The 47777-nt window shown below is 62.4% G+C and carries 40 protein-coding genes and 3 pseudogenes; 11 read left to right on the top strand and 32 right to left on the bottom strand.

The features are described 5' to 3' along the window. Positions 1 to 257 (top strand): NADH-quinone oxidoreductase subunit B family protein (locus F6X42_RS32720; protein WP_376776479.1); only part of this gene is annotated, 257 nt, incomplete at its 5' end. A 243-nt stretch (positions 258 to 500) separates the two neighbouring features. On the opposite strand, the gene F6X42_RS32715 is transcribed toward F6X42_RS32720, so the two are convergent. The 4 genes and pseudogenes from F6X42_RS32715 to F6X42_RS45660 all read right to left on the bottom strand — a co-directional run. After that, a complete protein-coding gene (locus F6X42_RS32715) occupies positions 501 to 911 on the bottom strand; it encodes a hypothetical protein (protein ID WP_187638151.1) in 411 nt (136 codons plus the stop codon). Between the two features lie 51 nt (positions 912 to 962). Further along, positions 963 to 1181, bottom strand: a complete 219-nt coding sequence (locus F6X42_RS32710; protein WP_187638147.1) for a hypothetical protein — start codon at positions 1179 to 1181, stop codon at positions 963 to 965. A gap of 42 nt (positions 1182 to 1223) precedes the next feature. Next, entirely contained in the window at positions 1224 to 1418 is a 195-nt protein-coding gene (locus F6X42_RS32705; RefSeq protein WP_187638146.1) for a hypothetical protein, read from the bottom strand. Between the two features lie 329 nt (positions 1419 to 1747). Further along, positions 1748 to 1945: pseudogene (locus F6X42_RS45660) on the bottom strand (D-glycerate dehydrogenase); the annotation flags it as partial. Positions 1946 to 2384: 439 nt separating this feature from the next. On the opposite strand from F6X42_RS45660, the gene F6X42_RS32700 reads away from it, so the two are divergent. From F6X42_RS32700 to F6X42_RS32690, 3 genes and pseudogenes are all read left to right on the top strand, one after another. Then, the gene (locus F6X42_RS32700; RefSeq protein WP_187638145.1) at positions 2385 to 2657 is read left to right on the top strand and encodes a hypothetical protein; all 273 of its coding nucleotides are present in this window, start codon (positions 2385 to 2387) and stop codon (positions 2655 to 2657) included. 52 nt (positions 2658 to 2709) lie between these two features. Then, positions 2710 to 3199, top strand: a pseudogene (locus F6X42_RS32695) (DDE-type integrase/transposase/recombinase); the annotation flags it as partial. 234 nt (positions 3200 to 3433) lie between these two features. After that, positions 3434 to 4138: a GntR family transcriptional regulator gene (locus F6X42_RS32690; protein ID WP_187638144.1), complete on the top strand. Its 705-nt coding sequence runs from the start codon at positions 3434 to 3436 to the stop codon at positions 4136 to 4138. Positions 4139 to 4388: 250 nt separating this feature from the next. On the opposite strand, the gene F6X42_RS32685 is transcribed toward F6X42_RS32690, so the two are convergent. Further along, on the bottom strand, positions 4389 to 5201 hold the full coding sequence (locus F6X42_RS32685; protein ID WP_246530326.1) for a 3-hydroxybutyryl-CoA dehydrogenase: 813 nt from the start codon (positions 5199 to 5201) through the stop codon (positions 4389 to 4391). Here F6X42_RS32685 and F6X42_RS44440 point away from each other — a divergent pair. Beyond that, positions 5092 to 5334 carry a hypothetical protein gene (locus F6X42_RS44440; RefSeq protein WP_246530327.1) on the top strand — a complete coding sequence of 81 codons (243 nt, stop codon included), beginning with the start codon at positions 5092 to 5094 and terminating at the stop codon, positions 5332 to 5334. The genes F6X42_RS32685 and F6X42_RS44440 overlap by 110 nt on opposite strands. 75 nt (positions 5335 to 5409) lie before the next feature. Here F6X42_RS44440 and F6X42_RS32680 read toward each other — a convergent pair. The 13 genes and pseudogenes from F6X42_RS32680 to F6X42_RS32620 form a co-directional block, all read right to left on the bottom strand. Beyond that, a pseudogene (locus tag F6X42_RS32680) lies at positions 5410 to 5583 on the bottom strand (thiolase family protein); the annotation flags it as partial. A gap of 71 nt (positions 5584 to 5654) precedes the next feature. Beyond that, positions 5655 to 6887, bottom strand: coding sequence for an acyl-CoA dehydrogenase family protein (locus F6X42_RS32675; protein WP_187638142.1), 1233 nt, complete (start codon positions 6885 to 6887; stop codon positions 5655 to 5657). Positions 6888 to 6909: 22 nt separating this feature from the next. Continuing rightward, positions 6910 to 7674: an SDR family oxidoreductase gene (locus F6X42_RS32670; RefSeq protein WP_187638141.1), complete on the bottom strand. Its 765-nt coding sequence runs from the start codon at positions 7672 to 7674 to the stop codon at positions 6910 to 6912. A gap of 56 nt (positions 7675 to 7730) precedes the next feature. Further along, positions 7731 to 8765 carry a phosphotransferase gene (locus F6X42_RS32665; protein WP_187638140.1) on the bottom strand — a complete coding sequence of 345 codons (1035 nt, stop codon included), beginning with the start codon at positions 8763 to 8765 and terminating at the stop codon, positions 7731 to 7733. 17 nt (positions 8766 to 8782) lie between these two features. After that, a complete protein-coding gene (locus tag F6X42_RS32660; RefSeq protein WP_187638139.1) occupies positions 8783 to 9457 on the bottom strand; it encodes a histidine phosphatase family protein in 675 nt (224 codons plus the stop codon). 38 nt (positions 9458 to 9495) lie between these two features. Further along, positions 9496 to 10947 (bottom strand): NAD(P)(+) transhydrogenase (Re/Si-specific) subunit beta, encoded by a 1452-nt coding sequence (locus F6X42_RS32655; protein WP_187638138.1) that lies wholly within the window; start codon positions 10945 to 10947, stop codon positions 9496 to 9498. Next, the gene (locus F6X42_RS32650; protein WP_187638137.1) at positions 10948 to 11283 is read right to left on the bottom strand and encodes an NAD(P) transhydrogenase subunit alpha part 2; all 336 of its coding nucleotides are present in this window, start codon (positions 11281 to 11283) and stop codon (positions 10948 to 10950) included. Between the two features lie 13 nt (positions 11284 to 11296). Further along, complete coding sequence (locus F6X42_RS32645) at positions 11297 to 12442, bottom strand: Re/Si-specific NAD(P)(+) transhydrogenase subunit alpha (protein WP_187638136.1); 1146 nt, start codon at positions 12440 to 12442, stop codon at positions 11297 to 11299. A 179-nt stretch (positions 12443 to 12621) separates the two neighbouring features. Continuing rightward, a complete protein-coding gene (locus tag F6X42_RS32640) occupies positions 12622 to 13743 on the bottom strand; it encodes a porin (protein WP_187638135.1) in 1122 nt (373 codons plus the stop codon). 127 nt (positions 13744 to 13870) lie between these two features. After that, positions 13871 to 14665 carry a TauD/TfdA dioxygenase family protein gene (locus F6X42_RS32635; protein ID WP_187638150.1) on the bottom strand — a complete coding sequence of 265 codons (795 nt, stop codon included), beginning with the start codon at positions 14663 to 14665 and terminating at the stop codon, positions 13871 to 13873. 39 nt (positions 14666 to 14704) lie between these two features. Next, positions 14705 to 15676 carry a zinc-binding dehydrogenase gene (locus F6X42_RS32630; RefSeq protein ID WP_187638134.1) on the bottom strand — a complete coding sequence of 324 codons (972 nt, stop codon included), beginning with the start codon at positions 15674 to 15676 and terminating at the stop codon, positions 14705 to 14707. A 41-nt stretch (positions 15677 to 15717) separates the two neighbouring features. Further along, entirely contained in the window at positions 15718 to 16086 is a 369-nt protein-coding gene (locus tag F6X42_RS32625) for a hypothetical protein (RefSeq protein ID WP_187638133.1), read from the bottom strand. Further along, positions 16083 to 16538 carry a hypothetical protein gene (locus F6X42_RS32620; protein ID WP_187638132.1) on the bottom strand — a complete coding sequence of 152 codons (456 nt, stop codon included), beginning with the start codon at positions 16536 to 16538 and terminating at the stop codon, positions 16083 to 16085. The genes F6X42_RS32625 and F6X42_RS32620 overlap by 4 nt, the downstream gene beginning before the upstream one ends. 202 nt (positions 16539 to 16740) lie before the next feature. On the opposite strand from F6X42_RS32620, the gene F6X42_RS32615 reads away from it, so the two are divergent. The 6 genes from F6X42_RS32615 (at position 16741) to F6X42_RS32590 (ending at position 25148) form a co-directional block, all read left to right on the top strand. Then, complete coding sequence (locus F6X42_RS32615; RefSeq protein WP_184056502.1) at positions 16741 to 17031, top strand: UxaA family hydrolase; 291 nt, start codon at positions 16741 to 16743, stop codon at positions 17029 to 17031. Between the two features lie 4 nt (positions 17032 to 17035). Next, positions 17036 to 18190: a UxaA family hydrolase gene (locus F6X42_RS32610; RefSeq protein ID WP_187638131.1), complete on the top strand. Its 1155-nt coding sequence runs from the start codon at positions 17036 to 17038 to the stop codon at positions 18188 to 18190. Between the two features lie 10 nt (positions 18191 to 18200). After that, positions 18201 to 18893 (top strand): GntR family transcriptional regulator, encoded by a 693-nt coding sequence (locus tag F6X42_RS32605; protein WP_187638130.1) that lies wholly within the window; start codon positions 18201 to 18203, stop codon positions 18891 to 18893. Between the two features lie 8 nt (positions 18894 to 18901). Further along, on the top strand, positions 18902 to 19975 hold the full coding sequence (locus F6X42_RS32600) for an Ldh family oxidoreductase (protein ID WP_187638129.1): 1074 nt from the start codon (positions 18902 to 18904) through the stop codon (positions 19973 to 19975). A gap of 66 nt (positions 19976 to 20041) precedes the next feature. Then, a complete protein-coding gene (locus tag F6X42_RS32595) occupies positions 20042 to 23623 on the top strand; it encodes an indolepyruvate ferredoxin oxidoreductase family protein (protein ID WP_187638128.1) in 3582 nt (1193 codons plus the stop codon). Positions 23624 to 23825: 202 nt separating this feature from the next. Next, complete coding sequence (locus tag F6X42_RS32590; RefSeq protein ID WP_187638149.1) at positions 23826 to 25148, top strand: MFS transporter; 1323 nt, start codon at positions 23826 to 23828, stop codon at positions 25146 to 25148. 144 nt (positions 25149 to 25292) lie between these two features. Here the strand turns inward: F6X42_RS32590 and F6X42_RS32585 are convergent, their stop codons facing one another. The 14 genes from F6X42_RS32585 to F6X42_RS32520 form a co-directional block, all read right to left on the bottom strand. Continuing rightward, positions 25293 to 26288 carry a 2-hydroxyacid dehydrogenase gene (locus F6X42_RS32585; protein ID WP_187638127.1) on the bottom strand — a complete coding sequence of 332 codons (996 nt, stop codon included), beginning with the start codon at positions 26286 to 26288 and terminating at the stop codon, positions 25293 to 25295. A gap of 57 nt (positions 26289 to 26345) precedes the next feature. After that, complete coding sequence (locus tag F6X42_RS32580; protein WP_187638126.1) at positions 26346 to 27935, bottom strand: aspartate:alanine exchanger family transporter; 1590 nt, start codon at positions 27933 to 27935, stop codon at positions 26346 to 26348. A 102-nt stretch (positions 27936 to 28037) separates the two neighbouring features. Further along, positions 28038 to 30128: a glycogen debranching protein gene (locus F6X42_RS32575; protein WP_187638125.1), complete on the bottom strand. Its 2091-nt coding sequence runs from the start codon at positions 30126 to 30128 to the stop codon at positions 28038 to 28040. Next, entirely contained in the window at positions 30115 to 32613 is a 2499-nt protein-coding gene (locus F6X42_RS32570) for a glycogen/starch/alpha-glucan phosphorylase (RefSeq protein WP_187638124.1), read from the bottom strand. Before F6X42_RS32570 ends, F6X42_RS32575 begins: the two co-directional genes overlap by 14 nt. A gap of 402 nt (positions 32614 to 33015) precedes the next feature. Next, positions 33016 to 33396: a potassium channel family protein gene (locus F6X42_RS32565; RefSeq protein ID WP_187638123.1), complete on the bottom strand. Its 381-nt coding sequence runs from the start codon at positions 33394 to 33396 to the stop codon at positions 33016 to 33018. A 167-nt stretch (positions 33397 to 33563) separates the two neighbouring features. Next, complete coding sequence (locus F6X42_RS32560) at positions 33564 to 34577, bottom strand: DUF2955 domain-containing protein (RefSeq protein WP_187638122.1); 1014 nt, start codon at positions 34575 to 34577, stop codon at positions 33564 to 33566. A 7-nt stretch (positions 34578 to 34584) separates the two neighbouring features. Then, positions 34585 to 35712: an HlyD family secretion protein gene (locus F6X42_RS32555; protein ID WP_187638121.1), complete on the bottom strand. Its 1128-nt coding sequence runs from the start codon at positions 35710 to 35712 to the stop codon at positions 34585 to 34587. Further along, positions 35709 to 37226, bottom strand: coding sequence for a TolC family protein (locus tag F6X42_RS32550; protein WP_187638148.1), 1518 nt, complete (start codon positions 37224 to 37226; stop codon positions 35709 to 35711). The genes F6X42_RS32555 and F6X42_RS32550 overlap by 4 nt, the downstream gene beginning before the upstream one ends. A 54-nt stretch (positions 37227 to 37280) precedes the next feature. Further along, positions 37281 to 38384, bottom strand: coding sequence for an AI-2E family transporter (locus tag F6X42_RS32545; protein WP_187638120.1), 1104 nt, complete (start codon positions 38382 to 38384; stop codon positions 37281 to 37283). A gap of 278 nt (positions 38385 to 38662) precedes the next feature. Next, positions 38663 to 41443, bottom strand: a complete 2781-nt coding sequence (locus tag F6X42_RS32540) for a nitrate reductase (protein WP_187638119.1) — start codon at positions 41441 to 41443, stop codon at positions 38663 to 38665. Positions 41444 to 41456: 13 nt separating this feature from the next. Next, positions 41457 to 42728 carry an NAD(P)/FAD-dependent oxidoreductase gene (locus F6X42_RS32535; RefSeq protein ID WP_187638118.1) on the bottom strand — a complete coding sequence of 424 codons (1272 nt, stop codon included), beginning with the start codon at positions 42726 to 42728 and terminating at the stop codon, positions 41457 to 41459. After that, positions 42725 to 43078 carry a nitrite reductase small subunit NirD gene (nirD, locus tag F6X42_RS32530; RefSeq protein ID WP_187638117.1) on the bottom strand — a complete coding sequence of 118 codons (354 nt, stop codon included), beginning with the start codon at positions 43076 to 43078 and terminating at the stop codon, positions 42725 to 42727. The genes F6X42_RS32535 and nirD overlap by 4 nt, the downstream gene beginning before the upstream one ends. 33 nt (positions 43079 to 43111) lie before the next feature. Beyond that, positions 43112 to 45670: a nitrite reductase large subunit NirB gene (gene nirB, locus F6X42_RS32525; protein WP_187638116.1), complete on the bottom strand. Its 2559-nt coding sequence runs from the start codon at positions 45668 to 45670 to the stop codon at positions 43112 to 43114. 387 nt (positions 45671 to 46057) lie between these two features. Beyond that, entirely contained in the window at positions 46058 to 47392 is a 1335-nt protein-coding gene (locus tag F6X42_RS32520; protein WP_187638115.1) for an MFS transporter, read from the bottom strand. Positions 47393 to 47777 lie beyond the last annotated feature (385 nt).

Below are 47777 nucleotides of genomic sequence, written 5' to 3'. Positions count from 1 at the left end.
CAGGCCCGCTCACGCTGAACATGAAGGAAGCGGTACGGCAAGCGTATGAAGCGACGCCACATCCCAAACTGGTGGTCGCAGTCGGCGAGTGCGCGTGCACGGGTGGCATCTTCAAGGACAGCTATGCCGTGTGTGGACCGCTGTCGAACCTCCTGCCTGTCGACGTCACGATACCAGGTTGTCCTCCACCTCCCGCCGATATCCTGACAGGTATTCTCACCGCGCTTCGTGTGAAACGTACGACCTTCCCGCCCTGAACTTCCCCGTCGGCATGCGCCGCTAACGGAACTCGTGGCGCGCGCCGGCTACCGGGCTTCGACGATCACGCCGTCAGCATGTACGCGCGACCTCCAACTGCCGCAAGTAACCATCGTGCAGTCGAAAAGCGCATCACAAGCCTCGTTGGGAGGCGCCCCGGCAGAGGCGAACGCGCTCAAAGAAAAGCGGGACGGGTCCCGCCAGGCCCCGAACCGGGAAGTTGCGACTCGCCCCACCCACCGTCAACTGTGCGACTTGGTACGCATGCCGCCCACGCCGACCTTGCCGCGCCCGACACGACCGGTTTTGCCATGCGCCGAACCGCCCGCGCGCGGCTTCTTCCTGGAGACGGCCGTGAACGTCACGTGATCTGCCGGGTAGTAAGTCGCTCTGCGCACCGCTGTGTGATAGGTCGGGCGGTCAGGGTTGAGCGCGAGCCTGGCGGTCTTCACACCGCAAAATTTTCCACTGCCCTTCATTTCGTCCCGTAGCGGAATCGACATCGATTTGCCCCACGGCGCAGCAGCGTTCCCCGACCTGGTCTGGTCGGACCAGGCGTCGGCGCGCGGAATCGCATACCGGACGCCGTTGACGGTGACATATGCCGCCTTCTCGCCGAACTCATAGTAGAAACGCCTGACGCCGATTGCCACGATGGACCTCTCCCCGGACGATACCGACGCTAGAGGAATCCATCGCGCGCCCTATGCGGGTGTGTTGTCGCACCACTGGATCGCCCAACGCTGCGCCGCATCGATAGCGTCCGCGTCGGAGGGATAATCGCCGAGGTCACCCGAATACTTCACTTCTATGGCATCTATACCCGCCGAGGCGCGGCGATAAATTTTCGCGCGCGCGTAGTATCGGCCGCCTTCATCGAGAGGCGACGCGTCGATGTGAAACTCTCTGTAGTCGAACTGCATGGCTGCCTCCGCAAAGGCGTCCTGGTCGTCGCGCTGGATAAGTCAGTGCATACGCGCAAGGTTACGAAGAAGCGAACTTCCTTCCTGCGTAATGCGAGGCCGTACGCCCCCACCGGCATGCTTCTCCATGGCGACGAGCTGGCGTTCAAGCAACGTATCAAGTTCTTCCCGCTCGGCAATGTGGTCGGCCGAGTCCCTTACCAGCATCAATGTCGCAAATTCATGGGCGCTGAGCATGCTTGCCTCCTGATAGCTCGAGTAGGTGCTGTATGGATTGCGTGGGCAAAGGCGCTCGCTTTTGACGGCGCATTGCCGGTGACGCACTCGCTGAAAATGGCGCGGGGAGTTGATGGTAAGCGGGAGCTCCGGGGCGCCGCAATCCGGGTCGTCCCGCATATTGGGCAGATTGGGTCGTGCCGCACTGCGACAGATGGGGCAGCAACGCCACGACCCTCGCGGGCGCCCGCCACGCCAGCTGCGAGCAGCGGCCACGCCGCATCCAGTCCACCCGTCCGGGAGTGCGCCGTGGTCGGCCGGTACGCGCCACCAGGACTCAATGGCTTCGACCGCTTCAATCCGACGATGCCGGGTGTCTTGCCGTTCACTCGCGTACCCAGCATCTCAGTCATGCCGAACGATTTGCCCCATCCGCTGCGCATGATCCGTTCGTATTCCGACGCGCGGCGGCAGGCCGCCAGCACGAGCAGCATGGAGAAATCGGCTGTGCATTCGGTCAACGCATCGGATGCATTCGTGACGACAATTCACTCATCGCCTTATCCGCCCGTCCATTCGCCTGCCCCCTTCTTGTCCCTGTGGTGCCGCCGATTCAGATTACCTTCTGCGATTGCCGACGGATGTCGAGGGTGGGCGATCGCCAACCATGCAAGAGAGCGTGCAAAAGTTCGGGCGGCTCACAACGAGGGCCGCTTGTCCTTCGGGTAGCCGCACCGGTTTCGTGTGGAGTCGGCTGATCGGCCTCGCAACGGTGGGAGCAAACCATGCGGTTGATCGTCGAAAAGTACCACTACCCCGACATACGTTGAGTCGTTTTCACAACGGGTGCGGAAGGCCACACAGATGCTGCCCCAATGTTGGTAGTCTTTCCTGCACCAGACGCCGGAGGCATCTTGGTGAAGGTGCCGGAATGTCGCTGACCTGAGACCAGTCGAAGAGCATCCAAAAAAACAGGAGGGCTTCATCATGCTGAGGTGGATCACAAACTGGGCTTCACATCACGCTCCTACCCCCGAGAAGCGGTCCGAACGGGCGTTAAGCGAGTTGCGTGTGGAGCTGTTCCAGGCTGAACAGCGTGTCCTCGATGCGCAGATGCATGCGGACTATTACCGCTCACGCATCGCGTTTTGCGAAGCGGTTTTTAAACAAGGCATCGAACAGGTATCCGATCAGCGCAAGCGCCAGGAAGACGTTGTTCATGAACTGCGCCCGGGACTCAGGCTCACGGCAGCGCAATAGCGGGTGTGCAGTCAAAGTTCATTGCATCCACCGGTTATCAGATGTTGGAAGCCGTCGGTACGTCGCGTATCCAATGAGTCTGCGTCCTCTGGAGGCGATGATGGCCGAACGCGGAATCGAGGTCGACCATTCAACGGTACACCGCTGGGCCATCAAGATTTTGCCGGCGAGCCGGGACAAGGTTGCAGCGCAACGCTATTTCGAAAAATCTATCAACCAGCATGGATTGCCGCAGACGGTGACGATCGACGCAAGCAGCGCTAGTCTGGCCGCGCTCGAAGCGCGCCAACGCCAGACACGAGAAACCCGTCAAGGTCCGCCGAACGAAGTATCTGAATCACATCGTGGAGCAGGACCATCGCGCCATCAAATGCATCGTCAAACCGATGATGGGCTTCGGGGGTTTCCGTTGCGCCTGCATCATCCTCTCGGGTGTCGAATTAGCGCACATGATCCGGAAAGACCAGACGAGCGACAACCGAATTCGGCGCACTGCAACCGATCAGTTCTATTACTCCCTAAATGCATCACCGGCTCCTTGAAGGCATTGGTGTTGCCAGTGCCCCCGACGAAGGGGTGTCAAGGCGTAGTAATGCGCGCCGCGGAGAAACTCTCCACCTGTTCTCATTGAGTCCAATCCCTTCCACACCTATATAGGTGTATGATCCACCTGTCTTCTCCAAATTCACTTTGACACCGGCAGTCGGCAGACTCACTGGCAAGCTCATGAAGTCAGCGAGATCGCTATTGTCCGGTTCTAGCGCAGCCGTCGAAACATGACAAAGCTCTCCAGCGTCGCTGACGCGATCATCCGTCACATCGAATCCGGGTCACTGCGCGAAGGTGACCGCCTTCCCTCCGAGGGCGAACTCGCGGTGAGTCACGGCGTAAGCGTAGGCACCATTCAGAAGGCTCTCGCGCGTCTCGTGCACTCGGGACTGATTACCCGCGAGCAAGGCCGCGGCACGTTTGTGTCGGGTACCCGTGTCGCTCCCGCGGACGTTCGCTACCTGCGCTTTCGCGACGCCGAGGGTAACGAATTGCCGTCCTATGTCCACGGACGCTCGGTAAGGCGTATGAAACGCAAGGGACCGTGGTCGGAATTTCTTGGTGGTGACGGTTTCGTTCGCATAGAGAGAATCATCAGCGTCGGTGGACACTTTGACCTCTATAGTGAGTTCTGGCTACGCGAGGAGCACTTCGTTGGACTGGGCGGTCTCGACAATGAGGCTCTCGATAAGAACCTGCGCGAACTGATCGGCCAGCGGCTGTCACTACCCACGTTACGAGTCGACCAGTGGATCCGTTTCGGGCCACTTCCACCAACGGCCGCTCGAGAGCTTGGGGTTGAGGCCGACGCGCCCGGCTTCATCATGGAGATGCGTGGCTACACGCTGCGCGATCAGGCTCTTTACTATCAAAGCGTCTATTCCGGGCCGTTTTCCGAACGCCTTGTGGTCGTGCGCGAGAACGCGGCATAAGTCTGACGGCTTCATCGTCCTCGTACCAGGAGGCGGCCTCGGGTGTCTCCTGTTTTTGCAACTGCTCTTGCCTTCTAGCGGGGGCCTCAGAACTGGTCTGCCGACAAACCCAGCACGCTCTCCCCGTCATTTGCACTGACAATCGACGCCTCAAGCGCCGACGCCAGCGACAGCACATGCTGCGTGTCGCATTTGAATGATTGAGGAAAATGTTGCGGAAGTTCTAGTACCGGTTAAGAGAGAGCAACAATCACTGATAGCGGTACACACCGTGACCGGATTTACGTCCGAATCGTCCCGCCTGTACCAGTTCGCGCAATAGCGGGCACGCGCGGTACTTCGGATCGCCAAAGTCCTTCAGCAGGACATCCATAACCGATAGACAAACGTCGATCCCGACAAGATCTGCGAGCGCCAGAGGGCCGATCGTGTGATTGGCGCCAAGCCGCATTGCGGCGTCGATTTCCTCGGCTTTGGCCACACCCTCCGCGAGCACGAAAAACGCTTCGTTTATCATGGGTACCAGAACGCGGTTGACAACGAACGCCGGCGAGTTCTTCACGCCGATTGGCGACTTCCCCAACCGCGCGGTTAATTCACGAACGGCTTCAACGGTGGCGTCGCTGGTTTGCAGACCGCGAATGATCTCCACGAGCGACATCAGCGGAACTGGGTTAAAGAAGTGCATGCCGATGAAGCGCGACGGATCGGTGAGCGATGCAGCGAGCGTCGTGATTGAAATCGACGAGGTGTTTGATGCAACTATCGCATCGTGTTTCACCACCGACTCGATCTGCTTCACGATACGCAGCTTGAGGTCGGCGCTTTCGGTGGCTGCCTCGATTACCAGATCGACGGCAGCCAGTCGCTGATAATCAGTCGAAGTTTCGATGCGCGCAAGCGCCGCATCACGCGCGGGACGATCGAGCTTCTCTTTCGCGACGAGCCGGTCCATGCTCGCGCTCAGCGCGGCCATGCCTTTCGCGAGCACCTCATCGGTCACGTCGATCATCACGACCTTCATGCCAGCGATGGCCGCCGTCTGCGCAATTCCATTGCCCATCGTGCCGGCGCCGACGACACCTATCGTTTCGATTGCCATGCTTGTCTCTCTGTATGCTATCGCGCGCACTAAACGCGACGAACGTTTTCGAATGTGGCCGCGATGCCCTGGTTTCCGCCAATGCACATCGTGAAGAGTTGGAGACGAACGTGCTCGTCGGTATCGAACACGGTCGACTGCCCATTGACCCTGCGCGTCAGCGGGACGCGATCACGTTGCCGAACCCCACGTGGCCGACTTCGCCTCCCGACACGCTGGCTCGCGAAAGCGCTTCGCGCATCACCAGTGCCCCGAGCTCGGTCGGTGGCAGGTGTTTGAGACTGCCACCGAACTTGCCGATTGCGGTGCGCACACCGCTTACAACGACGACTTCCCTTTGCATTACTGCTCCTTCAGACGGCGAATGCGTGCAGCTTGCGCTAGCGACGCTCGTGATGCGGACAGGCATCGCTATCAAGCCGATCGTGTGCGCCGGTAGCGGGCCAGTTCCAGCCTGGCGATCGCGTTGCGGTGAACTTCGTCCGGTCCATCGGCAAGCCGCAGCGTGCGCTGGTTCGCCCATGCATAAGCAAGTGGAAAATCGTCCGAAACGCCGGCCGCTCCGTGTAGCTGGATTGCCCAGTCGATCACCTTCAAGGCCATGTTGGGCGCGACCACCTTGATCATGGCGATCTCAGCCCTGGCCGCCTTGTTCCCAACCGTATCCATCATGTATGCGGCCTTGAGCGTCAACAGACGCGTCATTTCGATTTCACACCGTGCCTGTGCGATGCGTTCCTGCGTGACGCCATGCTCACCGAGCGGCTTGCCGAAAGCGACGCGTTCCAGGCTGCGCGTGCACATCAATTCGAGTGCACGCTCGGCGGCGCCGATACTGCGCATGCAGTGATGAATACGCCCAGGGCCCAACCGCCCTTGCGCGATCTCGAAGCCACGTCCCTCTCCAAGCAACAGGTTGGAAGCCAGCACACGCACATCGCGCAACTCGATCTCCATATGACCGTGCGGGGCATCGTCGTAGCCGTACACCGGCAGGAAACGCTTCACCGTGATGCCCGGCGTATCCGCCGGTACGACGATCATCGACTGCTGTGCGTGGCGCGGCGCGTCGGGATCGGTCTTACCCATGACGATATAGACTTTGCATCTCGGGTCGCCGGCACCGGACGACCACCACTTCGTGCCATTGACCACGTAATGGTCGCCGTCGCGCTCGATGCGGCAGGCAATATTCGTTGCGTCCGATGATGCGACCGCTGGCTCCGTCATCAGGAACGCAGAGCGGATCTCCCCGTGCAGAAGCGGCTCCAGCCAGCGGTCCTTCAGTGCTTCGGTCGCATAGCGTTCGAGCGTTTCCATGTTGCCCGTGTCGGGCGCCGAACAGTTGAATACTTCCGGCGACCAGGGCACCCGGCCCATGATTTCGCACAGCGGCGCATACTCGAGATTGGTCAATCCCTCAGGCGCACGCGTCGAGCGCGGCAGGAACAGATTCCACAAGCCCGCCTTTCGCGCAAGCGGCTTCAGTTCTTCTATGACGCGAGTCGGCACCCAGGCATTGCCGGCCTGCCGGTTCGTCCGTATCTCCTCGAGGTAGCGCGCTTCGTTTGGGTAGATGTGTTCGTCAAAGAACGCCAGCAACCGCTGCTGCATGAGTCTGACGTTCGGCGTGTAGTCGAATTGCATGATGTCTCCGTTATTGCGGGCGTCAGAGGGTCAATCCACCGTCGACGACGATGCATTCGCCGTTCGTGTAACTCGCGGCGTCGGACACGAGGTAGAGCACGGTGCCCGCCATCTCGCGCGGTTCAGCGTGGCGACGCAAAGGAATGCGCCCCATCCATTCGTCGTAAATCGATTTCGTTTCGAACAGTGCGCCGGCGAACTTCGTTCTGGTCAAACCTGGAAGGAGCGCATTCACGCGTATGCCGAAGGGTCCGCATTCTTTCGCGAATGCTTTCGTCATGTTGACGACGGCCGCCTTGCTGACCGAATAAATGCCCTGCATGTCCCCCGGCTGCAATGCATTGATCGACGCCGTGTTGACGATCGCGCCGCCGCCCTGTTCCCGCATCATCCGTCCAGCTTCTACCGACATGAAGAAGTAGCCGCGAATATTGACCTCCACGGTCTTGTCGAATGCCGCGAGATCCGTGTCGAGTATGTGGCCGAAATAGGGGTTCGCCGCCGCGTTGTTGACCAGAATGTCCAGCCGCGGGTGGACTGCCCGGATATGAGCGAAGGTTTTTGCGATGTCGTCCATGCGCCCGACGTGGCAGGCTATTGCCTCCGCACTTCCACCGTCTTCGCGAATGCGCCTGCATACGGCTTCGCAGTCTTCCAGCTTGCGGCTCGTCACGATGACATGCGCGCCCTGTTGAGCAAGCAGGCTGGCTATCTCTTCACCGATTCCCCTACTTGCACCGGTGACGAGTGCGACCTTGCCGGTCAGATTGAAGAGATTAGTGCTCATGTTGATGGTTACTCTTTAAATGAATGGATCCGGCGGTCCGTCATCGAGCTGACGGATCAGTCTTGTTCCTCGAGGACGTCTAGCGCCATACGCGCCAGCGTCTGCGCCATCGCCCCGACTTCTTGCGCGTTTGCATGCGACGCATTGCCGTCCAACGCACGCTTTTTGACCCCTTGCACGATGGCGGCTAGCCGGAAGAAACTCATCGCGACATAGAAGGACCAGCCGTAAATCACCGGGATGCCACGCAGTTCGCAATATCGGGCAACGATTTCCTTTTCACCCGGCAGGCCCAGCGCGGCTCTGTTCTTGCCTTGAAGCCCGACGATCGGGCCGTTCGCGGGAAGCCGGAGGCACATGCAAAAATAGGCGAGGTCGGCCAGCGGGTGGCCCAACGTCGACAGCTCCCAGTCGAGCAATGCCTTGATACGGCATTCGTGCGGATCAAAGATGAGGTTGTCGATGCGAAAATCGCCATGCACGAGAGAAGGCGCACCCTGTTGCACGGGGCAATGAACAGGCAACCACTTGATCAGGGCCTCCATCGCGTCTATGCGTTCTGTCTCGGCGGCGCGGTACTGCCGTGTCCAGAGCCCGATCTGTCGCTCGAAGTAATTGCCCGCGCGGCCATAATCGGTCAGACCCACGACGTCGATATCCACGTCGTGAAGCGTCGCCATCGCGCGAACGATCGCGTCGTAGTAGTCCCGCCGCTGTTCGCGAGCGATCTCGGGCAACGCCGGATTCCAGAAAATACGTCCCTCTTCGAAGCTCATCACATAGAACATCGTGCCGATCACGTCCTTGTCTTCGCACAGGTGATACGCGCGAGCGACCGGCACGTCCGTCGCGGCGAGCGCGTCCAGCACGCGAAACTCGCGATCCACCGCGTGAGCCGACTTCAGGAGTGGTCCCGACGGTTGTCTACGCAATACATAGTTGCCACTTGCGGCCTTGAGCAGAAAGGTCGGGTTCGATTGACCGCCGGTGAATTTGTGCGCGGACGCAGGCCCGCTAAAGCCCCGAATCGACCGCTCCAGATACGGCGCGAGTGCGCCGATATCGATATCAGTGGTATCCGTAGTTGTCATTCAATCATCTCCTGTCGTTACGCGTACGTCTGATAGCGTCGGCGGTCGACGCGATCGAGATGCGGATCGCAATTGAAGCTGCCAAGCTGCCATGCACGTTCGTTAAAGAAGAAACGGCAAAAGCTGCTGTTGCTAATCTGCATGTTCAGCGCGATGGCCGTGTCGGCCGGCGACCTCAACACCTGCTGCGCCATGACGGCCATCACGCCGCCCGAGGTCACCGCCAGCACGCGCTTTCCGGGACCGTCCTGAATAGCGCGCCTTGCCTCCGACACGCGACGCTGAAAGCTCGCCCATGCTTCGGGAATGGGTCCGTCGATGCCGTCTTCCGACCACAGCTGAAGCACCTGCCGCAGTCCCTTGAAGAAGTCGTCTTTCGACCCATGCCGCAAGGCCTTCAGCGCCCCGTGCTGCGGGCCCAGTGCTTCGAACAGTGCATGAAAGTCGTACTCGTCCAGTCCGGCATGCTGCTCGATATGCGTCACGGTGCGGCCAAGGCCCTGAATGATCGCGTCGAGGGTCTGTCTGTGCCGACGCATCGTGCCCGTGATCACGCGGTCGAAAATCGCGTCCTGTTGCGAAAAATATTCGCCGAGCCACACGGCCTGGCGCTCGCCGACTTCGGAAAGCTGGTCGTAGTTGCCACTACCGAACGACGCCTGCCCGTGCCGGACCAGATAGAGTTCCGCCATACATCCTCTCGTCTGAGTTCTGCGGTGACCGCGCGCTCTTACGCAGCTGCCTTCACCATGTCCTCGATGACCTTCTTCGCATCGCCGAACACCATCATCGTCTTGTCCATGTAGAACAGGTCGTTGTCGAGCCCCGCATAGCCCGCCGCCATCGAACGCTTGTTGACGATCACCGTGCGCGCCTTGTACGCCTCGATAATCGGCATGCCGGCGATCGGCGACTGCGGATCGTTCTTCGCGGCCGGATTCACCACGTCGTTCGCGCCAAGCACCAGCACCACGTCGACCTGGCCGAACTCCCCGTTGATGTCCTCCATTTCGAACACCATGTCGTACGGCACTTCCGCCTCGGCGAGCAACACGTTCATGTGACCCGGCATGCGGCCCGCCACCGGGTGAATCGCGTACTTCACTTCGATGCCCTTCTCGATCAGCTTGTCAGTCAGTTCCTTCAACGCATGCTGCGCACGCGCCACCGCCAGCCCGTAGCCCGGCACGATCACCACGGTCTCGGCGTTGCCGAGCATGAACGACGCATCGTCCGCCGAACCGGATTTCACCGGACGCTGTTCCGCCGTGCCACCAGCCGCCGCCGCGCCAGGTGTATTGCCGAAGCCGCCCAGCAACACGTTGAAGAACGAGCGGTTCATCGCCCGGCACATGATGTACGACAGGATCGCACCCGACGAACCGACCAGCGAGCCGGCGATGATCAGCATCGGATTGTTCAGCGAGAAGCCGATACCCGCCGCCGCCCAGCCTGAGTACGAGTTCAGCATCGACACGACGACCGGCATGTCCGCGCCGCCGATCGGGATGATGATCAGCACGCCGAGCACGAACGCGATGGTCGTCATGATGATGAACGGCAGCCACGACTGCGTGAGGAAGAACAGGATGCCGAAGCCGAACATCGCGAGCGCGAGCATCAGGTTGATCAGATGCTGGCCGCCGTAGACGACCGGCGCGCCCTGAAACAACCGGAACTTGTACTTGCCCGACAGCTTGCCGAACGCGATCACTGAACCGGAGAACGTGATCGCGCCGACGAACGTGCCGATGAACAGCTCGATGCGATTGCCGTAAGGCAGGAAGCCGGGCATGCCCTCTTCAGCGCCAAGCCCGAACGCGGCCGGCTCCGACACGACCGCATAGGCGATGCAGACAGCGGCGAGACCAATCAGCGAGTGCATCGCCGCGACCAGTTCGGGCATCTTCGTCATCTCGACGCGCGCCGCGACGAATGAACCGATCGCGCCGCCGACAATCAGTGCGACAGACACCAGCGACAGGCCGAGCGCAAGGTTCCATTTCAGCGCCGCCGCCTGCTGCGCGATCAACGCGATCGTCGTGAGAATCGCGATGGTCATGCCGGCCATGCCGAACACGTTACCGGCGCGCGCACTCTTCGGATTGGACAGCCCTTTGAGCGCCTGGATGAAGCACACCGACGCAATGAGATACAGCAGCGTAACGACGTTCGTGCTCATTTACACACCCTCCTTTGCGGCGATTCGATGGCCGGCCATCTTCTTCGGCTCTTTCTTCCTGAACATCTCCAGCATTCGCCTCGTGACGAGAAAGCCGCCGAATACGTTGACGGCAGCGAGCGCGACGGCGACGGTGCCGAACAGCTTGCCCGCGCTGCCGACGGTCAGTCCCGCCGCCAGCATCGCGCCGACAATGACGATCGCCGAAATCGCATTGGTCACGGCCATTAGCGGCGTATGCAGCGCCGGCGTGACGTTCCAGACAACGTGGTAGCCGACGTAAATCGCCAGCACGAAAATGATCAGATTGATCACGGTGTGGTTGATGACTTCCATCACCCGTCTCCTCTTAAGCCTTGCGCGTAACTTCACCGTCGCGGGCCAGCAGCGTGGCCGCGACGATGTCGTCCGCGAGATCGATATTGAGCGCGCCTTCCTTCGTGATGATCAGCTTCAGGAAGTCGAGCAGGTTGCGCGCGTAGAGCGCCGACGCGTCGGACGGCACCATCGACGCGAGGTTCGTGTAGCCGACGATCTGCACGCCGTTCTCCGTGACGATGACCTTGTCCCGTTCGGTGAGTGGGCAGTTGCCGCCAAGGTGCCCATTGACGACGGGACCACGTCCCGCTGCGAGATCGACGATCACCGAGCCCGCCTTCATCGCCTGCACCGTTTCGGCGGAGATCAGCGTCGGCGCGGCCCGGCCCGGAATCAGCGCGGTCGTGATGATCACATCCGCCTGCTTCGCGCGCTCGTGAACGAGCGCCGCCTGGCGTTGCAGCCAACTCGCCGGCATTGGCCGCGCATAGCCGCCGACACCCTGCGCAGCTTCGCGCTCTTCTTCGGTCTCGTAAGCGACGTTGAGGAACTTCGCACCGAGCGATTCGATCTGCTCCTTGACAGCGGGACGCACGTCGGATGCCTCGATCACGGCGCCCAGGCGCTTGGCGGTCGCGATCGCCTGCAGGCCCGCGACGCCCGCGCCAAGCACCAGCACGCGCGCCGCCTTGACGGTGCCCGCCGCCGTCATCAGCATCGGCATAAACCGCGGATAGTGATGCGCCGCAATCAGCACAGCCTTGTAGCCTGCGATGTTGGCCTGCGACGAAAGCACGTCGAGACTCTGTGCGCGCGTCGAGCGCGGCGCGGCTTCCAGCGCGAACGCGGTCACACCGGCAGCGGCAAGGCGCTGCGCGTTCTCAGCGTTGAAGGGATCGAGCATGCCGGCCAGCACGGCACCGCGTTTCATCAGCGGCAACTCGTCGGCAGTTGGCGAGGCGACCTTCAGGACGATCTGCGCGCCGAAGGCCGCTGCCGCATCGCCAATCTGTGCGCCAGCGTTTCGATACGCGTCGTCGGTGTAGTGGGCACACTCGCCGGCTCCCGCCTCGACAGTGACCCCGTGCCCCTGGGCGACGAGCGTCTTGACCGTCTCGGGCGTCGCGGCGACCAGTGCCTTCCGGCCTTTCGCCTCTGCGGGTATTCCAATCTCCATTTACAACCTCACATTACGCATGTCTGCGCGAAAGCGTTTTTCAATCTGGTGGACGAACCGGACGGCCGCCGCCTTCGCGACCGTCGCTCGCCCGTATCCGCGATGTTTGTCGAAACGCGACCAATCACCGTTCGCTGCACGCACTCGCGCTGTGCGACGTGACCGCGCCGACGCTTCGATCAGAAAAGATGACGAATGCCGATCTCCGCGCCCAGCTGATTCGAACCGGGATGCGGAGCCGCCGGCACCGCACTGGAAGCCGACACCGAGTAGATGCCCTGTTTGCCGCTGTTCTTCATGTAGGCGAATACACCGTAAAGCGCGGTGCGCTTGCTCAAGTTGTAGTTCGCCCGCAATGTGCCCATCGTGCCGTTGGCGTCGAAGTCGCCGTTATTGATATGCGCGACCTGCGCATCGAAGATCCATGCGCCGTACGGCACCGATGCACCGAGGTACCCGATATCGACTTTGGCCGACCGTACGTCGCCCTCCACCACCCTGTGCAGCCATCCCGCGCCTACCCGCACCGACTTGATGTCGACGTGCGCGGCCAGTTGATAACGTCGGTCGGTATCGCCGGACTTCGTGAAGGCAACACCCGGCGCACCCGGGACGACAGTGACCGGCGTCGCGCCTGCACCGCCGCGCTGTTCGTCATAGGTGGCGGCCACGCCCCAGGCATTACCTTCATACTTGAGCATGCCGGTCACGGCGCGACAGGCGAGGAAGTCGTTACCGGACTGGCCTGGGCAATTTGCCGCCGCACTCGAATCGCGGCCGAACGAGTAGCTTGCTCCGACCGTCACGCCGTAAAACGTGCCCATGTACACCACGTCGTTATCGAAGCGCGCAGCGAGCAGAAAAGGATCGAACGACGCAAGGCCGCCGAATCCCCCCGAGCCGATGATGTTCGATTCAACCATCCCCCAGTTCGTCATGCTGTACTGCCGGCCAAACGTGAGTTGCCCCCAAGGGCCGCTCAAGCCGACATAAGCCTGCCGGCCGAACAGACGTCCGCCCTGCTGGAGCGCACCGTTCGACGCGGAAAAGCCGCTTTCCAGTGTAAAGACCGTTTTCAGTCCGCCACCCAGGTCCTCCGTGCCCCGGATCCCCCAGCGCGACGGCACGTCCCCTCCGCCGATCACTGGCATGCGCGCAACGGAGCCGCCGGTCGGTGTGGCATGCGTGAAAAACTCGATGCCTGTATCCACGATCCCGTACAGCGTGACCGAGCTTTGTGCAAATACAGGCGCCGATGCGATCGCGGCCGCCGCCGTCATTGCGATTTTTGTCTTTTTCATCTGATCCCCTCTTTCCGCCCAATATGCTTTTGCTTCGCAATTGGTTCGCTGAACCAATCAATAAAAAGACACAGCCAGCAGCTATTCGCCGCGACGCCCTACCATCTGTTGACTGAAGCGAGGCGCGTCAGATCGGCACTTCCCCTTCGAGCGTGATCCGGTTCAACACGCGCTCTGCCTCGCCGTAGTCATGCACGGCATAGTGCATCGTGCAGCGGTTGTCCCACATCACCACGTCGCCCGCTTGCCACATGTGGCGGTAGACGTTGTCGGGGGGCGTCGAATGCTCGTACAGGAAGTCGAGCAGCGGCCGGCTCTCGGCGACCGTCATGCCCTCGATCTGCTGCGCGGTCTCGGGGTGGCCGACGTATAGGGCCTTACGGTGCGTTTCCGGATGGGTGCGCACGATCGGATGAACGGCCGTGGGAATTTTGTCGATCCCTCTCATGCGTGCAAGACGCAGCCCTGTGAACCGTGCACGCAGACCCTCGAGCATGCGCTGCATGGTCGGCGACAGGCGGTCGTACGACACGTACTGGTTGCACCACATCGTGTCGCCGCCATGCGGCACCACAACCGCGGAAAGAATCGAGATTTTGGGCGGTGCCGGGGTGTAGATCGAATCCGAATGCCAGGCTTCCGTCGACGCGGTCTCTTTCGGGATTTTCGTGACCTGGATCAGACCGGGGTAGCCCGGCACCGCCGGATCCAACGGATTGCTCTGGGCCGGGTTGCCCCAAAGCCTCGCGAATTCGACGTGCGCCGCCGGCTGCAGATTCTGGCCGCGGAACACGAGGACGCAGTGTTCGAGGAATGCCCGATGCAGGACCTCAAACGTATCGCGGCTGACGGATTCGTTCAGATTGATGCCTTCGACCAGGGCTCCAACCGAGCCAGTCAGCGGAGTAATGCGGATGCTCATTTGCGTCTCCTGTTTAGCGATGCTGTTCATGTGAGGTTCTCATGCCACCGTCAGCACGATCTTGCCGACGTGCTGATCGAGTTGCATGTAGGCGTGCGCGTCGGCAATCGCGTCAATCGAAAATGTCCGGTCGATCGGCAATCCAAGGCGTCCCGCCTCGAGAAACGGCAGCAGGTCGCGCGCGCACGCCTGGATGCATTCGAGCCGTTCCTGTTCGGTACGGGTGCGGAACGTGACGCCAATCAGCTTCAGACGCTTGAGCCACAGCTTGGTCAGATCGATCTGGGCGGTGGCGGACCCGAGCCGCGCGATATTGACGAGACGTCCCTTGACCGCGAGGCATTCCATATTCGCTTCGAAGACCGGGCCACCCACCGTGTCGATGATGACGTCGACGCCGCGTTTGTCGGTCGCGGCCATCACGGCGTCGACCTGCGACTCGCGCGACGAATCGATACCGACGTCAACGCCGAACCGCGCGAGCTTGTCGAGCTTGGCAGCCGAGCGCGACATCGCGATTACGGGTTTCGCCCCGAGCACCGACGCGATCTGGATCGCAGCCATCGCTACGCCGCCCGATGCGCCATTGATCAGGATCGACTCGCCTTTGCGTAGTTGACCGTTGGTCACGACCGCATCATGTGCCGTGACGAAAACATTCGCGAATGCTGCCGCGTCGATCCACGACAGGTTCTGCGGAATGGGCATCAGCGCAAGCGGGTCAGAGATCACGTATTCCGCCTGACAGCTGCGGCCATGACCCATCACGCGGTCGCCTTTGCGCCAGCCGTTCACGCCGTCGCCGACCTCGGCCACTTCCCCGGCGAATTCCACGCCCGCGGTTATGACGTTGCCCGAGCGAAGCTCGCGAGCCTGGTTGATCTCGCCACGATTCAGGCCGGCCGCCCGCACTTTGACCAGCACCTGTCCAGCACCGACCTGCGGAACGGGAATGTCCTGGATCTCGATCTTGCCGCCGTCCGGCGTCGGTACTACGCGTACTGCTTTCACTGTTGTCTCCTCCGTTGAATATGGGGCGCTTCTGATCCCGATCAGCCGGCGCCCGCCATCACCCTTGTGCGAATCACCGCTAGCAGCGCGAGCGCACGGTCCGCTGCCGCCTGCGCGCCCGGCCAGTTGCCGCGCACGAATGGCGCACGCAAATCTTCGATCTCCGACAGCGCGCGAACCATCTCGCCGTCCGCGACGCACAGCCGTCGATATTCGTTGACCGTCAGAAGGTAGGTATGCATAACGTCACTCGCTGGCAGCGTCACGCCCGAGCGATGCAGCTCGGCGTTGAGCCAATGCGTGCCGGCCAGCATCGCCCCTTCAATCTTCATCTCGCAGTCTTGCGGAAGGCACTTTTCGAGCGAGTGCTCGATGCGCGCTGCCGCAGCCATATGGTGCTCGGTATTCATGTGGCGCTTTCCTCCATTCGCTTGTTCAACAACCGAAGACACTCGCCCAGCGCAGCAGCGCATTCATCCACGATCGCCACACTGGGCGCGACGCCATCCCGCACGCACGGGTCGCGATGCCGTTCGATGATCTCCATCTGGTGCATCATCGCCGCGACGTCTTCTGGCACCGCCGCCTCCACCTTCGGGCGGCCAACATGCAGCACATCTGCCAGCGGATGAAAAGCAGGCTTGAGCGATCCGTCTGGCTGCGCAACCAGATAGACGCCAGGCTGAGTCGGAAACACATCGTCGTCACGCGTCACCGCTGCATGGTGGAGTGCGGCATTCACGGCGTGCGTCCCGGCTGTCATGCCTGCCCAGAACCACAGCTCGAAGTCATCCAACGGTTCGAGCCGGGCGCGCAGCCCCTCCAGTCTCCGAATCGTCTCGAGGTGTGAAGCCACCTTCATGTCTGCGTCTCCTGTTGATCCCGGCAGAACTGCACCGTCATTGGTATCGAATATAGGCGTCCCTGTGCGTCATCGTCAAGAACTTCTATATAGGTGTTATTTCCGATGCGGCCGGCTAGTGCAAGTACCTAGGCGAATTTTCCTTGACTGTGCGCCGCACGCTGGCTACATTTCAATCACACTTCTATATAGGACTTTGATCATGTCTCGCGCCATCGTACTTAACCGGTCCGACAATGTGGCTACGCTGATCGACTCCGGACGCGCCGGAGAAGCCTGCACCCTGCAGGGAGAGGCGTCTGGCCATGTCACGCTGCTCCAGGATGTGCCATTCGGTCACAAGGTCTGTGTCGCCGACACCCCGCAAGGCGCAAATGTGCTCAAGTACGGCCAAATCATCGGCAAGGCCAGCTGTGCGCTCAAGGTGGGTGAGCACACCCACGTTCATAACATTGAGTCCGCCCGCGGGCGCGGCGACCTGAATAAGGGGTAAGCAGATGATGCAAACATTTCTTGGCTACCGGCGTGAAAATGGCGCCGTCGGCGTACGCAACTGGGTGGCGGTGATTTCCGTCATGGACAACTGCAACCCAGCTACGCGGGCAATTGCCCAGGCAGTGAACGGTTGCGTTCCTATCACCACGCTTTTCGTGCGTGGACAGTTCGGCGCCGACCTGGATTTCACCTTCGATTCACTGGCCGGCCTCGGGCGCAATCCCAATATCGCAGCCGTGCTGCTGGTTGGACTGGAACCGTCGTCGACCGAGGAAGTGGCGCGCCGCATCCGGTCCACCGGCAAGCCGGTCGAAGCGGTCCACCTGCAGCCCGATGGCACCATCAACTGCATTGCCGACGGCACCCGGCGGGCCGCGCGGCTCGCGCTGGGCGCATCCAGGGCCAGACGGGAGCCGTGCCCCGTTTCTGAACTGATCATCGGCGTGGAATGCGGCGGATCGGACACAACCTCGGGGCTCAGCTGCAATCCGACTATCGGTCGCATGGCCGATCATCTGATCGAAGCGGGCGCCACGGTCATCATTTCGGAAACGTCGGAGTTCATTGGCGCGGACCACCTGTTTGCCGCACGCGCCGCCGACGATTCGGTCAGAAAGGCCTTCGTGGACGCCGTGCGCAACATGGAGAACGTCGCGATCAGCCGCGGCGTCGACATGCGCGACGCACAACCGTCGCCTGACAACAAGCGCGGCGGCCTGACGACCGTCGAAGAAAAGGCGCTTGGCGCGATGGCGAAGGCCGGTTCGAGCCCGCTGGTCGGCGTTCTCGGCTACGGCGAAGCGCCGAAGCGCAAGGGCCTGCACTTTATGGACGCGCCGGCAGCTGCCGTCGAAAACCTGACCGCGATGGCCGCAAGCGGCTGCCAGCTGATCTTCTTTGGCACCGGCGTCGGCAATCCCATCGGCAATACCATCGCGCCGACAGTCAAGGTCTGCGGCAACCTGAATACGGTTCGCACGATGGCGGACAATATCGATTTCGATGTCAGCGGGATTCTCGAAGCCGGAATGAAAATTTCCGCGCTCGGTGATCAGCTCTTCGAGTACGCAGTGGACGTCGCCTCCGGTACGCAACTCACGAGCGAAGTGCTGAACGTCCGGGAGATTGCGATCAGCCGGTTCGAACGCAGCCTTTGAGGATACCGAAGTGACCAAGCTTGCCAGCGTGGCCGACGCCATCATCCGTCACATCGAATCCGGGTCGCTCCGCGAGGGGGACAAGTTGCCCTCCGAGGGAGAACTCGCGGCGAGTCACGGCGTGAGCGTAGGCACCATTCAGAAGGCTCTCGCCCGGCTGGTGCACTCTGGACTGATCACCCGCGAGCAAGGCCGGGGAACGTTTGTCTCGGGCACCCAGGTGGCGCCCGCTGACGTGCGCTACCTGCGCTTTCGCGACGCGGAGAACAAAGAGCTGGCGTCCTACGTGCATGCACGCTCCGTCAAGCGGCTGAAGCGCAACGGACCGTGGTCAACGTTCCTCGGTGGCGAGGAGTTCGTCCGCATCGAGCGGTCCATCAGCATCGGCGGACGCGTTGATCTCTACAGCGAGTTCTGGTTGCGGGAGGACCACTTCGCGCAACTGGGCGATCTCGACCGCGTTTCGCTCGAGAAGAACCTGCGTGAACTGCTCGGCCAGCGGCTCTCGCTGCCCACGCTGCGAGTCGACCAGTGGATCCGCTTCGCGGCGCTTCCCGCCACGGCCGCTCGCGAGCTCGAGTCGAGGACGGACGCGCCCGGCTTCATCATGGAATTGCGTGGTTACACGTTGCGCGACCAGCCCCTTTATTACCAATGCGTGTATTCCGGGCCGTTTTCAGAACGTCTCGTGGTCATGAGTTAGGAACAGCGATGGCGAATAACCAATGGAATTGTCAGGCACTCGAGGACTGGACAGCGCGGATCTTCGAAGCCTGCAGCATGCCAGCTGACCAGGCGGTCGAAGCCGCCGCCGTGCTGGTGCGCAGCGAACTGCGAGGCTATAAGACACACGGCATGACGCGCATGGCCTCTTATACCGAGCGTCTGCGAGCAGGCGACTTCAACCCGCGCCCAACCATGCGCCACCGCACGTTCCCAGGCGGGATCGTGCTCGATGCAGACGGCGCGATGGGACAACTCGCCGGCCCCTACGCGGTACGACTCGGGATCGAGGCCCTCGCAACCAGCGCATCGGTGCTGATTGCGGTGCAATCGAGCGGCCACCTCGGCGCGCTCGGCATCCACGCCTTGCTCGGCGCCGAGGCGGGTGCATTCAGCATGATCGGCCAACGTACGCCGCCGATCCTCGCGATGGAAGGCTTCCAGCACGCAGCCATCGGCCACAACCCGATTGCCTTCGGTTGTCCTGTGCCTGGCCAGGCTCCGCTCGTTTTCGACATCGCGTGCAGCGTCGCCGCGCGCGGACATATTCTGCTCGCCGCACGCGAAGGTAAGCCGATCCCCGCTGGCTGGGCGCTGGACGCGTCGGGTACGCCGACCACCGACGCGGATCGCGCGCTAGGTGGCTCGCTGCTGCCTATGGGCGGACACAAGGGAATCGGCATTGCGATGATGGTGGAATGCCTCGCTGGTGCACTGACCGCCACCGCAGATTCGCTCGGCACCGCAAGAGACGATGTTCAGAAGGCGGGCGCCGCAGGACGACAGGGTGGCTTCCTCTGGATGGTGAAACCCGGCGCATTTGCCACGCAGGGAGTCTTTGACGAATACATGTCGCAATGGACCGGGACCTACCTGAACTCGGGCGGCGACGACGCGAGGCTGCCTGGCCACCGTGGCGACGCAATGGAACGCGAGCGCCGGCAGCGCGGCATCATGCTGCCCCCCGAGATCGCGCAGGAGCTTCGCGCGCTGGGTGAGCAGTTCGGCATCAGCTTCCCGGCATCAACGACACAACCTACTGACACCCGTCGGGATCAATGAATCGCGACGTAAGCGGCCCGGGCACTCTCGCCTGCCGCCCGCTCACCACTTCGGAGTAACCGCTACATGAATGCCCCGCTTTCCGATGCCACCCGCAAGGCTCTCGAAGTCGTCACACTCGACGACAAATACACGCTGGAGACGGGCCACGCGTTCATGAACGGCGTCCAGGCGCTCGTGCGCCTGCCGATGCTGCAGCGCGAACGCGATGCACGCGCGGGACACAATACCGCGGCCTTCATTTCTGGCTACCGGGGCTCGCCGCTCGGCACTTATGACCAGGCACTGTGGCAAGCGAAAAAACATCTCGCTGCTCACCACGTCGTGTTCCAGCCCGGCCTCAACGAGGAACTGGCCGCTACGGCCGTCTGGGGATCGCAGCAGCTTGATTTCGATCCCGCCACCAGGAAGTACGATGGCGTGTTCGGGATCTGGTACGCGAAGGGACCGGGCGTGGACCGCAGCGCAGACGCACTGAAGCATGCCAACCTGGCTGGCACCGCGCCGCTGGGCGGCGTGCTCGCGGTGGCCGGTGACGATCATCTGTCCAAGAGCAGCACCCTTGCGCATCAAAGCGACCCGACCCTGATCGCTTGCGGGATGCCGGTCTTCTTTCCGGCGAGTGTTCAGGAGATTCTCGATCTCGGACTTCATGCGTTGGCGATGAGCCGTTATTCCGGTCTATGGGCTGGCATGAAAACGGTTCAGGAGGTGATCGAGGCGGCGTCGTCAGTTGTCGTCGATGCTGGCCGCGTTCCGATTCTGCTGCCCGAAGACTTCCAGATGCCGCCAGGCGGCGTTCATGCCCGTTGGCCGGACGAACCGCTGGTTCAGGAAGCGCGGCTGATGGAGGTCAAGTGGCCGGCCGCGCTGGCCTACATCCGCGCCAACCGCCTCAATCGCAACGTGATCGAGGGGCCGCGGGATCGCTTCGGCATCATCGCGAGCGGCAAGGCCTTCAGTGATACGAGGCAAGCGCTGGCCGACCTCGGCCTGGATGACGCTCTGTGCCGCACCCTCGGCATCCGTTTGCACAAAGTCAGCGTGATCTGGCCGCTGGAGCCAACCGGCGTGCGCGAATTCGCACACGGTCTGCGAGAAATACTTGTTGTCGAGGAAAAGCGCCCGCTGATCGAGCAGCAACTCAAGGACGAGCTCTATCACTGTGCGCCCAACGCTCGGCCTCATGTAATTGGCAAGTACAACGAACGCGATGGCGAACACTTTGGCGGAGAGTGGAGTCACAGCAACCCTGGCGCGAATTGGCTGCTGCGCGCCAACGCAGACCTCACGCCTGCGCTCATCGCCAAGGCTATTGCCCGTCGCCTGAAGATGCTGGGTGTGCCTGAAGACGTCGCCGCGCGGATGGATGCGCGCATCGCAATCATCGAGGCCAAGGAACGCGAACTCGTCGCCAACGACGGCAGTGATGGCAATCGCCTGCCGTGGTTCTGCCCCGGTTGCCCGCACAACACGAGCACCCAGGTGCCTGACGGCTCGATCGCGATGGCCGGCATCGGCTGTCATGGAATGGCGGTCTGGATGGACCGTTCGACGACCTCCTGGAGCCAGATGGGCGGCGAAGGCGTGCCATGGGTCGGTCAGGCGCCGTTCAGCACGCGCTCGCACATGTTCGCCAATCTCGGCGACGGCACGTACAACCATTCCGGGTCGCTCGCTGTCCGGCAAGCGATCGCTGCGGACATCAACGTCACCTATAAGATCCTGTTTAACAGCGCAGTGGCCATGACCGGCGGGCAGCCGGTCGGTGGGCAACTCGACGTGCCGGCCATGACGCGCGAGCTCGCGGCAGAAGGCACGAAGCGGATCGTCGTTGTCACCGATGAGCCGGACAGGTACGACGGGACGGCCAACCTCGCGCCCGGCGTCACCGTCCGTCACCGCGACGATCTCGATGCCGTGCAACGTGAGCTTCGCGACGTATCGGGCGTCACCGTCATCGTCTACGACCAGGTCTGTGCGACCAAGAAGCGACGCGAGCGCAAGCGCGGCACCATGGCGGATCCGGCGAAGCGTGTGATCATCAACGAACTCGTGTGCGAGGGCTGCGGGGACTGTTCCGTGCAAAGCAACTGTCTCGCGGTTCAACCCGTGGAAACCGAGTTCGGCCGCAAACGGCGCATCAATCAGGACACCTGCAACAAGGACTTTTCCTGCGTCAAAGGTTTCTGTCCGAGCTTCGTCACGGTCGAGGGCGGGCAGCTCAGAAAGCCTGCGGCGGCAGGCAAGGCGAAGCACACCGACTTCCCGTCGATTCCCGAGCCGGTGTTGCCGGCGGCGGATCTGGCATGGGGCATCGTCGTGGCGGGCGTGGGTGGTACCGGCGTCGTCACCATCGGCCAGGTGCTCGGCATGGCTGCCCACCTGGAAGGCAAGGGCGTAATCACGCAGGATGCCACTGGCATGGCGCAAATGGGCGGCGCCACCTGGAGCCATATCCAGATCGCCCGCGACCCGGAGGCGCTTCACGCAACCAAGGTCGCCGTCGCCATGGCCGATCTGGTGATCGCATGCGATGCGATCGTGGGCGCCAACAAGACGACGCTCGCGACGATGCGTCAAGGTCACACTTTCGTCGCCTTGAACACCCACGGCGTGCCGACGGCGGAAGCGATCCGCAATCCAGACTGGCAGTCTCCGGTCGACCGTTGCATGACCTCCATCTCCGCGGCGGTCGGCGCTGATCACGTTGGCATGTTCGATGCCGAGCAGGTCGCCACCGCGCTACTCGGGCAGTCGATCTACACCAACCTGCTGATGCTCGGCTACGCATGGCAGAAAGGCCGCGTGCCGCTGTCGCGTGACGCGCTGATGCGAGCCATCGAATTGAACGCGGTGCAAGTCGAAAACAACAAGGCGGCATTCGAGTGGGGCCGTCGTTGCGCCCACGATCTGCAGGCTGTGCAAGCGAGCTTTGCGGTCCCGAAGGTGATCGAGTTCGTCAGAAAGCCATCGATCGCCGATATGGTTGCCAAGCGCGTTGAGTTCCTCACTGCTTACCAGAATCGTGCCTACGCCAGTCGATACAGTTCGTTCGTCGAGAAGGTGCGCGCTGCCGAAGCTCCGCTTGCCAGCACCCAACTCACCGAGGCGGTCGCGCGTTATCTGTTCAAACTGATGGCTTACAAGGACGAATACGAAGTAGCGCGGCTGCAAACCGCGCCAGAATTTACCGCCAAAATTGCGGCGATGTTTGAAGGGGATTACAAACTTGTTCATCATCTGGCGCCGCCTTTGCTGGCCAAACACAACGAGAAGGGCGAACTCGTCAAGCAGGCCTTTGGCCCGTGGATGCGCCGCGCTTTTCGCGGACTCGCCAGGCTCAAGGGCCTGCGCGGTACCGGGCTGGATCCGTTCGGCTACACCGACGAACGCAGGACGGAGCGTGCATTGATTGGCGAATACCGCGCCTGTATCGAAGAACTTCTCACGACGCTCTCGACCCACAACCTCACGTTGGCGCTTGAGATCGCGCGCCTGCCTGAAGAGATTCGCGGCTACGGCCATGTCAAGGCACGTAACCTGGCCGCGGTGCGGACAAAGTGGGATCGCTTGATGGCGCGCTGGCGTGTTGGCGAAACCGCCGGCGCTGAGCTTGAGCAAACGCTCAACCTGAGCGCGACGTAGGCGGGAAAGATGTGACGTGCCCCTCCAACCGCGTGGAGGGGCATCGCGTGAGATCGCGCCGAGGCAGCCGCCAGGCGATCAAGCTTCCGATCATGATTTTGATGGCCGCCGTTACCGAGTCCGAGCTTTGCACCGCACACTACCGTGCGAATCATGCTTCAACAGTCAGAACGAGTATCGAGCTCGTCACAATGGAGACATCATGTACAACGATTCAGCCAAAAGAGCACCGCTTCACACCATCGCCAGCGACGCGAGACCACGCAAGGCATTGTCCAACTCCTGGGCCATTACAGCGATCACCATCGGCAGCGGCCTGGAGTTGTACGACTCTGTGGTCTACAACTTCTTCGCGACCCTGATTGGCCCACTCTTTTTCCCGATCGGCAATGCATTCGGACAGACGCTTCTGTCGTTCGCCACCTTCGGCATCGGCTATGTGATGCGGCCCCTCGGCGGCCTGGTATTTGGCCGCTATGCCGACCGAGTCGGCCGCAAGCCAGCGGTGATACTCACGCTGTGGCTGATGGGGTTGAGCGCATTGATCCTCGTGCTGGCGCCTACGTATGCGCAGATCGGCCTGATGGCACCGGTGTTGGTCGTGCTCGCCAGGCTGCTTCAGGGCTTCGCGATCGGCGGCGAAATGGGACCTGCCAGCGCCATGCTGCTGGAGTACGCCGACGAGCACTCGCGCGGCTTCTATACCAGCTGGCAACCGTTCAGTCAGGGCCTCGCCGCGGTGCTCGCTGCGCTGGTCGCGCTGACGCTGAGCAATCTGCTGGACCCGAGCGCCCTAAGCGGCTGGGGCTGGCGCGTCGCCTTCGTCATCGGCATCATGGTGATTCCGGTCAGCATGGTGGTCCGGCGGCGTCTGGAAGAGACCTTGACGCCTGCGCATGCGAAAGCGGCGACGGCGGGCGGAGCCGGGCAGCTGCTGAAAGAGCACTGGCCCAAACTGGTGGCCAGCGTTCTGGTCATGATCGGTCTTGCATCGGCCGTGCACATCGTGGTCTTCTACCTTCCGAACTACGCGGTCATCCAGCTGCATATGCCCCTCTCGCAGACGATCTGGGCCGGCTTCGTCGGGTCACTGATCCTCGCCGCGTTGTCACCCTTCTCCGGCTGGCTCAGCGATCGGATCGGCCGACGCAAGGTCGTGTTCTGGTCGCGCGTCGCACTGCTGGCCATGATCTACCCCGCATTCGTGCTGCTCAACGGGCAACCGACCCTCGTGCGTCTGCTCATCGTGGCCGCCTGCCTCGCAGTGCCAATGGCGATGACTTCGGCCGCTACGCTCGTGTTGGTCAGCGAAGTGTTGCCACAGAGGCTGCGCGCCACAGGCGTGGCTGTCAGCTACTACGGGGCGATCGTGATCTTCGGCAGTTTTTCGCAGTTCTTTTCGACCATACTTATCCATCTGACCGCCAATGCCAACGCACCTGCCTTCTACGTGATCGGTTGCGGCCTGGTCTCACTTCTCGGGCTGGCGATGGTGCCGGAAACGATGGGCAAACGCCTATCGTGACCCAGAGCAAGATCATCGGTCGTGCGGCGCACGGATCCTTTCAGTTGCGCCCGCTTGAGATCTGGGCAGTGCGCGTCTCGGGATCGATGCCGACGATCGTCGCGGTCACCTTCGCGACGCGCTCCAGAGAACCCGGCTTTGCCTCTACCCGAGCTTCACCTCGTTCTGCAAAGGCCGATTTTGCTCAAACGCCGAGACGCTTTCGAGCGTGGTCTCGCAGATGGTCGTCAATGCCTCATGCGTCAGGTAGGCCTGATGTCCAGTGACGATGACATTGGGAAACGAGACGAGGCGTTGAAACACATCATCGGTGATGATCTCGCTGGAGAGATCGCGAAAGAAGAGATTCCCCTCCTGTTCGTACACGTCGATACCAAGGCCGCCAAGCTGCCCGGTCTTCAACGCGTCGATGGCGGCCTCCGTGTCGATCAGCCCACCGCGGCTCGTGTTGATAAGGATCGCGCCTGGCTTCGCGCGTTTGAGCGTTTGCGAATTGATCACGTGGTATGTCGTGGGTGTGAGCGGACAATGCAGCGAAATGATGTCGGCTTCCTCCCCAATCTCGCCCGGCTTCGCATAGCTCAGACCGAGCGCCTCGAATTCCGCCGAGGGTTGCGGATCGAAACCGATCACCCTGCAGCCGAAGCCGAGCATGATCTTCGCAAACACGCGGCCGATCTTGCCCGTTCCGACCACCGCAACCGTCTTGCCGCAAAGGTCGAAGCCGGTCAGACCGTCGAGCGAAAAGTTCGAGTCGCGGGTGCGGTTGTAGGCACGGTGCACCTTGCGGTTGATCGCGAGCAGTAGCGCTACTGCGTGCTCCGCCACGGAGTTCGGCGAGTACGTCACGACGCGCACCACCTTCATGCCGAGCCCTTCGGCAGCTTCGAGGTCGACGTTGTTGAAGCCCGTGCAGCGCAACGCGAGCAGACGCGTGCCACCCTTGTGCAGCGCGCTCAGTATCTGCGCGTCAGCCTTGTCGTTGACGAAGATGCAAACGGCGCCGTAGCCGGCGGCAAGACCGACGGTGTCTCTCTCCAGCAGCACATCGAAGTAATGCAGCTTGTGCTCGCCGCTGCTGTTGGCCTCGTCGAGATACCGGCGTTCATAGCGCGTCGAACTGAATATCGCCACTTCCATGATGGGCTCCTTGCCTATCTGTAACTCGAATTTCGTTCGGCTGCGGCGCGGCTACGTCTAGCCGGCTGCGATCGCTATGGCGATCTGCACGAACAGCACCTTGACGATGGTCATCGACGGGAAAATCATCGCGTACATGATGTCGGGCTGATCCGTCGGCGCGATGCGGTTGGCAAAGGCGAGGATCGCCGGGTTGCCGGTAGCGCCGCAGATCACGCCGACCGACGTATCGAAAGACAGCCTGAAGATCCACAGGCAGCAGATAGCCGTCACGCCGACGAGTACCAGCAGCGTGATCGCGCCATAAAGCAGCAGCAGCGGCCCGGCGGTGCCCACGGTCGCGACGAACTTGGGTCCGCAAGCAATGCCCACCTGCGCGAGGAAGATCGTGAGTCCAAGATTGCGAAGGACCAGATTCGCCGAAAGCGGCATCACCCAGACGAACGGTCCGTTGCGGCGCGCCTTGCCGAGGCACAGCGCGACAAGCAGCAATCCCGCGAGACCCAGGCTGAACGCGCCGAGACCAGGCAAGCGCAGCGGGATCGCGCCGACCAGCAGCCCCGCCGCCGCGCCTATGCCCAGGCAGATGAAACTGAGGTCGGCCGTGCTTTTGATCGAATCGCCGAAGAACGCGCGCACGCTCGCCTGATGCGCGCGATTGACGAGCAGGCCGACCCGGTCGCCCGCTTCGAGAATAAGGTCTGGACTGGACAGCAGATCGGCGTCACCCCGCCGCACGTGCGCGACCGCGCAGTTCACGCCGTCCGGGAAGCGCAGACTGCCAAGCGACATTCCGACGACCGACGGATTCGATGCGAACACCCGCATATAGTCCAGATCTTCCCGATGACTCGCGATGCGCCCGGGCTGCAATTCGCCGCACAGCGCCGTTGCTTCGTCGAGCAGGCGGTGGTCGGTGGCGGTGACGAGCAGAACGTCGTCAGCGCGCAGAATGAAATCGTCGGTGGTGAGCTGGTTGTGATGGTCGCGCCGCACGGCCGCGATTGCCACACCGGCAGGCAGACGTGTCAACAGCTCAGGCAGCCTGAGCCCGAAGAAACTGGCATTGCGCAACGCGATTTCCGCAGTCTGCAGCAGCTTGGCAGGCGGCTTGTGTATCTTGACTTTGAGGGCCAACTGCAGCGCGTAGATAAATAGAATCGGCCCAGCCACGCCGAACGGATAGGCAACGCTATAGGCCACGGCGGCATCGCTGCTCTTCATCGACGCAATGGCAACCTGCAGGCTCGCCGTGCTCGTGCCGCTGCCCGCGAACATCCCGAGGGCATCGGCGAGCGTGATGCCGAAACGGATGAAGCCGCACGCGACGAGACCCGAAACGATCACGCCGATACACGCGGCTGCGTTGGCCTTCATGCCATCCCGGCTCGTGAGCCCGCGAAAGAACTGCGCGCCATACTGAATGCCGATGCCATAAAGAAACATCAACAGACCGAGCGTGCCCAGCAGCGCCGGCGGCGTGGCTTTCGGCGCGAACGCGCCGAGCGCCAGTCCAACGAACAGCACGGCCCCGGAGCCCAAAGCGACGCCCTTCACATTGATTTCGCCGATCAGGTAGCCGACCGCGATGGTCAAAAAGAGCGCGAACAGCGGCTGACTTTCGACGAAGGTTCTGACTGCATCCATGCCGCCCCCTGGTGATGGACAAAGCAACACAGCAGTACGTAAATATTAAAGTCGCTTTGCTGCGCACCGTTCAGCGCGATTGCGACCATTCATTGCGACCATTCATCGCGATTCAAGCACGACGACACTGCGCGCTTCCACACGGCAGGCACCGCATTCGACACGGGCTGTTTCAACAATCGAAACAATGTCCGACGGTGGTTGCGCGGCCGTATCGACAATCCGCCGCCAGTTCGCGTCGTCGAGGGCGGGAAGCTGCGCATCGCGCGCATCCGCATTCATGTTAAGGACCACGTGCAACATGGGCTCGCCCCGCGCATGTCCCGCGAGCGTGAACGCGACCAGGCGAGCACCCGGGTCGCCCCATGCGGGAGATCCAAGCCGTTCGCCGTGCCAGGCGACATCCGGCTGCGTCCGACCGTGCTCGGCACCGCCCGTGAGGAAACGGCGACGGCGCAGGCTCGGGTGACGCTTGCGAAGCGCAATCATCTCGCGCACGAAACGCAGCATGTCGAGCGCGCCATCGGCGAAATGCCAGTCCATCCATGACAGCGCGTTGTCCTGGCAGTACGCGTTGTTGTTGCCGCGCTGGCTTCGCAGGATTTCGTCGCCGGCGAGCAGCATCGGCACGCCCTGGCTCAGCAGCAGGATCGCGATGAAGTTGCGCGCCTGCCGCAATCGCAGACCGACGATCGACGGATCATCGGTGACGCCTTCGGCGCCGCAGTTCCACGACAGGTTGTCGTTGCTGCCGTCGCGGTTGTCGTCGCCGTTCGCCTCGTTGCGCTTCGCGTCGTAGCTGACGAGATCGCACAACGTAAAGCCGTCGTGACAGCTCACAAAGTTGATGCTGTTCACGGGCAGTCTGCCGTCCGCCTCATAAAGGTCCGCGCTACCCGCGAGGCACGTGCACATCTGGCCGATCAGTCCCGGATCGCCGCGCACGAAGCGCCGGATCACATCACGATAGCGGCCGTTCCATTCGGCCCACGCCATGCCCGGGAATGCGCCGACGTGATACAGGCCCGCCGCGTCCCACGCCTCAGCGATTAGCGGCACGCGCGCGAGCACCGGCGACGCTTCCATCGCCCATGGCAACGGCGGCGTACCCAGCAACGCGCCGCCCTCGCCGCGCGTGAAGACGCTCGCGAGATCGAAGCGAAAGCCGTCCACGCCGAGTTCCTGCACCCAGTACTCGAGGCAATGCAGGATGAACGCCGACACCAACGGATGATTGCAGTTGACCGTATTACCGCAGCCCGTGTAGTCGAGATAGCGCCCGCCGTCCGCCGGATCGACGTGATAGAAGACTTCGTTGGCGAGCACCTTGAAGTTGATCACCGGACCGCTCAGGCCCGCTTCCGCGGTGTGATTGAACACCACATCGAGCAGCACGGTGATGCCGGCCTCGTGCATCGCGTCGATCAACGCACGGAACTCCTGCGGCGCGCGCTCGGGGTCGACGCAATAGCGCGGATGCGGACTGTAGAAGCTATGCGTGCTGTAGCCCCAGTAATTGACGAGCCCTTTCGCCACTGCCGATGCTGGCACGTCCTGCTCATCGAAGGCCATCACCGGTAGCAGCTCGACGTGCGTGATGCCCAGTTCCTTCAGATACGGGATCTTCTCGATCAGCCCCGCGAACGTGCCGGGATAGCGAACCCCGCTCGATGGATCGCGCGTGAAGCCACCCACATGCAGTTCGTAGATGATCGCGTCGTCGAGCGTGCGCACGGCCACGTCTTCGCGGAGGTCCAGCGGTTCGGTGACGATGGCTCGAAAGGACGCATGCCCGGGTTCGTGCACACCGGCGGCGGGCTGGCGGTGCCAGTGGCGATCGCTGATTGCGCGCGCGGTGGGATCGAGCAACTCGTAACGGCTGGCGGCTTCGTCGTCGAGTTGCGGCACGCGATGATTTCCGTAGGCGCGCCACGTATAGCAGCACTGCGCCGGCAGATCTTCGATCAGCACATGCCAGAAATAGAACGTGCGGTTGCTCTCGGGTTCAAGTCCGATGATCTGAAACGGCTCGATGCTATCCGTCGACGCGTAAAGCAGCAGTTCGAGATGCGTCGCGTGCCGGCAAAAAATGCAGAAGTTGACACCGTCCGGCACGACCGACGCACCGAGCGGAAATCGCGAGCCAGGCCGCGCCTGATAACTGCGCGTGCTTTCGACGTTAGGGCTGAGCAAGATCGATCCTCACCGCACGTGTGTTCCAGATGCGCTCGCAATACTCGCCGATCGCGCGATCCGACGAGAACTTGCCCGAGCGCGCCGTGTTCATGATCGACATTCGCGTCCACCGCGGAGCGTCGCGCCACGCGTCGCTCACGCGTTGCTGACACGCGACGTAATCCGCGAAATCGGCCAGCACGAGGAACGGGTCCGAGTGCAGCAGATTGTCGACGAGTGGTCTGAATACATCCGGGTCGCCGCGCGAGAAACGCCCTTGCGCGATCTGCGTGAACGCTTCGCGCAGATCGTCGTTGGACTGCACATAGTCGGACGGCCGATAGCCGTTGCGCTTTAACTCTTCCACCTGCTGCGCGGTCAAGCCGAACAGGAAGAAGTTGTCGGCGCCCGCTTCTTCGCGGATTTCCACGTTCGCGCCGTCGAGCGTGCCGATCGTCAGCGCGCCGTTCATCATGAACTTCATGTTGCCGGTGCCGGATGCTTCCTTGCCCGCTGTCGAAATCTGCTCGGACAGGTCCGCGGCTGGATACACCCAGTGCCCATTCTTCACGTTGAAGTCCGGGTAGAAGACCACTTTCAGCCGGCCGTCGATCACCGGGTCTTGATTGACGACTTCGGCGATCCCGGTGATCAGCCGGATCATCAGCTTGGCCATCGCGTAGCCCGGCGCGGCCTTGCCGCCGAAGATAAAGCAGCGCGGCGCGACATCGAGCGCGGGATTGCGGCATAGCTGGTGATACAGACTGATGATGTACAGCGCGTTCAGATGCTGGCGTTTGTACTCGTGAATGCGCTTGACCTGAATGTCGAACAGCGCGTTAGGATCGACGTCGATGCCCGTTGCGCTAGCGATGCGTGCCGCGAGCGCGCCCTTGTTGTCACGCCGGATCGCACGCCATGCTTCATGCAAGCCGGCATCGTCGGCGTGTGCGGCGAGTGCGTCGAGGCGCGTGAGATCGGTGCGCCATTCGCTGCCGATCGTTCGATCCAGAAGACCCGCGAGGCCAGGGTTGCTCAGCATCAGGAAGCGGCGCGGCGTCACCCCGTTCGTCACGTTGAGAAAGCGCTGCGGAAATATCTCGGCGAAATCGTGCAGTACGGTCTCGCGTAGCAGATCTGAATGCAACGCGGCCACACCGTTGACCGCATGAGCGCCAACCGTAGCGAGATGCGCCATGCGCACTTTCTTGTCGCCGCGTTCGTCGATCAGCGACATGCGCGTCACGCGCGCGTCGTCGTCGGGAAAAACGCGCCGAACGTCATCGAGAAAACGGCGATTGATTTCGTGGATGATTTCGAGCGGGCGCGGCAGCAGGCTCTGAAAGAGCGGCAGGCCCCAGGTCTCGAGTGCCTCGGGCAATAGCGTGTGATTGGTGTACGCGAAGGTGCGCTGCGTGAGGTCCCACGCGGTATCCCACGCAAGCCCGTGCACGTCCAGCAGCAGACGCATCAATTCGGCGACCGCGATCGACGGATGCGTATCGTTGAGTTGCGCTGCGAACAGCTCCGCGAACTGCTCGATCGACGTGCCCTTTAATGCCATCAGCCGCAACATGTCCTGCAGCGAACACGAAACGAAAAAATACTGCTGCGCGAGCCGCAGACGCTTGCCCGCCTCGGGTTCGTCGTTCGGATAGAGAACTTTGGATAAGGTTTCCGACACGACTTTTTCCTGCACCGCGTCGTAGTACTGGCCGGCGTTGAAGTCCTGAAAGTCGAACGACTCCACCGCTTCGCTCTTCCACAGACGCAGCACATTGCAGGTATCGACGCGATAGCCCTGCACCGGAAAATCGCAGGCGACGCCCTTCACTTGCCGCGCCGGTATCCAGCTCACACGCAGGCGGCCCTGATCGTCGGTCTGGTGTTGCGTGTATCCGCCAAAGCCGACGTAGTGGCTCACATCTGGCCGCACGATTTCCCATGGGTTGCCGTTCTGCAGCCACTTGTCGGTCACCTCCACCTGCCAGCCGTCACGAATCTGCTGATTGAAGATTCCGAACTCGTAGTGGATGCCGTATCCGATCGCCGGTATTTCAAGCGTCGAAAGCGAGTCCATGTAACACGCGGCAAGGCGTCCAAGTCCGCCATTGCCGAGGCCGGGTTCTTCCTCGATCGCGAGCAGCGCGTCGAGATCCTGGCCGAGTGCATGCATCGCTTCGCGCGCTTCGTCCTGCATGCCGAGATTGAGCAGATTGTTGCCGAGCTGCGGACCGATCAGGAACTCCGCCGACAGGTAGCAGGCAAGCTTGACGTCCTTCGCCGCATAGACTTTCGTCGACGCGGCCCAACGCGCCAGCATCCGATCGCGCACGCTGAAGGCAAGCGCCATGTACCAGTCGTGCGGACCCGCAATGTCCGGATAACGCCCCTCGCGGCAAATCAGATTCCTCACCACGTCGTGCTGGAACGCGTAGCCGCTCACGTCGCGCGACGCGGCTTTCGCGTTCGAAGCCGCCTGTGCTACTGAAACATCGTTCATGGTCTCTGCCCTCGCATTTCACGCCGGAGCTGGATGGGCCGCCGGTTTCCATTGGAGGATTCAGATGGGCGTTGGCCGCGCTGCGGCGGCGCCGTCGTTTTGCCGGCCGCGTCGCGCCTGTCGACGGCCCTTTGCGACCGGGTTCCGGAAAAGATAGCCCCAAAAGGAAGCTTCAGAAAAGCATATGTTACTGAACGCAGATTGCAAGCAACGGCCGAATTTTCCGGTGCACACACGCGTGTCTTTACTGTTTGACCTGCGACGCGCGCTCTTCAAACCTTTGTTTTAGACGCTTAGCGAAGCCCGCGAGTATCGTTGGTACTGGTCTACCCGGTTCTTCGGCGTTCCCCCGAAGCGAAAGGCACCGAAGCGCAAGCGGAGGCGCATCTGGAAATATCGAGGCTAACCTTCAGCAACAGACCGGCGCGCGGCTTCCTGGACACCCCGCACCGCGGCGGCTGTGATCAGTCCTGTTATGAGCAACCCGATCAGACCAAGCAAGATTGCATCGATCCGCCCGAACGTCGTGGTGGGCACCACGTCGCCGTACCCGATGGTCAGCGCCGTGATCGCGCAGAAGTACAAAGTTTGTCCGATCGGCGATGGCGTTCGGTTCACAGTCTCGACGGGACCACCGAAGTAATGCATTCCGAGCGTCAATAGAACAAAGAGCACCAGGAGGCCAGCTAGGATTCCGCGCAAGTACCAAAGAGTCCTGCCGAATTCCTGCAGAATCTCACGAGCACGAAGGGGGACAGGCGCATCATTTGTGGCGTTTTTCATCTCGAGCACCTCCGTCAATATACTTGACCCTTGCATGCGCGTTGTCGATGCGGACGTTGTGCGCCGCCGTCCTCAGCCATGCGCTGTCTGTTTGCAGCGCACCCACAGTCGGCAATTTTCGGCAACACACCGCCCCGCGATTCAGCTGGGTGCGGCCGCGCGTCGCGTCACCGCGTGCGACTACGTTGCTCAAATAGCTGAAGCATCAAGCACGCATAAACGGTGACGGCCAGAAATAGCCCCATACGCACTGCGAACGCGCTATAAACGTCCTTGCCGGCCACGCTGTCCTGCACCGACTGGCCAAGCAGAATAATCATGGTGACGAGGCTGTTCAACCAGAAACCCGGCGTGTATCGCGTCTGGCTGATGCGATAGAGCTTGCGTCCCACCAGCAAACCGAAGAGCAGCATCCACAGGAAAAACATCCAGATATTGACAAAGAGCCTGAGCGAAAACCAGAACAGGATCGCGAGCAGGCCGCCAAACAACGTGGAGCCAAGCAACTCACGCGCCGCACCGCGCGCCGATGTGCCGCAGCTTTGTCGACCAAGGCTGACGGACTTCATGATGATCGGCATATAGCTGGCTGGATCACTCATGGCAAGCAGCCAGGCAGGCATGACCACCAGAGCGGCACGCAGCGCTATGAGGGTAGCGTGGTCATCCGACATGATGCGATGGGGAGGCTTTGGCCTTTCGCTCACAGGCTCGGGAAAGACACAATGGCTGAATGCCGACACCAATATGGCGAGCAACAGCCCTTTCACCAGCGCGCCCACGACGGTCATGGCCAGCTGGAAGTCAGCCGTACCGGCTGCCGAAATCATCGTCAGCCCAGCCACCAGAAAGGTCGCGACAAGGTTGTTCCCGCCACGCAAGCCATAGCGAAACGCGAAGAACAGCGTGAGCCCGATCAGCAGTACGCCAGCAATGGGGTAATAGCGAAGCACCGGGACGAGCAGCAGGCCGCTGCCTGTCGTCAATGCGACGACGATCGCGAATACCAGGCTCGCCTTCAACGACAGCGGCCGGTTCTGCGTTGCGAGCAGGAATACGGCGAATACCGGTGCGACTACGGGAATCGACAGGTCTAACGCAAAGCTGATTGCGAGGCACAGCGCCGTACCGAGGGCAACGCGTAGTGCACGGTAACCTAAGCACTGGAGACCGGGTTGCATAGGTGTCTCAGTAGAGGTATGAAAGCCAGCTCATCACGCGAAGGAACAAACGGCCGAGAGGATTGAGCGGATTCCCTGGACTTGGAAACGCCATCGTCTCAGCCTGGCCGCCGACTCGAACATTCCGAAGGCGCGCGCGCTCACCTGCTGCGAATTCGACGATCACCGGAAAGCGTTGAGCGGGGCGTAGCCAGTCCCGGCTGTTTTGCACGGTCGGCAGACTGCCGGGCGGCGTGCTCTGTCCCACGGCCACCCCATAGCCGATGCTGCGGATTCGCCCTTCGAATAGCTCGCCCGGCAACGCGTCCAACGCGATGGCCACGGGCGTGCCCGGCTGGACGTGTCCAAGGTTGTTCTCGGTCATATCCGCGCTGACCCACACATCGTGGATCGCAATCAACGTCATGACCGGGCTGGCCGCCGCCGCGAACTGGCCGACTTCGGTGCGCAGGTCCGTGATGACGCCCGCCGAGCGTGCACGTATGCGGGTATTGGCAAGATCGAGTTCGGCCTTTTCCAGTGCACCGGCAGCGCTGCGCAACTGCGCATTTTCCGCGTCGCTGCCGCCTTGCTGTTCGCGCGCGCGTTCCACCTCGGCACGGGCCGCGGCAACCTGGCTCTGGGCCTGCTGGTGAGTGGCGCGCGCCACTTCCAGCCGCCGCAGCGAGACCGTCCCCTCATCTTCGCGGTAGAGCCTTTCGAGGCGCTCGCTGTCCTGGCGCGCCTTGACCTCGTTCGCGATGGCTGCGTGCAACGATGCAACCGCCGAATCGATCCCAGCCGTGCTCGCGCCGATCTGCCGCCGTGTGGACTCGAGGTCGGCGCGAGCACGATCGACGGCGATCCGGTATTGCTCGCTATCGACCTCGAACAGCAGGTCACCCGCATTGACTTCCTGGTTGTTGTGCACAAGCACGCGGGTCACCCGCCCCGATGCCTCGGCGGCGACAGGTACAACATAGGCCTGGACACGCGCCTGTTGCGTATAAGGGGTAAAGCGGTCGGCAAGCAGATACCAGAGCAGGCTCACGACGATCACGACGACGATCCACTTCACTGCCTTGCCTGATGGATCGGTGGCCGGGGCAGGCGGTGGAGCCGGCGCGGCATGGGAGGGCTCAGGCGTATCGCTCATCGGGACGGACCTTCGGACTGCCTGACTGGGGCGGACGGAGCGCTCGCGTCGTTCAGCAGGTCACCCCAGTCGGTGCGTCGCTGCATCTGCTGACGGGTGGCCGAATCGATGAGTGGCTCTTCCGTGTGCCAGCCTCCGCCGAGCGCCTTGTAGAGCGCGATCAGACTGCCCGCCGCGTTGCTGCGGTTGACGACGTACGCGTCCTGCTGTGCGAACAGCGCGCGCTGCGCATCGAGGACCCGCTGGAAGTCCGAGTACCCTTCGCGGTAGATCGTATTGGCGAGCTTGAGCGAGCGCCCCGCGGCCCCTTGCGCGTCGTTCAGGATCGTGTCCCGCTGCAATGCGGCGATGAGTGCCGTGGCGGCGTCGTCCGCCTCGCGGGCTGCCTCGCGCACCGTGTTCTGGTAGGCGACGCTCAACTGCTGCAGGCGGGCGTCCTGCACGCGCACGTTGTTCGTGATCTTGCCGTGATCGAACAGGTTCCACGTGACGCTCGGACCGGCTGCTACGGCGAGCGTGCTCGGCGAGCCCGTGAGCGAACTGGCGCTCCAGACAAGAGAACCTAGCAACGACACGGACGGATACAGATCGGCTTTCGCCACACCGATGAGCGCGGACTGCGCGGCCATCTGCAGTTCGGCCGCGCGAACGTCGGGGCGACGTAACAGCAGATCGGCGGGCACGTCCTGCAGCACGGCGCGATCGACTAGCGGTACCACACCCTCCTTGCCCGGCTGCACGTCCAGCTCCGGCAACGGGCCAGGCGGCCGGCCAAGCAGCACCGACAGCGCATGACGTGCGAGCACGATCTGGCTCTCCAGGTCGGGAATGCTGCTGAGCGTGCCCAGATACTGGGTCTTCGCCTGCTGCAGATCCAGTTCATCGCTTTCGCCGCTCTTGAAAAGCTTTTGCGCAATCTCGTAGCTGCGCTTCTGCAGTTGGGCGTTTTCGCGCGCAATGCGCAGCCGCGCCTCGGCCGTGCGTAGCGTGAAATACGTATCGGCGACCTGCGCGTGCATCAGTACCAATACGTCTTCGCGATTGGCTTGCGTGGCAAAAAACGCGGCGTCCGCCGACTCGATCGCGCGGCTGAAACGCCCCCACAAATCCAGTTCCCATCCGATGCTGAGGCCCAGGCCATACTGCCAGTAGCCGCCCGAGCGGGGGTTGAATCCGTCCGAGCGCTTGCGCGCCGAGTACAGCACGTCGGCGTTGGCCTGTTGCACCTGCGGGTAGCGTCCCGCGAGCGCGATACCCAATTGGGCACGCGCCTCGATCACACGCAGGCCGGCAATCTTCACGTCGCCATTGTTTTCATCGGCCTGCGCGATCAGACTTTCGAGGTTCTGGTCCCCGAAGATCTGCCACCATTGACGGATGTCAGGCAGTGTTGCCTGGTGCGTGACCTTCTCTATTGACGCGGTGCTCCAGTGTTCGCTCCAGCTCTCATGCTGTGGATGAAAGTCTGGTCCCACACGGATGCACCCACTGAGGCAGCCGGCGCCGAGCAGCATCCAGTAAGAGCGCGCGCACGGGGACACGAGGGACACGGACCGGCCCCGGCGGCATCAAGCCTGCTGCTTTTCTTTCGCCCGCTCCGGGCGGGGCTGTTCCTCCACCCATCGCCAGAACAGCTGATAACCAACCGCGAGCATCACGGGACCGATGAACAGCCCGATGACGCCACCCGTCACCATGCCGCCGAGCGCGCCGATCAGCACGACGGGCATCGGCACGGCGACGCCGCGACCCAGCAGCAATGGCTTGAGTACGTTGTCGGCGAGTCCCGCGACAAAGACATAGACCGAGAAGATGATCGTCGCCGTGCTGAAGCCCTCCGTGACGAAGACGAAGATGATCACGGGCACCGTGATCAGCGTGGCGGGCAACTGCATGATGCCGATCAGCAGCACGGCGAGCGCCAGCAGGCCAGCACCGGGAATGCCCATCACCAAAAAGGCGATGCCAATCAACAACATCTGGATAAACGCGATCCCGACCACGCCTTGCGCCACTGCGCGGATTGTGGCTGTGCAAAGATCCGTGATCTGCGGGCCGTTCTCGGGACCGGAGATGCGCGAAGCGATCTGCACGGCGCTTTTATGGCCTGTCTCGTCATGAGCCATCAGAATGCCTGCGACGATCAACGCGACGAAAAAGATGAGCAGCCCCGCGCCCAGGCCTGTGAGCGTGCCGAGCAATGCAAGGCCAGCGTCCTTGAGCTGAGGTGCGAACTTGTGCGCCAGACCGGTGAGGTCCGTCGATGCCTGCTGCCAGAAGTCGTACACGTTACGGCCCACCAGCGGCCAACTGGCCACCGAGTCGGCAGGCGGCGGAATGCGGAAGCTGCCGCTCTTGACGACGGCCATCACATTCTCGACCGAGTCGGCCACCGCGACGCCCAACATATACGTCGGCACGAGAATCACCGCAAACGCAACGAGGATGATCAGCGTGGCGATCAGCCCATCCTTGTTGGCAAACCTCGCTCGAAGCCTCGCTTGCAGCGGATCGAGCGTGATCGCCAGGATCAACGCCCAGACCATCAGGTTGAGGAAGGGTACAAAAATCCGAAAGCAGAATATGGCGAGAACAGCAATGAGTCCGGCGCGGATCAGTACATCGAGTAGTTCTCTGGACAGCGCCCGTTGGACAATCGGCGTCTGCAGCATCACGTGCCTCCTGGCGGTTCGCCGCGAGGGTATATCCCGACGGCAAACCAGGTTTGCCAAGACTCCGGCACGGTCGGAATTGGACCAACCTGGGCCCCTCAATACTATCGCCGTAGATACACTCGCCAGTCTGAGTCTAGGACACGCTGGAAAAAGGGCAATAACTCTGCTGCAGTTCTTCGTTCAGCGCCGAATTAATCGGCTGCTGAATATCCCCGCCCGCATGCCTGCCGCAAATCACACGACGGCGAGTCCGAGGTAAGCGCGCAGAGTCTCCTTCAGGCTGCGCTCAACCTTTCCAGTTCGGTGTCGACCAGCAGCTTCTTTAGTTCCGGCACGCAAGATCCGCAGTTGCCGCCGGCCCTCACGCACGCTGTAATTTCGGCCGCGGTCTTCAGCCCTTGCTCACGGATTGCCGTGCAGATCGTATTGCGTCCCACACCGAAACAGGAGCAGACCGTGGGCCCCGTATCGACACCCTTGCCAATCGGCTGTCCGACCAGCAGTCCGGCGCGGTCCTCCTCGTCGAGCCTGTCCTTCCCGAACAGGCCCGCGAGCCACGTACGCGACGGTAACGGCAACTCGGGGCGCGCCGATACGAAGATGCAACTGTCGATACGCTCGTCGACCAGATGCACGGCGCGATAGATCCCCGCTGTCCTGTCCTCGTACTCCAGCCAGTCGGCGTGCGGGTCGTCGATGCCGAACAGCGCTTGCGCCCAGCCGCGGTGATCGGTGAGCGGCTTGCGCCCCGCGAGTTCGTAGCGCATGAACTGCATGCCGTGCACACGCGTCCAGTAGGTCATGCCGTCCAGCACCGGAGCGTGACGGCTCAATGAAAAACCCTGCCAGGCGACGTCGAACCGGTCGATGCGAACCGGCGTATGTTTGAACTCGGGCTGCCCGGAGACTGGATCGACCTCGGGATTCACGACCGCGCCGACACGCGCGTCGGACGCCACCTGATCGTTCCAGTGAATCGGCACGAACACGCTGCCTCGCGGCATGCCGCCGCCATGCTGCACACGTGCGACCATCGTGCCCCAACGGCTCGACACGCGCGCCAGTTCACCTTCGCGCACGCCGCACGACAGCGCGTCCTGCGGATGCAAATCGACAAAGGCTTCCGTCACGTGGCCGGCGAGTTTCTCCGACTTGCCCGTGCGGGTCATCGTGTGCCATTGGTCGCGTACCCGGCCGGTGTTCAGCGTCAGCGGATACTCGCCGTCCGGCGCGTGGACCGGTGCGCGCGGCGGGGTGGCGACGAAGCGCGCCTTGCCGTCCGGGTGCGCATAGCGGCAATCGCCGAACAGACGCGCGGTGCCGCGCGGCGCGGCGCCGTTCGTCGCCAGCACCGGCCACTGGATCGGCTGCAGCGCATCGTAACGTTCGCGGCCGAGCGCGACCAGGCCGCCCAGATTGAACCGGCGCGGCACACTCGTTTCGCCTCCGATGCCGGCCTCGTTGCGATAAGCGCTCAGCCGCGCATGCTCGTCGAAGATCTCATGCGGAGCCGAAAAATCGAAGCCGGCATACCCCATGCGCTGGGCGACGTCGCAAATGATCCGCCAGTCCGCGCGCGCTTCGCCCGGCGCCGGCAGGAACGCCCGCTGGCGCGAAATTCTGCGCTCCGAGTTGGTGACCGTGCCGTCTTTCTCGCCCCAGCCGAGCGCCGGCAACAAGACGTGGGCAAACACATTGGTGTCCGTGTTTTCAACGATGTCGGAGCAGACGACGAGTTCGCAGCGCGCGAGCGCACGCTTCGCCTGATCGCCATCGGGCAGGCTCACAACCGGGTTCGTGCCCATGATCCAGACGGCCTTGATCCGGCCTGTTTCGATCGCCCCGAACAACTCGACGGCCTTGAGCCCGGGCCGTTCCGCGATCGCGGGCGAGTCCCAGAAAGTCTGCACGAGGTCGCGATGGCGTGAGTTGTCGAGTTCCAGATGGGCCGCCAGCATGTTTGCGAGGCCGCCCACTTCACGCCCGCCCATCGCGTTCGGCTGGCCGGTAAACGAGAACGGCCCCATCCCCGGCTTGCCGATGCGGCCCGTCAGCAGATGGCAATTGATGATGCTGTTGACCTTGTCGGTGCCGGACGTCGACTGGTTGACGCCCTGGGAATAGACCGTTACGACCCGCTCGGTGCGCGCGAACAGCCGATAGAATTCCAGCAGAGTGTGCGGGTCGACCTTGCAGGTCTTCGCGCACTGCGCGAGGTCAAAGCCGTTCGCTGCATCGGCCGAGGCGGCAGCGAGCGCCTGCGCATAGCCGGTCGTGTACGTGTCGACAAAACCTGCATCCGTCGTGTCGTGTTCCGCGAGAAAACTGAGCAGCCCGTTGAACAGCCGGACGTCGGTGCCCGCCTTCAACGGCAGATGCAGGTCGGCCATCTCGCAGGTCGCCGTGTAGCGCGGGTCGATCACGACCACTTTCATCCCGGGCCGCGTTTCCTTGATCCTGACGATCCGCTGGAACAGGATCGGGTGGCACCACGCTGTGTTCGATCCGACCAGCACGACCAGGTCCGCGAGTTCGAGGTCTTCATAGCACACCGGCACCAGGTCTTCGCCGAACGCACGCTTATGACCTGCGACCGAAGACGACATGCACAGGCGCGAATTGGTGTCGATGTTCGCGCTGCCGACATAGCCCTTCATCAGCTTGTTGGCAGCGTAGTAGTCCTCCGTCAGCAGTTGTCCCGAGACGTAGAGGGCGACTGCATCCGGGCCGTGCTGATCGATGATCCGGCGAAAGCCGGCGGCGACCGTATCAAGTGCATCGTTCCACGACACGTTGCGCAGTTCACCATTGCCCGGATCGCGCAGCTTCGGATGCAGCAGGCGTCCATCGAGCCCGACCGTTTCCCCGAGTGCCGAACCCTTCACGCACAAGCGGCCGGCGTTGGCCGGATGACGTTCGTCGCCGGCAATCTCGGGCTGGCCGTTCGGGCGTGGCGTCGCGAGTACGCCGCAGCCGACGCCGCAATAGGGACAGGTGGTTCGGACCGCGTCACGACTGGCGTCAGGCGGGTTTGAAATGACGATGGGAAAACTCACGTTCGATTCCGGTTCAGGCGGGCTGAGCCTCGCACAGGGCTTTGCCGAACAACAGATGGGTGCGCAACGGGGCAATGTCGGTCCGGCTCTGGATCAGTTCGAAGTACCAGGCGCCGTCCTTGACGTCGCCGTACAGGACCGCACCGACCACCCGGCTACCCTCGATCACGAGGCGCTTGTAGATACCGCGTCGCGGATCGCGCAAGACGAGATCCTCACTATCCGGGCCGCCCACGAAATCACCGGCGGAATAAAGGTCGACGCCAGTGACTTTCAGCCTGGTCGCCGTCGCGCGCTGCACGTACCGGCGGTGACCGGCACCGGCCAGGTGCGCGCCGCACACGCGCGCCTGATCCCAGATCGGCGCGACGAGACCGAAGGTCGCCGTCCGATGCTGCACGCATTCACCAACGGCGTACACACGTGGATCGTAGGTCTGCAATGTGTCATCGACGACGATTGCCCGCTCGCAGTGCAAGCCCGACTGCTTCGCGAGCTCGATGTTCGGCCTCACCCCTGCCGTCATGACAACCAGGTCGGCGGGAATCTCCGTGCCGTCGTCGAAACGTACCGCGGTGACACGCTCCGGCCCGACGATTTCGGCGGTGCGTGCCTTCATCATGAAACGTAGGCCTCTGCGCTCCAGCGTCTGCAACAGCAGGGCAGATGCGCTCCTGTCGAGCTGGCGATCCATCAAGCTGTCGGTGTCGTGCACGACCGTCACCGACATGCCCTGGCGCATGAGCCCGTTGGCCGCCTCCAGTCCGAGGAGGCCGCCGCCGATGATCACGGCGTGACGGTGGCTGCGGGCTGCGACAAGCATCGTTTCGACGTCCTGGATGTCGCGAAACGCGATCACGCCCGGCAGCTGGTGACCCGGCACCGGAATCAGGAATGGCTTCGAGCCGGTCGCGATCAGCAGCCGGTCGTAGCCCACCTCGATGCCGCTTTGCGAGCGCACGATGCGGCGCTTGCGGTCAATTGCAGCTACCGGGTCGCCCGCGTGCAGCCGGATGCCATTATCCGCATACCAGTCACGTGTATTGAGGATGATCTCGTCGACACGCTTCTCGCCCGCGAGTACCGGCGACAACAGGATGCGGTTGTAGTTGCCGTACGGCTCGGCGCCGAATACGGTGATGTCGTAGAGGTCCGGCGCGAGCTTCAGCAGTTCCTCGACTGTGCGCATGCCGGCCATGCCATTGCCGACCACCACCAGCCGCGCACGCGCCGGCGTGCTGGGCGATGCGCCTGCAGAGGTTCGCCCGGCGTATTCGTGTCTCATGCGGCGACCCACACCTTACCGCTCTCAACGCGCACCGGGTACGCGTTGACGGAATTTTCGGGCGCCTCGAGGCACTCACCGGTGCGCAGATCGAAGTGATGCTTGTAGATCGGCGAGGCCACCACGATGCGCGCGCCGAGGTTGCCGATCAGTCCGCGCGAGAGCACCGCCGCCTGCGAACCCGGGTCGAAGTTGTCGATCGCATAGATGCCCGCTTCCGCGTCGCCGGTGGTCACGTGAAATACCGCGACCTGCTCGCCGTTCACGAGCGCGCAGACGCCCGTATTCGGAACGATGTCGTCGAGCGCGCACACGGGCATCCAGGATTGTGGAAGTCGATCGTTGTTCATGCTGGGTTCCTCACGTCAGGTTGTGGTGAATGGTCAGACGGTCTCGACGACCACAGGTATCGGGAATTGCTTCGCTTGCCGCTCTGCCGGCGTCGCCGGACGAATCTGGCCCCGCTCCTCGACGAAGGTTACGTTCTCGTCGAGCTTGTCGCTGTTGACGAAATGGCGGAAGCGCTTGCGCGTTTCAGGATCGGTCACGGCCTTCTTCCACTCGCACTCATAGGTACTCACCACGTGCTGCATTTCCGCCTCCAGCTCCGCAGCGAGTCCCAGTTTGTCGTGCACGACGACGTCGATCAGGTAGTCAAGCCCGCCCTCGAGGTTCTCGCGCCATACGCTGGTGCGCTGCAGACGGTCCGCGGTGCGCACGTAAAACATCAGGAAGCGGTCGATGTAGCGCACCAGCGTCTCACGATCCAGATCCGACGCGAGCAGCTCGGCGTGGCGCGGCTTCATCCCGCCGTTGCCGCACACATACAGGTTCCATCCCGTTTCGGTCGCGATGATGCCGATGTCCTTGCCTTGTGCTTCCGCGCATTCGCGGGTGCAGCCCGACACGCCAAACTTGAGCTTGTGCGGCGAACGCAAGCCCTTGTAGCGGTTTTCCATCGCCACGGCGAGCCCCACCGAATCGCCGACGCCGTAGCGGCACCACGTCGAGCCAACGCAAGACTTCACGGTGCGTAGCGACTTGCCGTACGCGTGGCCCGATTCGAAGCCGGCGTGGATTAGCTCTTCCCAGATCAGCGGCAGCTGGTCGACACGCGCGCCGAACAGATCGACCCGCTGGCCGCCGGTGATCTTCGTATAAAGGCCGTATTTCTTCGCCACCTGACCAACGGCAATCAGACCCTCCGGCGTGACCTCGCCCCCCGGCATGCGCGGCACGACCGAATACGTGCCGTCACGCTGGATATTGGCAAGGTAGTAGTCGTTGGAGTCCTGCAGGCCGGCGTGTTCTTTCTTGAGCACGAACTCATTCCAGCACGACGCCAGGATGCCCGCGACGGCCGGCTTGCAGATGTCGCAGCCAAGGCCATGGCCATGCTTTTCCAGCAGCGCGGCGAAGGTCTTGATGCGTTCGACGCGCACGATGTGGTACAGCTCCTGCCGCGAGTACGAAAAGTGCTCGCACAGGTGGTTGCTGACCGCGAGGCCCAGTTTCTTCATCTCGGCCTTCATCACCTGGGTGACGAGCGGCACGCAGCCGCCGCACGAGGTGCCGGCGCAGGTTGTGCTCTTCACGCCGCCAATGTCGGTCGCGCCCGCGCAAACCGCCGCGCAGATTTCTCCTTTGGAGACGTTGTTGCACGAGCAGATCTGCGCGCCGTCGGGCAGCGCGTCGACGCCGAGCCCAGGCTTCGCCTTGCCGTCGCTTTGCGGCAGGATCAGGAATTCCGGTGCTTCGGGCAACTCGATGCTGTTGAGCATCATCTGCAGCAGCGTGCCGTATTCGGTCGCATCGCCCACCATGACGGCGCCGAGCAGCTGCTTGCCGCACTCCGACACCACCAGCTTCTTGTAGACCTGTTTGCGTTCGTCGCTGAACTGGTACGTGCGGCTGCCCGGCGTCTTGCCGTGCGCATCTCCGATGCTTGCGACGTCCACGCCCATCAATTTGAGCTTGGTGCTCATGTCCGCACCGGTGAAGCCCGCGTCATCACCGCGCAGATGCTTCGCGGCGACGCGCGCCATGTCGTAGCCAGGCGCGACCAGCCCGTACACCATGCCGTTCCACGCTGCGCATTCGCCGATTGCGTAGATGTCGGGGTCGCTCGAGCGGCAGCTTGCATCGATCGCGACGCCGCCGCGCGGCCCGAGTTCGAGGCCGCAGGCGCGGGCAATCTCGTCGCGCGGACGGATGCCGGCGGAAAACACGATCATGTCGGTGTCGAGATGCGTGCCGTCGGCGAACTGCATGCGGTGCGCGCCCGACTCGCCGTCGACGATCGCAAGCGTGTGCTTGCCGGTGTGGACCTGCACGCCCAGTTCCTCGATCCGGGTGCGCAGCACGCGGCCCCCGCCTTCGTCGACCTGCACCGCCATCAGGCGCGGCGCAAACTCAACGACATGCGCGGCCAGCCCCATATCGTGCAGTGCCTTCGCGCACTCGAGGCCGAGCAGGCCGCCGCCGACCACGACACCCGACTTCGCCCGCGCGCCGCAAGCCCGCATCGCTTCGAGATCTTCGATGGTGCGATAGACAAAGCAGTCATGGCGATCGCCGCCAGCCGTCGGCGGAACGAACGGCACGGAACCTGTGGAGAGCACGAGTTTGTCGTAGGACAGCGCCTCGCCGCTCGAAAGGCTGACGGTGTGGGCCTCCCGGTCGATCGAGACTGCCTTCGTGCCGAGCAGCAGCTGCACGTTCTCGCGCTCGAAGAAGCCCGGTTCGACAAGCGACAGGTCCTCCGCCGACTTGCCGGAAAAGAATTCGGACAGGTGCACGCGGTCATACGCGGGACGCGGTTCTTCGCAAAGCACGGTGATATTCAGCGCGGATCGCGGGTCGTCCAGCAGACATTCGAGAAGCTTGTGGCCGACCATCCCGTGGCCAACGACAACAACGTTCGTGACCGGGGTCTCATCCATTTCCAACGTGGTTCGCGCCATGTTTTGTCCGGCAAATAAAAAGGCGTCCCGCGGATGCAATCGCAAGTGCGACTGAATTCGGGGACGCCGTTGTCCAAAAACCTGTGATCTGAAGCGAGACTTTTTGCTGCGTGCTGACCGGATCACCGTTGATCCGCGCTCACATTTACGCAAGCGCCGTGCCATAACTGAACAAGCTCGCCGCCAAGGGGCGGCGGCGTATTGCAGCGCGTAAACGTTCAATGCGGGCGATGCATTCTGATGCGGCGGAGCGCAATGTTGGTGCGGCGCAGCACCTTCTGCGTGCAGCGGCACCTGACGTGCGCTGCTTTGCCATGCGGCGCGTGTCCGCTGCGAGGCATCCGCGCGTGCACCCGTGCGAGTCCATCAATTCATCACGCCTTGGGTGCTGGCGGCGGCCAACGCGCGCTCGCGCAGCGCCGCTTCGCGCGCCTTGTGCTCGCTGCTGAAGCGAACCGCCAGCGCGCAAAGCGCAGACACCGTGACGAGGACGCCGAGCGTCGCTAACGTCTGCTGGATACTGCCGACACCCTTCATCAGAAAGCCGGCGGCCACCGCGCCGACATTGCCTCCCGCGCCGATGATGCCGGCCACGCCACCCAGCGCCTTACGGTCGATGAACGGAACCAGTGCGTAGGTCGCTCCGCAGGCCATGTGCGTGAACAGACCGAAAACGAGCATGGCGACGAGAGCGAGTGCGATGCTATCCTCGTGCGCGAAGCACATCAGGCCGAGCCCTTCGCCGACCATCAGCACGCAGAGCAAGGTCGCGCGAACGCCGAGGCCGCGATGCGCGGCAGCCTTGTCCGACAGCCAGCCGCCCAACGCGCGGGCGAACAGCGCGAGCAGCCCGAAGCTGCCAGCGGCAATGCCCGCAGCCTTCAGCGACAGATGAAAATGATCGACGTAATAGATCGCTGCGATGTTGTGAATGAAGACCTCGACGCCGAAACACGCGGCGTAGGTAATGAACAGCATCCACACGCGATAGTTCGCGCAGGCCGCCCGGAAGCTCGCCCACCCGCCCTTCTTGCCACCTTCGACCGCGATTCCGCGCGCCCGCAGTTCCGCAACGTTTCCTTGCGGGCAATCCTGCGTGAAGCGCCAATAAAATATCGCCATAACAGGCATCGCAAGGGCCGGCAGCACCAGCGCCAGGCGCCACGCCGACGACTGCCCAGCGCCGAGCGCCATGATCGCTGCCAGCAGCAGCGGCACGAGTACTTGCGCAGCACCCGCCCCGGTGTTGCCCCACCCGGCCGTCGCGGCATTGGCAGTGCCAACTACGTTCGGCGCGAACATCATCGAGGTGTGATACTGGCTAATGACAAAGCATGCGCCCACCGCGCCAATGCACAGGCGGCACAGCAGGAAGCTCTCGTAGCCCGTGGAGAGTGCGGCGCCCAGCACCGGAAATGCACCCGCGAGCATCAGGGCGCAGTACATCTTGCGCGGGCCGTAGCGGTCGCATAGCGGACCAATCACCAGCCGCACGAGTATCGTCACCGCGACCGCGGCGATGCTGATATTCGCGACCTGGTCGACGGAAAGCCCGAATTCGCTTTTGATCAGCGGCATCAATGGCGCACAGGAGAACCAGGCAAAGAAGCAGACGAAGAACGCCATCCACGTCAGATGGAAAGCGCGCATTGGCGGTGCGAGCAGGCTGAAAAGTTCAATGCGAGTTGCCTTGTCCGTCATCGTCGTTCCAAAAATGAAAAAGCGTCCCGCGAACCGGGTCAGATGACCGGTTTCAGGGGACGCCGTTGTCCAAAAGCCTGTTGGGATGCTGCTATTGATTCGAATGAAGATAGGTCGACTTTGATCCTATGCGGGCTCTACACGCACATGCCGTGCCATGCCGCGGAATTCGTTGTGCGGCATGCGAGACAACCGTAGTCACGCACGACGGCGGTGCAGTGCAGCACCACTGTCGTGCGATAGCAGAAGCGACGGCGCACGGTTGAGCAACATAGTGGCCGTTCGTTGACGCAGCCGTTCGGGCTGTAACCCGTCTTCTCGAGTTGAGCCAGTCCGGCCGCCAATGACTACAATCTAGAGATGGTCGCATTCCCTAAGGAGGCTG

It is taken from the genome of Paraburkholderia podalyriae (assembly GCF_014397785.1).
GTDB classification, from domain to species: domain Bacteria; phylum Pseudomonadota; class Gammaproteobacteria; order Burkholderiales; family Burkholderiaceae; genus Paraburkholderia; species Paraburkholderia podalyriae.
The sequence above is the reverse complement of the archived record's forward strand: the minus strand, read 5'-3'. Positions and strand labels throughout refer to the sequence as shown.

Excerpts from the sequence above, each read along its gene's own strand:
- F6X42_RS32710 (WP_187638147.1), bottom strand. The coding sequence starts at position 1,181 with ATGCAGTTCGACTACAGAGAGTTTCACATCGACGCGTCGCCTCTCGAT.
- F6X42_RS32705 (WP_187638146.1), bottom strand. The coding sequence starts at position 1,418 with ATGCTCAGCGCCCATGAATTTGCGACATTGATGCTGGTAAGGGACTCG.
- F6X42_RS32700 (WP_187638145.1), top strand. The coding sequence starts at position 2,385 with ATGCTGAGGTGGATCACAAACTGGGCTTCACATCACGCTCCTACCCCC.
- F6X42_RS32690 (WP_187638144.1), top strand. The coding sequence starts at position 3,434 with ATGACAAAGCTCTCCAGCGTCGCTGACGCGATCATCCGTCACATCGAA.
- F6X42_RS44440 (WP_246530327.1), top strand. The coding sequence starts at position 5,092 with ATGCTCGCGCTCAGCGCGGCCATGCCTTTCGCGAGCACCTCATCGGTC.
- F6X42_RS32685 (WP_246530326.1), bottom strand. The coding sequence starts at position 5,201 with ATGGGCAATGGAATTGCGCAGACGGCGGCCATCGCTGGCATGAAGGTC.
- F6X42_RS32675 (WP_187638142.1), bottom strand. The coding sequence starts at position 6,887 with ATGCAATTCGACTACACGCCGAACGTCAGACTCATGCAGCAGCGGTTG.
- F6X42_RS32670 (WP_187638141.1), bottom strand. The coding sequence starts at position 7,674 with ATGAGCACTAATCTCTTCAATCTGACCGGCAAGGTCGCACTCGTCACC.
- F6X42_RS32665 (WP_187638140.1), bottom strand. The coding sequence starts at position 8,765 with ATGACAACTACGGATACCACTGATATCGATATCGGCGCACTCGCGCCG.
- F6X42_RS32660 (WP_187638139.1), bottom strand. The coding sequence starts at position 9,457 with ATGGCGGAACTCTATCTGGTCCGGCACGGGCAGGCGTCGTTCGGTAGT.
- F6X42_RS32655 (WP_187638138.1), bottom strand. The coding sequence starts at position 10,947 with ATGAGCACGAACGTCGTTACGCTGCTGTATCTCATTGCGTCGGTGTGC.
- F6X42_RS32650 (WP_187638137.1), bottom strand. The coding sequence starts at position 11,283 with ATGGAAGTCATCAACCACACCGTGATCAATCTGATCATTTTCGTGCTG.
- F6X42_RS32645 (WP_187638136.1), bottom strand. The coding sequence starts at position 12,442 with ATGGAGATTGGAATACCCGCAGAGGCGAAAGGCCGGAAGGCACTGGTC.
- F6X42_RS32640 (WP_187638135.1), bottom strand. The coding sequence starts at position 13,743 with ATGAAAAAGACAAAAATCGCAATGACGGCGGCGGCCGCGATCGCATCG.
- F6X42_RS32635 (WP_187638150.1), bottom strand. The coding sequence starts at position 14,665 with ATGAGCATCCGCATTACTCCGCTGACTGGCTCGGTTGGAGCCCTGGTC.
- F6X42_RS32625 (WP_187638133.1), bottom strand. The coding sequence starts at position 16,086 with ATGAATACCGAGCACCATATGGCTGCGGCAGCGCGCATCGAGCACTCG.
- F6X42_RS32620 (WP_187638132.1), bottom strand. The coding sequence starts at position 16,538 with ATGAAGGTGGCTTCACACCTCGAGACGATTCGGAGACTGGAGGGGCTG.
- F6X42_RS32615 (WP_184056502.1), top strand. The coding sequence starts at position 16,741 with ATGTCTCGCGCCATCGTACTTAACCGGTCCGACAATGTGGCTACGCTG.
- F6X42_RS32610 (WP_187638131.1), top strand. The coding sequence starts at position 17,036 with ATGATGCAAACATTTCTTGGCTACCGGCGTGAAAATGGCGCCGTCGGC.
- F6X42_RS32600 (WP_187638129.1), top strand. The coding sequence starts at position 18,902 with ATGGCGAATAACCAATGGAATTGTCAGGCACTCGAGGACTGGACAGCG.
- F6X42_RS32595 (WP_187638128.1), top strand. The coding sequence starts at position 20,042 with ATGAATGCCCCGCTTTCCGATGCCACCCGCAAGGCTCTCGAAGTCGTC.
- F6X42_RS32590 (WP_187638149.1), top strand. The coding sequence starts at position 23,826 with ATGTACAACGATTCAGCCAAAAGAGCACCGCTTCACACCATCGCCAGC.
- F6X42_RS32585 (WP_187638127.1), bottom strand. The coding sequence starts at position 26,288 with ATGGAAGTGGCGATATTCAGTTCGACGCGCTATGAACGCCGGTATCTC.
- F6X42_RS32580 (WP_187638126.1), bottom strand. The coding sequence starts at position 27,935 with ATGGATGCAGTCAGAACCTTCGTCGAAAGTCAGCCGCTGTTCGCGCTC.
- F6X42_RS32570 (WP_187638124.1), bottom strand. The coding sequence starts at position 32,613 with ATGAACGATGTTTCAGTAGCACAGGCGGCTTCGAACGCGAAAGCCGCG.
- F6X42_RS32565 (WP_187638123.1), bottom strand. The coding sequence starts at position 33,396 with ATGAAAAACGCCACAAATGATGCGCCTGTCCCCCTTCGTGCTCGTGAG.
- F6X42_RS32560 (WP_187638122.1), bottom strand. The coding sequence starts at position 34,577 with ATGCAACCCGGTCTCCAGTGCTTAGGTTACCGTGCACTACGCGTTGCC.
- F6X42_RS32555 (WP_187638121.1), bottom strand. The coding sequence starts at position 35,712 with ATGAGCGATACGCCTGAGCCCTCCCATGCCGCGCCGGCTCCACCGCCT.
- F6X42_RS32550 (WP_187638148.1), bottom strand. The coding sequence starts at position 37,226 with ATGCTGCTCGGCGCCGGCTGCCTCAGTGGGTGCATCCGTGTGGGACCA.
- F6X42_RS32545 (WP_187638120.1), bottom strand. The coding sequence starts at position 38,384 with ATGCTGCAGACGCCGATTGTCCAACGGGCGCTGTCCAGAGAACTACTC.
- F6X42_RS32535 (WP_187638118.1), bottom strand. The coding sequence starts at position 42,728 with ATGAGACACGAATACGCCGGGCGAACCTCTGCAGGCGCATCGCCCAGC.
- nirD (WP_187638117.1), bottom strand. The coding sequence starts at position 43,078 with ATGAACAACGATCGACTTCCACAATCCTGGATGCCCGTGTGCGCGCTC.
- nirB (WP_187638116.1), bottom strand. The coding sequence starts at position 45,670 with ATGGATGAGACCCCGGTCACGAACGTTGTTGTCGTTGGCCACGGGATG.
- F6X42_RS32520 (WP_187638115.1), bottom strand. The coding sequence starts at position 47,392 with ATGACGGACAAGGCAACTCGCATTGAACTTTTCAGCCTGCTCGCACCG.